Raw genomic sequence first — 56480 nt, 5'->3', positions numbered from 1 at the left:
AAAGAGGGATAAAAGCCGGTATCGGAATTGGGCCAACCTACGGCACAGAGCGGCTTGCCTATCTTTTGCCCTGTATTGACTGGCTGATTATGATGAGCGCGGAGCCAGGCTATGGCGGGCAGCCGCTGAACCCATGTATCTATGAAAAGCTGCGGGAGGCTCAGGAAATCATGGCAAAAACAGGAAGCCGCGTCCCGGTGAGTGTGGACGGCGGTGTCAACGGCAGCAACGGCCAGGGACTGGTCGAGGCTGGCGCCGACGTACTGATTGCCGGCAGCTATGTATTCCAGGATGACGCGGTGGAAGAGCGGGTGCAAAACCTGAAAAATTTATAACAGCAGGAGGATGCAATGTTAGTCACATCAAAAGAAATGTTTAAAAAAGCGCAGGAGGGCGGATACGCCATTCCAGCTCCGAATTTTATTGATCTGGAATCTCTGCGCTGGCATGTGGAGACAGCTGAAAAGCTGAATGTTCCGTTGATTCTGCCGCTGGCGGAGGCGCATATCGGGGAGAATATCACCCTTGAGGATGCAGCGCTTGTGGGAAAAAAATACGCGGCGGAGGCAAAGGTGCCGGTTGCGCTGCATCTGGACCATGGGACGAATCCCGAAATCATTAAAAAGGCTGTGGACCTTGGATTCACCTCAGTAATGATCGATGCGTCCATGGAATCCTTTGAGGAAAATGTCCGCAGAACAAAGGAAATTATCGCCTATGCCCACGCGCGGGGCGCGGTGGTTGAGGCGGAGATCGGACATGTAGGCGCTGGTGAGAATTACGAAAATCACGATGAGTCCGATTCACAGTACACCACTGTGGAGGAAGCCAGACGCTTTGTTGAGGAAACCGGCGTGGATTCCCTGGCCATCTCCATCGGGACAGCGCACGGTATGTACAAGGGCATCCCGGAAATCAATTTTGACCGTTTAAAAGAAATTGCCAGGGCCATCGACACACCGCTGGTGCTGCACGGAGGCTCCTCCTCAGGAGATGAAAACTTGGCCAGATGTGCGGTAAATGGTATTTCCAAGATCAATATTTTTTCGGATCTGCTGGCTGCAGCTATGAAAGCACTGGAAGAAGCCCCGCCGAAAACCTACCTTGATGTGAAGGCATTGTCAAAGAAGGGCATGCAGGAATGCCTGGAGCACTACTATTCTGTCTTTGAGACTAAAACAATTGACTGACAGACCAATCTGGAGGATAAAAATGACTGTATATAAAGAACAAATTAGCGTAGAATCCCATGGAAATACCCCAACCTATATTAACATTACGCCGCAGGTCCGCGAAGCCATTGCTAAAAGCGGCATTAAAAACGGCACCTGTAGCGTGATCTCACCCCACACCACCTGTGCGGTTTTCTTTGAAGAGTTTGTGCACGATTATACCGAGGATGGAGATGAGTATCTTCAGGCTGATCTCAATGATGTTCTGGAAAAAATTATTCCGAATCAGGTAAGCTGGGACCAGTACCGCTACCCCGGTGAAAAGCATTTTGAAGAAGTTGAAAAATGGCCGAACATCGAGTCCTACCTCCCGGGCGGTGACCGGACTGCCATCTGGAACTGTGACGCCCACATTAAAGCCACTTTGATCGGCGCAAGCGAGGTGTTTGACGTGGACGACGGAGCGCTGGGCGTTGGAAAAACAGGCTATATCTATTTTGCGGATTTTGACCGTGCCCGCCCGCGGGTGCGTCAGTGTAAAATTGTGGTGATGGGGGAATAAAAATGAAAAGAAAAGTACGCGCGCCCTTTTTAATTGTTAATCCCAAGGCATACATTTACGGAGAAGAATCTGTGGCGCTGGCAAAGGTCTGTGATCAGCTTTCTGAAGAGTATGATCTGGACATTCTCTTTACCGCCCAGCATGTGGATATTCAGAAAGTCGCCGACGCCACAGAGCATATCGTCGTGACCGCCCAGCACATGGACGGCATTGTACCAGGCCGGGGGATGGGCCACATTTTACCTGAAGGGCTTAAGGCTGCCGGCGCTCAGGCCGTTGTTTTAAATCATGCGGAGCACCCTGTAACCACCGCGCAGCTTGACAAAATCATCAGGCGCGCCGATGCGCTCGACATCGTGACCATCGTGTGCGCTGATTCACCAGAAGAATCAAAAGCTGTCGCACAGTTAAAACCAGATATGATGATCTGCGAACCCACCAGCCTGATCGGGACAGGCAGCACGAGCAGCGAAGATTATATTAAAGCGACAAATGACGCGGTGAAGTCCATTGACGATACAATTCTGATCGTTCAGGCTGCCGGAGTCAGCACTGGTGATGATGTTTACCGGGTAGTCATGGAAGGCGCCCATGGAAGCGGCGGCACCAGCGGTATTCTAAACGCGCCAAGCCGAAAAGGAAAGATCGTTGAGATGCTGGACGCTTTGAAAAAGGCACAGAGCGAACTGAATAAAAAATAACCAGGCTTTTTACCGCCGGCACATCAGTGTCCGGCGGTTTTTTATATGTGTGTTGGGATTAAGAGAAGTTGAAAGCAGCTCAGGATAATGTTAACATAAGGAAAAGACAGATTATCAGAAAGATAATTTGATGAAAGAACAAAAGGAGAACGGTTTGATGAAAGCTAAAGAAACGCCACTTCGGCTGAAAAAATTTACAGATCAGGACATTCCGCTGTTGACTGAATGGCTGGGTGCGGAGCATATAAAGCCCTGGTTCACTGATCCGCAGGCATGGCTTGACGAGGTGAGAGAGCGGGAGGGAGAGTATAGCTGGATACACCACTATATCATCTGTGGAGACCGCGGATCCATTGGCTTTTGCCAGTACTATCCCTATTGGAAAAGCGGAGAGGACTGGCATGGGAATATTCCGGTGGAGGGCACTTACAGCATTGATTATCTTATTGGAGAAGTGGAAAATCTGAAAAAAGGCTATGCCAGTGCGGCTGTGCGGCTGCTGGGGGAGCGTATCGCGGAGGAAAAGGACGCTAAAAGAATAATCGTCCAGCCCGAGACAGACAACCATGCCTCCCGAAATACACTGCTGTCCGCCGGATACAGCTATGACACGGCGAATGGGCTGTTTTTACTGGAAATATAGCAACAGATTAAAATAAGGGAGATGATTTTTATTTTTTAGTGATTAACATCGAAAAATACATCAAAACAAAAATGCTGCTATAAAAGAAGAAAAAAATATATTATAATGAAGACAGATGAGAGGACAATAAAAATCAGATTTTGGAAAAGAGAGGGAACGTATGCTCATTGATATTATAAGCACGACGCTCCGGGTTGTCGTCTGTTGTATTGTCTTCGCCTACTGCCTGTTTACGCCCTTCAAAAGCCGGTTTCGTTACAATAATCTTGTGACGGCAGTTTTAGCCGGGCTATTGACAGCCATTACGGTCGTGGTCATTGTTTTGTTTTTAACCTCTGGGAAGTTTTTAGTAAAGTACAGCAGCTTTGGGATCGTGCTGTGGATTATCACAGCGGTGGTTATTTTCCGCATCGCTATTAAGGGCAGTTTTTTTGAGATATTGTTCATTGTTTTGATGGTTTTAAACCTGTATGTCAATATTGTCGCCATTGCCAAGGTGATTGTCAATTCCCTGAGTCTGAATTTGCCGTTTTCGATGGTCTATGCTCTCGTGGTGATCGGTGTGCTCATTGTGTGTATCCCGCTGCTCTGGATTTTGATGGTGCGGCTGTATAAGCAGGTGGTTGAGTTTGAGGGGAATTTCAGTTTTTGGAAGTATATCTGGGTGATTCCGGCGCTGATTTATATGATTTTCTTTGTGAAAATTGTTGGAGATTACTGGAAAGCCCATGTGCCAACCAATGGTGTGGATATTACATTTACGGTTCTCTGGGCTGTTACCACCTACACATTCTTTCTGGTGACCCTCCTGATGCTGATTCAGACCTACAGGGGAATAACGGCCGCGCAGCAGACAAAGCTTATTTCATCCCAGCTGCGGATGCAGGAGGACCAGTATCAGCGGATGATTGAAAATGTGGAAAATAACGCCAGGCTCCGGCATGACTGGCGTCATCACCTGCTGTCCATTGACAGCTTTCTGGACAATAAGGATATGGAGGGGCTGCGGAATTATATGAAGGCCCTTGCTCCGGAATACTTAGCCGGAGAGGATATTTCCTTTTGCCAGAATCCAGTGGTCAACGCGATATTGATGCACTATTATACTGTGGCCAGTGCAGAAGGAATCGTGGTGACGGTAAAAGCCAACGTGCGGGAGTCCCTCGATATCCCAGATACGGATTTGTGTATTGTCTTTGGAAATCTTGTGGAGAACGCTGTGGAGGCCTGCGCCACCCGTGAAAAAAATCCCAGGACAATTGAGATCAAGGCGGACGTGGAGGGCAGACAGCTGGTGCTGGCCATTCGGAACACCTATCAGAGGGCAGTGATTTTCAGAGACAAGCAGTATTATTCCACAAAGCACGAGGGCGAGGGTATGGGCATTGCCTCGGTAAAAAGGATTGTGGAAAAAAATAAGGGAGTGATGGAAATCCACTATGATGAAGATAACTTTACGGTACAGGTCATGCTGAAGATGATTCAGGGAGATAATGAGGTGCGCAAATGCAGATAGGCGTCACCATTCCGCTTCAGAAATTTTTAAAAGCGTCCAGTCCGCCCTATGGACCGCCAGAGGATCTTTTTTACTGTTGGGAGGCCCATGTCATATTTTTTCAGGGAAAGGAGACGTTGGTCGCCGTGAATGCGAGCAGTCGTTTTGCCGTTGTCCTCTGGGGAATGGCCGCTGCGGACTGGGCCAGTTATCCTGAGCTGCTGAAGGAAGGGATTGCCCTTGGGCTCAGCGGCGAAGGTTATACGGACGAGCAGGTTCAGGCTTATTTTAAGAGGGCAGGCAGACTCAGTGTCACAAAGACCCACGGCCGCCGTCCGGTAGCCGGACTCAACAGGGCAGTAGAGCGCTTGTTTGGCCTGACAGCTGATGTGGATAAAACACGAAAATATCAGGCGCTGCACAGCCACTTTGCCAATGAGGAGCGGTGCAGCGCGGCGGGTTTTTCGGATAAGGGCTGCCCGCGGGATTTTTTAGAGGAAGAGATGAAGCGGACTGGTATCTTAAAGCAGAAAGAAATCTGAAGGGCGGAGTTTCCGCCCTTTTTTAATAAAGTCTTTAGCCTGCTTTTTGCAGCGCAAAAAGAGAGGAAGGCTTTAAGAAAGTGTGCTATGATACAACAGAAAGGAAATGAGGATGGACTGGACAGAACGTTTGAACAAAATCATTGAGTATATTGAGAGCAGTCTGCAGCTGGGCCATGAGGAGATTGACAGGCAAAGGATCGAGCAGCTGGCCGGTTGTTCTTATTCGCTGTTTCAGCGGATTTTCAGCTATATGAACAGCGTCACTCTTGCGGAATATATCCGTAACCGCAAGCTTACCCTGGCAGGGTATGATTTTAAAAGCACAGAGATCAGGGTGTTGGACGCCAGCGTAAAATACGGCTATGATTCACCGACAGCCTTTACCCGGGCATTTCAGGCCTTTCACGGCATAACGCCCACAGAGGCCAAAAAAGAGACCGCTGTTTTAAAGGTGTATCCACGGATGAATTTTGCCAAAGCGAATGATATTAAATGGCGGGTCGAGCACAGGGAAGGCTTTCGTCTTCTGGGCGTTAAGCGCTCCATCAGCTGCCTGAATGGTGAAAATTTCAGGGCGATTCCGGCTTTCTGGAATGAGGTTATGCAAAACGGCAGGCTGGCGCAGATTATTTCGTATACTGAGGCTCATAAACCTTCTGGTACCTTTGGCGTGTTTGGAAATTACCGGGATGGAATGATGGATTACTATATCGCCGGGATCTCTGACAGGCCTGCGGGAAGAGGGCTTGAGGCCATTGAGATTCCGCCGGCAGCCTGGGCTGTTTTTGAGTGTGTCGGCCCGGTGCCGGGCGCAGTCCAGGAGGGATGGAAATTCTTGAATGAGGAGTGGGTCATCAAGTATCCCTTCGACCACGCGGACTGCCCGGAAATGGAGTGGTATTCGGCGGGCAACAGCTTTGCGGAGGATTATAAAAGTGAAATATGGATACCAATTTTATAGAAACAGGAGGCAGCAATGGAGCATTTAGTTTATTGCGATGACAAAGAAAAGGTATTGGAAAAAATTATGGACGGAACAAAGACCATGGTCGTGAGAGGCGCGGCGGGCAGGAAGATTCCCCACAGTCGGGTCTTTGAGGGTGAAAAGCTTTATTTCATGAAAAAGGGCAGCAAGGCCATTTCGGCCAGGGCGGTGGTAAAAAGTGTCCAGAATTATGTCAAGCTTTCAGATGAAGCCATTGATGAAGCCCTTGAGTCGAATCAGGACAGGCTAAATTTATCCGAAAAACAGAAAAAACGCTGGCATAAAAAATGTCTCTGTCTGGTAGAATTTGAAAATGTGGAGGCTATTGAGCCATTGGCCTTCGACCATCAGGGCAATATGGATGACTGGCTGATCATTGAAAAGATTGAGGACGTGGTGGTGGGGAGCAGCATTCCCTACAACTATGAGAAATCAAAATTCAAATAAAAATTCAGGAGGTAAAAAAATGATTGTAACAAGCACTGGAATTGTCAACGGCATAATTGAGGACAAGTATGGAAAGCACGGCAGCCAGTTCAACGAAAATGGTATGCCGACATACTCTTTACCGCTGAAAATTGAGGACGCTCCAGAGGGTACGAAATCCTTCGCGCTGGTTCTGGAGGATAAGGACGCGTTCCCGGTTACAGGCGGCTTTTCATGGATTCACTGGACAGCGGCAAACATTACGCGTAATGAGCTTCTGGAAAACGAGAGCCAGACCGCCACAGATTTTGTCCAGGGTGCGAACAGCTGTATGAGCATCCAGGGAGGAAGGCAGAGCCGGGCGCTGTCGTCCTTTTACGGCGGTATGGCGCCGCCAAATGCGCCGCATATCTACGAAATGCATGTTTATGCCCTGAATACACTGCTGGAATTGGATAACGGCTTTTATTACAACGAGCTGTACCGCCAGATGGAAGGCCATATCTTAGATCAGGTCACCATCAAGGGGATGTACAGAGATTGAAAAACCACAGGAACAGCTGGCGCTATGACATGATCGGCTGGTAATACTTAAGATGCTTCATTGTGAAGCATCTTTTTTAATGTGCCCGCTTAAAACTTCTTTACGTCAAGGTACAATCATCCTATAATAAGCTTAAGGAAGTGGGGGTGAAACCATGAAAGCAGACGGCAAAAAAATGAAGATAGCGGTTGGCACAGTGGCACTGGCGTTTATCATCACAGCGCTGGCCCTTGCGGCTTATCGTTCAGTCAACACGCCGGAACGGTCTCTTGAGCGCTATTTTGACGCAGTGAGTGGGCGGGATTACGATAAAATGTATCTGCTCATCAGCGATGATTCCAAAAAGACCATCAGCCGGGAGGATTTTATCACGCGGAACAAAAACATTTATGAGGGAATTGAAGCCAGAGACCTGAAGCTGGAGATCATGAGCGTTGAAAAAATTGATTCAAACCAGCGGCAGGCCTATTATAACCTGAGGATGGAAACAGTGGCCGGTGCGCTCGGCAACCCTGGCAATGTGAGGCTACGGAAGGACAGCTTTTTCGGAGAATACCGGCTTGTCTGGAATTCTGCGGTCATTTTGCCCGGACTCAGCGAAACCGCCAAAGTCAGTGTCGCCACAACTGCGGCAGATCGGGGGAGCATTCTGGACAAGGACGGCAATATGCTGGCAGGACCAGGTACGGCCCCCTCGGTCGGCTTTGTCCCGGGAAAAATAAACGCGGATACCCGGGCTGCCGACCTGGCCGCAGCAGCCGGGCTTTTGGGGATTACCACCGAAGAGATCGAAGACGCACTGTCCGCCTCCTGGGTGACAGCGGAGACTTATGTCCCAGTCAAAACACTGCCCGAAATTGACGCAGGGCTGGAAGCTGCGCTTTTGCAGATACCGGGTGTGATGATCGGAGAAGCAGAGGTGCGCAGCTACCCTTATGGAGAAAAAGCCGCGCACCTGACTGGCTATATTGGTGCCATCACGGCTGAGGAGCTGGAAGCGCTTAAGAATGAAGGCGATTACCGGGAGACGAGTATCGTGGGAAAAGGCGGCCTGGAAAAGGTTTTTGACCGTCAGCTGAGAGGAAAGGACGGAGGCACCATCACCGTCAGTGATACCAGCAGTGACGGGATTAAAACAAGCCGTGTTCTGTGTGAAAGCTCACCGGTGAGAGGTTTTGATGTCCAGACGACCATTGACACCGGGCTTCAGACAGCCCTTTATGATCAGCTTGCCGGGGATAAAAGCGCCGCGGCAGCCGTTAATCCGAAAACCGGCGCGGTGCTGGCTCTGGTCAGCACGCCGTCCTACAATCCCAACACCTTTATTCTGGGCATGAGTGACGCCGAGAGGGACAGCCTGAACAGAAATCCGGACAATCCCCTGCTTAACCGGTTCGAGAAAGCCTATGCGCCCGGCGAGCTCATTCAGCCTGTAACCCTTGGCGCTGGTGTGAAAACCAGCGAGGCGTATGCCGAACAGCTTAAAAAGCTTGGCTTTGGGGAGTCGCTACCCTTTGATTTCAGCATGGAGGCCTCTAAAATTTCAGAGAGCGGTACAGTGGACAGTGACCTGGCGGCAGCGGGCAGCGGCACGACGGGCATGGCCGCCAGCCCTCTGCATCTGGCGTTGATTTATTCCGCCCTTGTGAATGGCGGTAATATGGTGGAACCTTATATCAAATATGATGCCAACCCCATGGTGAAGTACTGGAAAAAGGATGTGATTTCCCAGGAAAAGGCCGCAGAAATCAGTGAAAGCCTTTTACAGGAGGCAAAGAGCCCAAAAGGAAGGGCTCTTGCGGTAAAAACAGGGACAGCGGTCCAGAAAAACTCAGTGGATACAGCCCTGTGCGTCCTGTTTTATGCGGACCAGACAGAGGAAAGCCCCCTGCTGGTGGCTGCCGTGGCAGAGGGCACTGGGGAAAGGGGCGGCGCCGGCTATCTGGAAGAGAAGATACGCGCGGTTTTCTGACTTTCATATTCTGATAACGTCACAAGCAAGCCCATGTCCTAAAAAGATAAAACGCCATGTGAAAGCAGATGCTTCACATGGCGTTAATATTATGGGCGGTTACAGTCCCGGCAAAACAGCCTACTCATTGGTCGGCGCTGCTTTCTTTTTAAAGGGGAGGGAGAGCAAAATTCCAAGGGCAATGCCGATGACCGAGGGAATCAGCCATCCCAGGCCAATGCTGTAAAGCGGAATTTTGGACGTCAGGCTGGTCAGCCAGGGGATGGTCAGGCTTTTCTGATCCAGAGCGTAGATAACGCTGACCACGCCGGTAAACAGGATGGCCGTGGGGTAGACGCGGGAAAAGCCGCCGACCCATTTTTGCAGAAAAGCCAGCAGAATCAGCACGATGGCCACTGGATAAAGACAGTTAAGCACTGGAATGGAGATTTCCAGAATTTTGTTCAGCCCCGCGTTTGAGATAACCATACTGATAAAGGCAAAAAAGACAGCCCATTTCTTATAAGAGAACCGCGGAAAAATTCCGCTGAAATATTCGCTGCAGCAGCTGATCAGTCCAACGCAGGTGTTCAGGCAGGCAATCAGGAAGATCAAAGCCAGGATGATGAGCCCGGCCTGCCCGAAAAGGTGCATGACAATCTGGGTCAGCGTCTGCGCGCCGTTGGCGGCAGCGCCAAAGCTGCCGCCGGATAAAGCGCCTACATGGGTCAGAGCCGCATAGACTGCCAGCAAAAGCCCGCCGGCAATCCAGCCGGCCTTAATGGTTTCGCGCACGACCAGTCTGTCCTCACCAACGCCAAAAGCCCTTATGTTTAAAGCGATAATAATACCAAAGTTAAGCGCTGCGATAGTATCCATTGTCTGATAGCCGTCCAGAAAGCCCTGGACAAAGGCGTTGGAGGTGTAGCTGCCAGTGGCAGCGCCATAACTGCCCGGCGGAAAAACAATACAGGCAGCAAAGATAATGAAAATCAAGGCAAGCAGACAGGGCGTCAGCTTTTTGCCGAGCCGGTCTGTGAGCTTGTCAGGTTTGAGGGCCAGCAGCAGTGCCACGGCAAAGAAGACAATGGAGTAGAGCAGCAGTATGAGACTGCCGCCGCTGCCCCCGGGTAAAAACGGCAGCACTGCCATTTCAAAGGAAGTGCTGGCCGTACGCGGAATGGCGAGGCAGGGGCCGATGGACAGGTAAATTAAAAAGGTGAATGCTGCCGCGAAAGCAGGGTGCACACGTCCCGCCAGTGCGTCCAGGCCGCCGGATTTCGCCACAGCGGCTACCCCCAGTATGGGCAGGCCTATGGCACTGATGGCAAAGCCCGCAAAAGCGATCCAGGCCAGGCTTCCGGCCTGTTCCCCCAGAAAGGGCGGAAAAATTAAATTTCCCGCGCCAAAAAACATCGAGAAAAGCGTAATCCCGATGAGAAAAGTGTTTTTTCGTGATAATTTCTGCATAATATCTCCTGTAAATACAATCAATAGGTGCATTATAGCATAAAATTAAAGGAAATAGTTGTATTATGGCAAGTATACATTGAAGGAGGAAAAGATGAAATTACTATTCAAGCAGCGGCTGTTCTCTTGGTTTGACAGCTACGATATTTATGATGAGGCGGGAGAAACGGTTTTTACGGTGAAAGGCCGTCTGTCCTGGGGACACTGCCTTGAAATTTATGACCGCTTTGGCGAGCATGTGGGGACTGTAAAAGAGGAGGTGCTCACCCTGCTGCCGCGGTTCGCTCTGTATCAGAATGGCCGGGAAATTGGAGAGATTCAGAAAAAATTTACTTTTTTCAGACCAGCCTTCACGCTGAACTGCAACGACTGGAGCGTGGAGGGGGATCTCTTTGAGTGGGAGTACGAGGTGGTGGACGGCCAGGGACGCATGGTCATGCAGGCGTCCAAGCAGCTGTTTAATTTTACCGACACCTATGTGATCGACATTGCAGATCCACAGGACATGCTCCTGTCCCTGATGATTGTTCTGGCCATTGACGCAGCCAAATGCTCGCAGAGAGATTGATTATTTTATCATTTCCTCATAAATGCCGATCTTGGCATCAAGGTTTTCGAGATATTCATCCCATTTGCGGCGCTGTTCCTCGACGTATTCACGGTGTTTTCTGAGAATGTTCAGGCGCCTGGCGGCAGTATGGTTACCCTCATAACGGAGGTCGGCGTAAATTTTTATATCCTTTAGCAGCATGCCGGTATCCTTCAGGCGTTTGATGAAGCGCACCCACTCAATATCCTTTTCCGTGTAAAAACGGCGGCCTTGTCCATCCCGCAGGACCCGGATAAGGCCCTTTTTTCGTAGAAACGCAGGGTATGTTCGCCGATGCCTGTTCTTTTAGTAAGTTCACCAATGGTCATTTTTAAGACTCCTTAATCTTTCGCTTGACTTTGACTATAGTCTAAGGACTACACTTTTATTATAAAAGAAACAGGAGGTAAGATCAAATGGATGATAAAAAGTTTGACAAAGGGCTGGAAACGCTGCGCCGGATTGACGGCGGTGCGGGTGAGGGTGTGATCGCGTCGCTGGAGGACATCGCGCCGGATCTGGGAAGGTATATCGTGGAGTTTGCCTTTGGGGATATTTACCCCAGGGCCGGGCTTACACTGGAGGAGCGGGAGACCATCACCATTGCCAGTCTGCTGACCTCAGGCGGCTGTGAGGCTCAGCTGAAGGTTCACATTAACGGCTCCTTAAATGTGGGGCTTTCCCCGGAAAAAATTATCGAGGTTTTCATCCAGTGTATTCCATACGTGGGGTTCCCAAGAGTTTTAAACGGGGTGGCTGTGGCAAAGACCGTTTTTGAGGAGCGCGGATTGCAAGACTGAGCACTGCCCGCGCTTGACAGGATGATCCAGATGGCATATAGTGGATGAAAACAAAAGCGAAGCCATAAAAAGGAGGCGGCCATGGAAAGCGTTTATGACAAAAGAATTTTACTGGTCGATGATGAGCCAGACATCACCGGTCTGGTGGAGACAGCCCTCAGGAAGGAGGGCTTCCGCTGTGTTGACAAGGCGTTCACAGGAAAGGAAGCCCTCGCGGCCTGTAAGGAAAATGCGCCGGATGTGGTGATTCTCGACATCATGCTGCCAGATATGGACGGCATCGAGGTTTGCCGGGCGATCCGTGAATTCTCCTACTGCCCGGTGCTTTTTTTGTCGGCGAGGAATGATGATGTGGATAAAATTCTCGGGCTCAGCAGCGGTGGGGATGACTATATCACCAAACCCTTCAGCCCAAAGGAACTGGTTTTCCGCGTCAAGGCCCAGCTCCGGCGGCTGGAATACAATAAAACGGCAGAGGCTGCTGACGGCCGGCGCATAAGGGTCGGCGGGCTGGAAATTGATGTGGATGGCAGCCGGGTTTATCAGGATGGGCGGGAGCTTGGGCTGACTGCCCGGGAGTTTGGTATTCTTTTGTATCTGGCCGAAAACGCAGGGAAGATCATCAGCAAGGACCGGCTTTATGAACAGGTCTGGGGAGAGCTGAGCGCAGTGTGTGACAATACCATCATGGTTCATATCCGCCACCTCCGGGAGAAGATAGAGAAGGACCCCTCAAGGCCAGCGCTTATCCTGACCGTTAAGGGACTGGGCTATCGGATGGCTGCGGGGACAGGGAAATGAAGCAGTCCGGCTATAAATCTGCTTTTCACATCTATGGGTTATTTTTAATCCTCATGATGCTTATCCTGGCAGCCGGAGCAGGTATGGTGGTCTACGCCGTGACCGTCCAAAAGCCTAATGGGGAGATTGTCCGGAGTGACTGGCCCGCTGAGTTTACCGGGGCTTTTTCAAAGGAAATCATTTTTCAGGAGGGGGAGCCGGTGATCACCCAGAAGGGTTTTGAAATGCTGGAGGATAATGGTCTCTGGCTCCAGATTCTGGACAGTGCCGGCCATGCGGTTAAAGGCGTCTCTGTGCCGGAGGGACAGCCAGAGGAGTATTCGCCGGACAGGCTGCTCAGTACGCTGGACAGCAGTGGAGACAAAGCTGTTTTTTCGGGTGTGTCAGAGGATAACGGCCGGAGCTGGACCTATCTCATCGGTTTTCCCATGGATATTGCCAAGATCACGATGAATGTGAACGCCGGTCATTTTCCCTCGGGCAAGTCATATGTGCTGCTTGGCGCAGGCGCAGTGCTTTTTCTGACAGCAGGCCTCGGGCTGGCCTATGGCTTTGCGGTTACCCGCAGGCTTTCAAAAATGACCAGGGCAGTGGATGAGATCGCTGGCCGCCGTTATATGAAGACTCACGAAAGAGGTGCTTTTCAGGATGTCTATGCCAGCCTGAACACACTGGATCAAACCCTTCGGGAGGCAGAGGAAGTCCGAAGGAAAGACGAGCGGCTGAGGGAGGAATGGATCGCCAATATCACGCACGACCTTAAAACGCCGCTGTCGCCCATACGGGGATATGCCGAGCTGCTGGCCAGTTCAGAGGATACGCCGGACGCTGAGGAGCTTCAAAAATACAGCGCTGTGATTCTGAAGAATACCGCCTGTGCCGAGACGCTTATCAATGACTTGAAGCTTACCTACCAGCTGGAAAATGGCATGGTGCCCCTTAAGCTGCAAGCTTTGGATATCATACGGTTTGTTCGGGAGCTGGTCATCGACTGTCTGAACGACCCCCAGTATGCCAGACGTGCTATAGAATTTGAGGCAGAGGGCAGCCAGATTTTGAACTTTGATCCGGGACTCATGAAGCGTGCCTTAAATAACCTGCTCATCAATACACTTCTGCACAGCGGGAGCGGCGCGAGAACCGGGGTGGAAATTATTTCAGGGATTCCCTGCCAAATCCGGATCTGGGACGAGGGAGTGGGAATGTCTGAAAAACAGTTAAACCGGCTTTTTGACCGTTACTACCGGGGCGCTCCGGCTGCCACAGACAGCGGAGGTACCGGCCTTGGCATGGCCATTGCCCGCGAAATCATCTCGCTGCACGGCGGAAAAATATCGGCGGACAGCTGTCCAGGGCGTGGGACTGTGTTTAGGATCACGCTTCCTCAAAGTTAAGATTAAAATAAGGTTTGTTGAAAGCAGGCGTAAGGCCGGCGGTTTATTCTTAGAGTAAGCCGCCGGTTTTTTCGTGCGGCAAAACTCAGGAAAGCAGGTGAGCTTTTGAAAATTATATTCAGGTATATTTTAAACAATATCCGTGAGCGGAAGCTGCGGACAGCAGTTATGCTGCTGTCCATTGTGCTCTCAGCAGTGCTGCTCTTTGTCTCGCTGTGCATTGGCGATTCCTACGAGGCCGCTCAGCGCAAAATGGCAAAGGGGATGGCCGGGAGCGCGGCTGTGGCTGTAGCAGCCCGGACAGGTGAGGGTGGCAGCCAGGTAAAGATAAGGGAGGAAGCGGTTCCCGATTTACCGGAGATCGGCAGGACTGTGGGGATACTTGAGGCCAAAGGACTTTACAGCGAGGAGGGCTACTATGAGAATTTTGATCTGCTGGCCGCAGATCTGGAGGATTTGTCTGCCATCAATGAGCCGCGTCTGCTAAGTGGCGAAAAGCTCAGTCCACTTAAGGAAGATGAAATTGTTTTGCCGGAAAAATTCACCTCAAAATATCCGATGAAGGCTGGCGATACCTTAAGCCTTGAGATTGGCGGGGAAAAAAGAACATTTCACGTCGCGGCTGTTGCGGCCTATGACACGGTGTTTTTAAGAAATACACGGGGATTTAATGCCCTCGTCTCTGAGGAATTTCTGAGAGGGCTGGACGGAGTGGCAGCCGGTTACAGCCGGATACTGGTGGCCCCTGCAGAGGGTGTGTCAGCAGAACAGTTAACGGATTCGCTCTCTGTGGCTCTGCCCGGTGCACAGTACACAGTTGAAAAAACCTATGATGAAGCCCAGGTACAGGCCGACGCCCGGCAAAAATCCATGCCATTTTTCCTGATCAGCTTTTTTTCCCTGGTTATGAGCGTGTTTATTATTTTCAGCAGTTACCAGGTGATTACCCTGGAGCGGCTTCCAGTCATTGGAACCTTCAGGAGTATCGGCGCCACCAGGCGGGCAGTCACAGGGATATTGCTGATGGAAAGCCTGGTCTATGGCGTTTTGAGTATTGTCATTGCGATTCCAGTGGGAGCGGCGGTATTGGGAGTGCTGCTCCAGGGCCTGGGGGATTCCCTTTCCCAGGGGATCGCCATACCCATGGTGGTGCCGCCGCTCAATGTGCTGTTGTCCTCTGCTGTGGCAGTGCTGGTGTCCCTGTTCAGCGCATACATCCCTGTACGCCGCGCCAGCAGGCTGCCGGTCAAGGAGGTCGTGCTCGGAAACGTGGAACAGAAGCGGGTCTCAACAAGGGCACGTCTGGCGGCGGGTACGATGCTGCTGGTGATTTCCATCGCCGCGCCACGGATGCTGCTCCTTGGGGATAACGCGATGTTTCTGGCCGGTGGATTCTCGCTGCTGGGCATTCTTGCCGCAGCGATTTTGATGATCCCGCCAGTGGCGGACGGGGTCGCCTGGGTTATGGAGAGGATATATGGCTGCTGCTTTGGAAATGAGGGAATGCTGGCAGCCCGAAACCTTCGGAATAACCGCAATGTCCATCAGAATATTACCCTGCTGTTCATCAGCCTCTCGGCCGTCATCGCCATCAGTGTGGTGGGGAGCTTTGTGAACCAGTATATCGGCGATGTGTTTAACGGTGCAGCGCTTGACGGCTTTGCCGACGCGCGGATGACACCAGAGTTTGTTAAAGAGGTACAGGAGATTGACGGCGTCCGGGAGGTTATGCCCATGTATGTTATGAATGGAGCGGTCGAAAGCAGCGGTGTTCTCTTTGACCGCCTGGAGGCTGTGGAGGATCTGGAGCAGTATAATACCATGCTTGCTGTCAAATATCCTGACGCGGCGGCGGAGAATTCCGCTTTGTCTGAATTTGGACTGGCCAGGGTGGTTCTTTTAAATAGAGACACCATGAAGCAGCGCGGCCTCGGGGTTGGCGATACCATTGAGCTGTCCATGAATGGACAGGCCTTTGATTACAGGGTGATTGGCAGCATGGAGTCCCGGGCGGACGACGCTCAGGCAGTGATTCCGGCGGCCTGCGCCGTGGTGGATTTCGGCCAGTCAGAATATGGCTTTCTGGCTTACACCGCTGACGATCCCGAAGCGGCGATGATCCGTATCCGCAGCCTTTTCGGCGAAAAGGAAAACTGGAGCCGGACGGTTGAGGAGTTTAACCAGGACGCCATGAGTGTGGTCAGCGCTTTTCTCTCACCCATGCACAAGCTGACCTATTTTATTTTGTTTCTTGCAGGCACAGGGGTGATCAATAATCTGCTCATCAATTATCTGCAGAGGCGGCGCACCATTGCCATGTATAAATCTGTGGGGATGAGTAATGGACAGAATGTTAAAATGACGCTTCTGGAAGGTTTTTCCTCAGGCATTATCGGAGCGGTTATCGGAGTGCTGGTGTCATGGCTGTTGATCCAAACCATTTTTCTGGTGGCGGGGCCACAGATTGCCATGACGCCAACTCTGGATATAAAGGTATTCCTGGCGGCCGGACTGGCGGGAGTCCTCATCAATTTGGCCGGGGCAGTGGTTCCGGTGATTAAAGGGTCAAAGATGGAACTGGTTAAAGAAATTAAATGTGAGTAAAGGAGAAAAAATGAAGCATATGATGAAAACAGCAGTGGAAGCCCGCAATATCATTAAGGATTACCAAATGGGTGAAGTGACGGCTTCGGTTCTGAAAAATATTTCCATGGAAATATATCGGGGCGAATTTGTATCCATCATGGGGCCGTCAGGCTCTGGAAAAAGCACGCTGCTCTATATTTTGGGAGGGCTTGATGAGCCCACAGACGGCAGTGTTATCCTGCAGGGGCAGGATATCTCACAGTGGGATGACAAGCGGAAAAGCCTGATGCGCCGCAGAGATATTGGTTTTGTCTTTCAGTTTTATAACCTGATACCCAATCTGACGGTTGAGGAAAATATTCTGCTGCCTGTGCTTTTGGACGGTAAGAGCCGCCGGGCCTTACAGCCCCGGCTTGACGAGCTCCTGGAAATCGTTGGGCTTACGGACCGCAGAAAGCACACACCGCGTGAGCTTTCCGGCGGTCAGCAGCAGCGTGTCGCCATTGCCCGTGCGTTGGTCAATGACCCGGAAATTCTGTTCGCCGATGAGCCTACCGGCAACCTTGACAGCAAGACCGGCTGGGAGATCATGACGCTTTTGCAGCGCATCAACCGAGAAAGGGGCGTGACGATCCTTATGGTCACGCACTCTGCCGATTCGGCAGAGTGCGGCAGCCGGACAGTGGTGGTAAGGGACGGGCGAATTGTGTGAAATGATGTGAAACCAAAATTCAGGGTATATACCTTCTAAAAAAGGAGCGGTACCATGAACGATACACATCATACAATGGAGCATAACCACAGCATGGAGGGAATGGGCGAAATGGATCACTCGTCTGTGCAAATGGGCGGCATGGATCACCACGCCATGATGGTTCAGGATTTCAAGAGACGGTTCTGGGTGTCTCTGGCTGTGATGATTCCCATTATGATTCTTTCACCCATGATACAGATGTTTTTAGGCGTTGACTGGCGTTTTCCAGGGGATTCTTATGTCCTGCTGGTCCTGTCAACGTTTTTGTTTTTTTACGGCGGCTGGCCTTTTCTGAAGGGTGCCAAGGATGAACTGAAACGAAGATCTCCAGCCATGATGACTTTGATTGCCCTGGCGATCATTGTCGCCTATGTCTACAGTGCGGCAACGGTATTTGGTGTGCAGGGCTCAGACTTTTTCTGGGAGCTGGCGAGCCTGATTGTCATTATGCTGCTCGGCCACTGGATTGAGATGCGCTCAGTGATGGGTGCGTCTAAGGCTTTGGAGGAGCTTGCCAGGCTCATGCCTGAAAACGCCCATATGATTATGGATAACGGCGAGACCATGGATATGCCGGTCAGCAGCCTGAAAACCGGACAGACAGTCCTTGTGAAGCCCGGGGAAAAAATCCCTATTGACGGTGTTGTGTATGAAGGAGGCTCAGAGGTCAATGAGGCCATGATCACAGGAGAAGCTGTACCCGTTGAAAAAGGGAAGGGTGATGAGGTGATCGGCGGTTCTGTCAACGGCGACGGGATTTTAAAATTTAAGGTGAGCCATGTCGGGGATGAAACCTTTTTATCCCAGGTGATCCGTTTGGTGCGGGATGCCCAGGCCTCCAAATCCAATACCCAGCGGCTGGCGGACAGGGCGGCCAAATGGCTCTTCTATATCGCGCTGGTCACTGGCATTATTACCTTTGTTTCATGGATGGCCATTGAGGGAAACCTGAATTTTGCTGTTACCCGGGCAGTGACGGTCATTATCATCTGCTGTCCGCACGCCCTTGGTCTTGCCATGCCGCTGGTAACCTCAGTATCGACCAGCCTCGCGGCAAAAAACGGACTGCTGATCCGCAACCGTGCCGCCTTTGAAAATGCCCGAAATCTGGATACGGTGGTGTTCGACAAAACCGGTACACTGACAGAAGGCAGTTTTGGCGTAACTGATATACAGGCCGACTGTGTTTCACAGGATGAGCTTCTGACCATTGCCGCCTCGGTAGAGGCAAATTCGGAGCACCCCATTGCCAGAGGAATTGTGGAAGCAGGAAAGGGCAGGAAGCTGGCGGCGCTCAGGGTCACAGATTATCAGAACCTGACTGGCGAAGGGCTGCGGGCCAGCGTGGATGGACGGCCTGTCAAGATTGTCAGCCCAGGCTATCTGAAGCGTGAGGGTATTGCGTTTGATGAGAAAACCTACAGCCATCTTGCCAAAGAAGGAAAAACCGTTGTGTTTATTCTTCGCGGCAGCAAGCTGCTGGGCTTTATCGCTTTATCCGACGTGGTGCGCCCCACAGCGAAGGAAGCAGTGGATGAGCTGAAGCAGATGGGTGTGACTTCCATTATGCTTACTGGAGACAACCAGCGGGCAGCAGACTACGCGGCTCGGCAGCTGGACATCAGTAAAGTGTTTGCGGAGGTGCTTCCAGGGGATAAGGCGTCGAAGATTGATGCGCTTCACCGCGACGGGCGCAGGGTTGCCATGACTGGTGACGGGGTCAATGACGCGCCTTCTCTGGCGAAGGCAGATCTCGGTATTGCCATCGGTGCCGGAACCAGCGTGGCCATTGAAACCGCTGATGTTATTCTGGTCAAGAGTAATCCTCTGGATGTGGTCAGCATTCTGAGGCTTTCGCGTGCGACTTTTAAGAAAATGGTGCAGAATCTGATCTGGGCCACAGCCTATAATGTGGTCGCTCTGCCGCTGGCCGCGGGTGTGCTCTATTACCAGGGCGTGGTCATCAGTCCGGCGGCAGGGGCAGTGCTGATGTCGCTGAGCACCATCATTGTTGCCATTAACGCGCGTCTGCTGAAATTGCCGGAAAAATAAGTCAAAAACTTAACAATAGACAAAGAACAGGGTTCATACTATAATGGAAATAAGATGTCCTCGTAAAGGCACAGCGCCAGGCGGCGGACAAATTTTCTGACGAAGGGAGCAACACAAATGAAACTGAAAGCTGGAGATAAAGTTGGCATTGTGGCCTGTTCTAACGCGCAGCCCGCAGCTAACCGGACCCATGTGGAAAAACTACTTGAAACCCTGAGACAGGCAGGCCTGGACCCCGTCTGCAGTCCTTATATTTTTGAAAAATCACGTTTTTTCAGTGGAACGGCTCAGGAAAAGGCCAGAGCGCTGATGAATTTTTACAGTGACAATGGGACTAAAGCGATTTTTGATCTCTCGGGCGGAGATCTGGCCAATGAGGTACTGGAATATCTGGACTACCAGGTGCTTAAGGATAATGCCAAGCCCTTCTTTGGCTACAGCGATGTGACGGCTGTGATCAACGCCATCTATAAGGAGACCGGCCATCCGGGGTATCTCTACCAGATCAGAAACCTGATCTATGACTTCCGGATCGAACAGCTCAGCCGCTTTAAGGACTCCCTTTTCCAGGACGGGCGGGCCCTGTTCGACTTTGACTATGCGTTTCTGCAGGGCAGCCGTATGGAGGGCGTGGTGGTCGGCGGCAATATCCGCTGCTTCCTGAAGCTTGCAGGAACGCCCTATCTGCCGGATTTTTCAGAAAAACTGCTTTTTCTGGAGAGCTACAGCGGCGGCGCAGACCGGATGGTTTCACTGCTCAATCAGTACCGCCAGATGGGCGTTTTTGACAAGATAAACGGAATTATTTTAGGAAGTTTCACAAAGATGGAGGAGGCAGAAGAAAAACCTGAGATCGGAGACCTTGTGAAAGAGGTTGTCCGAAACGAGGCGATGCCCATTGTCAAAACCAGAGAAATCGGTCATGGGCCAGATTCCAGAGCCATTGTGATCGGTATGCCGCTGACGCTTGAAGCAAATTAAAGATTTTCGCAAATGCGGTCAAGAATCTCCAGAGAAACAGGGCTATACTGGTAAAACGGAGGTGAGCTGATGAAACGGGAAGAAAAAGTAATGGCAGTCCAGAGAATGCAGGATTACATCAAAAATCATATGACAGAGGCCATCACACTGAAAGCGCTGGCGGACTGTGCGGGCTATTCACCCTTCCACTGCTCCAGGATTTTTAAAGAGCTGACGGGTAAATCCCCCTTCGACTACATCCGGGCCCTGCGTCTGAGCCAGGCAGCCCTTAAGCTGCGGGACGAAGAAAAGGTGAAGGTGGTGGATGTGGCTCTGGATTTTGTCTTTGACAGCCATGAAGGGTTTACCCGGGCCTTTTCAAAGGCCTTTGGCATTACACCCCGCCGCTACAGCAAGAATCCTCCGCCGATCAAGCTGTTTATGCCAGATCCGGTGAAGGACTGGTATCTCACCATGAAGGAGGGAGAAGAACGCATGAAAATTTATGAAAAACAGATCGACACAGTTTTTGTCCAGGTTATTGAAAGGCCTGCCCGTAAGCTGATGGTTAAGTGGGCAAAATCGGCCGGAGAGTACTTTGCCTATTGCGAGGAGGTTGGCTGCGATATCTGGGGCGTGCTGTGCAGTGTCAAGGAGGCCTTGTACGAGCCGGTGGGGCTGTGGATGCCTGAACGCTTCCGCCCCGCGGATACCGGGCGTTATGCACAGGGGGTGGAGCTTCCTGTGGATTATGACGGGCCGGTGGCTGAGGGCTTTGACTTGATAGAGCTGCCCCCCTGTAAAATGATGGTCTTTCAGGGAGAGCCTTTTGAGGATGAAAAGTTTTATCAGGCGGTTAAGGATATTGAGGCAGTAATCGACAGTTATGAGCCTGAGCTCTACGGCTTCGAGTGGGCAGATAATGATGGTCCGCGTTTTCAGCTGGAGCCCCAGGGATACCGTGGATATATTGAGGCCCGTCCGGTAAGGGCGATGGATAATTGAGAAGATGATCAGGTTAAGCGGCTTTGGCCGCTTTTTTTATTGGGAAAGGCTGTGGATATGTGGAGGGTTTTCAGCACTTTTGTGGATAAGTCTGTTTTTCGCAAGCGCGGTCAAGCCTTTTCATTGCCTGTAATGTATAATTTGCTGGCAGAGATAAAAAGGAGGTGCAGGAATGGAAAAGGTTTTACAGGTGCAGAACCTGACTAAAAGCTACGGCAGTGTGGCGGCAGTAAGCGGCCTGAGCCTGAGCGTAGCCCGGGGAGAGGTCTTTGGACTCCTCGGCCCAAACGGCGCGGGGAAGAGCACCAGTATTGAGTGTATGCTGGGCGTGAAGAAAGCAAGCGCCGGAACTGTGGAAATTTTGGGAATAAACCCGTCTGAGGGGAGAAAAACACTTTTTGAACGGGTTGGCGTTCAGTTTCAGGAGACAGGCTATCAGGATAAAATCCGGGTGGAAGAGGTCTGCCGGATGACAGCCGCTCTTTACAGAAAACCCGCAGACTGGCAGAGACTGCTCGCGGTATTTGACATACAGGGGCTTGAAAAGCAGGAGGTAAGCCAGCTGTCCGGCGGAGAGCGCCAGCGTCTCTCCGTGCTGCTGGCCCTGATCCCCAACCCTGAGCTGGTATTTCTGGATGAGCTGACAACCGGGCTGGACACCCGGGCACGCCGGGAGGTCTGGCAGTATCTGAAGGAATTGAAAAAGGGCGGTCTGACCATTGTGCTGACCTCTCATTTTATGGATGAAGTGGAGGTTTTGTGTGACCGGGCGTTAATTCTGAAAAAGGGAGAGCCCCAGATCTGCGGAACCATCGAAGAGATAACAGAGGGAAGCCCCTGCAGCTGCTTTGAGGAGGCTTATCTCTGGTATACGGGAGGTGACGATGATGCGTGCATTTAAAAATTTATTCTGGATTGAGTTCAAGCTTTCCGTCAGGGCTATGAACCTGGTGCTTTTCGGCCTTTTTTCGCCGGCTGTTGTGGCTGTGATTATCGGTGTCATCTACGGAGCAAAGCCCGCATTTGACGGAGCGGGTTATTCGTTTATGGCTCAATCCTTCGGGGCGCTCTCCGGCATTGGTATCTGCGCCACAGGCCTGATGGGGCTGCCTCTGGCTTTGGCAGATTACCGGCATCGAAAAATACTCAAGCGCTTTGAGGTAACGCCTGTCAGTCCGGGAATGCTGCTCTTTGTGCAGGTGGGTGTCAATTTTGTTTACGCCCTCGCGGCCATGGCAATGGTCTATGGAATTTGCCGGATGTTTGGCGGCGGATGGGAGGGAGGCTCCTTCCTTTATTTTGGTTTGTCCTTTCTGCTCGTCACAGTCTCCATCTACAGCCTGGGAATGCTGGTGGCAAGCGTGGCTGGAAATATCAAGACAGCTAACCTTCTGTGCACGGTTCTTTATTTTCCGATGCTAATTTTTTCCGGCGCAACGCTGCCCTATGAGGTTATGCCCCCGGCTCTGCAGCATGTGGCGGACATCATGCCTCTGACCCAGGGGGTGAAGCTCATGAAAAACGCCGCGCTGGGGCTGCCCATTGAAAATGCCGCGGTGCCGGTTGCGGTGCTGGTTATCCTGGCAGTCATCTGCGTTGTTGTATCCATCCGTTTTTTCAGATGGGAATAAAATTCCTTAAGGTTTATTGACAAACTAACGATCGTTCGCGTATAATAAAAAACGAACGATCGTTAGTTTTTTATTGAGGAGAAGGATTATGAACACCAAGGAAAGGATTGCCTGCGAAGCGCTGACACTGTTCAGCTCAAAGGGCTACAGTGCCGTCTCGGTTCGGGACATTGCCAGAGCCGCCGGAATCAAGGAAAGCTCCATCTACAATCATTATAAGGGGAAGCAGGCCATTTTTGACGCGCTTGTGGAGACCTATGATACCCGGTCAGATGCTTTTTTCAGCCAGTTTGCTTCGCCGAAGCATCTTGAGGGAAACATCATTGAGAACATGGCCTACATAAAAACCATTGACAGTCTGGTCGAGATGGTGCTGGCATCAGTAGAGCGTTATCTCTCGGATGATTACTTTTTTAAATTTTTCAGGATGCTGTCCATTGAGCGTTTTAACAATGAGAAGGTTCAGGCCATTTACCAGAAAATGTTTATTGACGGCGCCCTTGACTATCAGGCGCAGCTCTTTGGCTGGATGATCGACAACGGTTATTTTGTCAGGTCAGACCCCAAAATGGCCGCGCTGCAGTTCTACAGCCCCATTTACATGCTTTTCAACCAGTTTGAGCCTGGGGTTACAGATATGAAAGCAGTGCTTCAGATACTGGAGAGGCATGTCCGGCAGTTTGCAGCACTCTATGATGTGCGGGTGAAGCGTCATGAAGCAGAATAGTGAGCTTACCCGGTATATGAACCGTGCCATTGAGAATCTGGCCGCCGGTGTTGTGAGAGGAACCCTTAAAAATCCGAGGGAGACAGCTTTTATTTTAAAGCTTCGGGACAGGCTTGTGCGGGCCATGAAGAAACGCGAAACTGCTGAAAAACAGGGGCGCCATATTCCGCCGTTTTTGATCTCCAGCATTGCCACAGAGTGTAATCTTCACTGTAAGGGCTGTTATGCCCGGGCAAACGGTATCTGCAGCGCCAGCGAAGAAAAAGCGCTGACCGCTGAGGAATGGCAGAAAATATTTGAGGAAGCCGCCGGGATCGGTTTTTCTTTTAATCTGCTGGCAGGAGGGGAGCCGCTTATTCGGCGGGATGTACTGGAGGCGGCTGCCTGTGTAAAGGAGATGGTCTTTCCGGTTTTTACCAATGGCCTGTTGATTGATGAAAAAACAGCGGATTTTTTTGAAAAGAACCGGCATCTGATACCAGTTATCAGTATTGAGGGCGGCAAGGCACAGACCGATGACCGCCGCGGTGAGGGAACATACAGGGCGGTTCAGGAGGTTATGGAGCGTCTTAGAGAAAGAGGCGTCCTCTTTGGCGTGTCCATCACGGTCACCACTGAAAATTTCCATACAGTTACGGGTGACACTTTTATTAAAAAGCTTGACAGCCAGGGCTGCAGGCTCGCTTTCTTTGTGGAATATGTACCAGTGGAGGAGAGCAGCGAGCTGCTGGCTCCTTCGGAAGCTGAGCGGGTCATTTTAGAGCGGCGGCAGGCCGCGCTGAGGGAAGCCTTCCCGGAGATGATCTTTCTGTCGTTTCCTGGTGATGAAAAGCATATGGGCGGCTGTCTGGCAGCCGGACGGGGATTTTTTCATATCAACGCTTATGGCGCAGCAGAGGCCTGCCCATTTTCGCCCTACTCGGACAGAAGCCTGAGAGAGCACACACTGCTGGAGGTGCTGGACTCACCGTTTTTTGCCCGGCTGCAGCAGGAATCGCTGGTGGGCGGCGAGCACGATGGCGGGTGCGCGCTTTTCCAGAAGCGGGCGCAGGTGCAGGCTCTTTTAAAGTGAGCTTAAAAGAAAGCAGCGGTTTCATGGAGCTTCGCTGTTTTCTTTATTTTTTGCCATATTAAGAAAGCGCTGAATGCTTGTCAATTCTTGATAATATGCGTATAATAAATCATAATAAGTATAAAATTTTCAGAAAAGACAGTGCCGTTAAAAAGGAGGGGAGCAGTATGACACAAAATACCATTGAATCCATTCTTAATAACCTGAGTGGAACAGCGATCTATGTGATTCGTCAGGATGATCATCGAATATTATATTTTAATGACCGGGTAAAGGAAGTCACACCAGACGCCAGAATTGGATCAGTCTGCCATGAGCTGTGGGCTGGTACCTGCGCAAACTGTCCGCTCCCGGGTCTTGAAGACAAGGATCAGAACAGCACCATCAATTACAATGACCCCTTTGGCGAGGTGGTGGACATCTCTGCTTCAAAAATGATGTGGGAGGATAGAATACCGGCTGTATTGATCTCTGTAACACCACATATCTTAACTGAAACCGAGCGAAGGGCAGAGGAGAGAAAAGATTACCTTGCAGCGGCGGCGCTCAAGGTTTATGGATTGATTATTTCTGTGGATTTATGCCAGAATACCTATGAGATCATCGGTTGTGATGAGAGCGGTTGGTTTTCCGAGGGTGAGTATGGCTGCTATGATGATCTGCTGGAGCAGGGAATCCGATCTACCCACCCTTCCTACAGCGGGGCTTTGAGACAAACCTTTAGCCGCGGAAACGTCCTTAAAGCTTTTGAGGATGGAAAACGGGAACTGCAGCTTGATCTCAGGCAGAAGGACGAGGACGGTACATACCACTGGATGAATACATTGCTGCTTCGTGTCGGCAGTGCTGCAGAAAAAGGGAAGGCGATTTTGATGCTTTCCCAGATAGACAGCCGGAAACGTCTGGAGCAGGAATGGGAAGCTTTTAACGCGGGCGTCACTACGCTTTTTGGGGAGTGTATGCTCCTCAATCTGGAGGACGGCACCTACACAACCGCTAAGTTTGACAATTCTTTTCCAGAGTTTCCGGTGCAGGGCGATTTTGATTCCCAGAATATTGAGTATTGCAATGCTCTGATACATCCCGATGACCGTGAAGTGTTCAGGAACGCGTTCTCGCTTGAAAGTATCCGGGAAAGTGTAGCGGCCGGGGAAACGGTGATTGTCCGGGAATTGCGGAGACTGGCGCCAGACGGGGTTTACCGCTGGACTGAAATGATTGGTATTTTGGTAATAAGCGCGGCTGTGGGAGAAAGAACTGTGGTGCTGACCTTCCGGGATGTGGATGATATCCGAAAGGAGGAGGAACGGAAACGCGCCGCTCTTCTGGATGCGTTAAATCTGGCGGAGCAGGCAAACAATGCAAAATCGGATTTTCTGTCCAGAATGTCCCATGATATCCGGACACCAATGAACGCTATTATCGGTATGGCGTCCATTGCGGAGGCCAATATTCGCGACACTGTAAAAACAGAAGACTGTATTCATAAAATTCAGGCTTCGGCCCATTTCCTGCTGGCTCTGATCAATGATATCCTGGATATGTCGAAGATTGAAAGCGGAAAAATGAGCATCATCCGTGAGCCCTTTGACCTGTGCGCCCTTCTGCGGGAGCTGGAAGTCATTATTGACGCACAGGCCAGAGAAAAAGGGCAGCAGTTCAGTGTGCTCATGCCCGCGCATATGGAGGCAGAGTACTATGGCGACAGCCTGCGCCTTAATCAGATTTTGATGAATCTGCTCAGCAACGCAGTAAAGTATACGCCTGACGGTGGTAAGATTACCCTCCGGGTTAATGAAGACCGCAAAAAGGGCAAGAAGAGCGTGATGCGGTTTGAGGTAGAGGATAATGGTATCGGTATGTCCGAAGCGTTTCTGAAGCACATATATGAGCCCTTCAGGCAGGATGAAAGAAAAGAGGAAAAAAGGCAGGAGGGAACAGGTCTGGGGCTTTCCATTACCCGGAACCTTGTGCACCTGATGGGCGGGAGTATTTCCATCTCCAGTGAACTGGGTAAAGGAACCTGCTTTACAGTTGAGCTGCCCTTTGTCCAGGAAGAAGGGAACTGGCCAGAGGCTTCCTCCGAAAACAAGAAGACTGCGGATCCGGAAAAAACAAAAGGCGGGTTTGAAGGCAAACGGCTTTTGATTGTAGAGGATAATCCGCTGAATCTGGAAATTGCTGAAATCCTTTTTGGCATGGAGGGCTTTGATATTGAAACTGAGGAGGATGGAGAGAGCGCGGTCTGCCGTTTTTCAAATTCACCTGAGGGCTATTATGATATGATCCTGATGGATGTGCGGATGCCGGTGATGGACGGCCTGGAGGCTACCAAAGCGATCCGGAAGCTTGAACGGCCGGATGCTGCCACAATCCCAATTTTAGCTATGACAGCCAATGCCTTTACGGAAGACGTTAAGGCGACCCGGGAAGCAGGAATGAACAGTCATCTGGCAAAGCCTCTGGAAATGGAAGTCGTGCTAAGGGAAATACGAAAATTCATATAAGTTTTTAAAAAACCGCTGCTTTTCAGGCAGCGGTTTTTTTGCTTAAACATTAATTTAATAATTCTTAAGAAATTGAGTAGGTCTTTCTTTATTTTTTGAGCGTACAATAAAGCTATAAAACAAGGGAGGCCAAGACAATGATCCAGACACTAAAAAGAACCTTTAAATATTGGACAGCTTCGGAAGAAACGGATGAAAGCGGCTTTGCGCGGGGACTGTGTTTTTACAAGCTGTTTTGGATTTTTCTGCTGGGCTGTGTTCTGGGGGTGGTGGTGGAAACCCTCTGGTGTTACTGGACACGCTCCTGTATCGAGAGCCGCAGCGGCGTTTTGTATGGGCCTTTCAACCCTGTATATGGCTTTGGGGCTGTGGCGCTGACACTTGGACTTCAGCGGATTTCTAAAAAAGGGCCCCTATGGATATTTTTGGGCAGTATGCTGCTGGGCGGCAGTGTTGAATATCTCTGCAGCCTGGTGCAGGAGGTGAGCTTTGGCACATTGTCATGGGAATACAGCGGTACTTTTATGAACCTTAATGGGAGAACAAATCTTATGTTCGCCTTTTTCTGGGGGGCCCTTGGGCTTCTGTGGATACAGGTTTTTTATCCCCTGCTGTCAAGAGGGGTTGAACGAATCCCCAAAAAGACAGGTATCCGCCTGACCTGGATACTGGTAATCTTTATGATCGTTAACATGGCGGTTTCCGGCCTGGCTGTGGCGAGATGGTCCGAAAGGACAAGAGGAGTCCCTGCGTCAAATGCCGCAGCAGTTCTGATCGATCAGAAATATCCTGATGGGCTCATGAAGCGGGTTTATCCCAATATGACTTTTCCGGCAGGTTTTCAGGAGGATGCCTCCGCAGAAAACACACTATCCAGATAGCCGCAATAAGTATCAGAAAGCCCTTCCAGTAAATTCATGCGGTATACCGGAGCGGCCCTGTTAAAGCGGTTTCGGATTTCATCGGAAAAACACAGCATCTCGGGAGTTGCTGCGTCGATTTTATTTTGGACGATGCCTTCCGCCAGAGGGAGGGATTCTTCAAGGAGTGGCTCCAGTACGGAGAGAAACATTTCAGTCCGCAGAGGATCGAGAATAGAAATGTGGTGGATGGAATCTCCTGTATAGCCGGCCTGACACAGCGGTTTATAAAGGGCTTTTGGGCTGGCGGTGCCAGAGGGCTCCATGAGGATGGCTTCAAGGCTGTAATGTTCACTTAAATCCAGAACCATTTCCTTAAGGTTTTGGGCCAGTGTACAGCAGATGCAGCCGCCAAAGAGCTCCTTGACCATATAGCCTTTTTTCTTCATATACAGGTTATCAACGCCGGTTTCTCCAGCCTCGTTGATGACCATGGCAATTTTGTACCCTTTTTCAGTCAGATAACGGGCCGTAAGGTTGAGCAGGGTCGTTTTCCCTGAGCCCAGAAAGCCTGAAAAAAGGAAAAGCTTCGGTAAAGTATTCATGATATTCTCCTTTTCTTTGTGTTTAGAATAGCATATTTTGAAAATGAATAAAAGCTTTAAGTAAAATCGGCTAAAAGAGTGCAAAAAAGCATAAAAGATTACCAAAAATGTGTTTTTTCTGAAAAAAGTATGCTGAGGCAGCGCTTGAAATCGCTTGCTTTTTTACAAAAATACCGGTTTAAAAACAATACTTAAAAAAACGCCGGGCTTATAATAGTCTCATAAGGACTAGAGTTTTTATTTCTAAAACAAAAAGAACAAGGAGAAATGTGAGAATGAATTCGAGAGAAAGAATGACGCTGACTCTTCAGCACAAGGAAGCAGACCATGTGCCGGTCTACCCGCTTATCAACAGCGCGTCGCGGCAGACCATTGGCTGTAACTATGAAGAATGGACAAAGGATGCAGATAAGTGCGCCGAATCCATTATTAAAGCGACTGATCTGCTGGATGTGGACTGCATCTGTACGCTGGTAGACCTGTCTGTGGAGGCAGCAGACTGGGGTATGAAGATGATCTATTACGAAGAACAGGCAGCCTGCCCGGACCACAATGATTTCTTTTTGAAATCAGAAAATGATTATGAAACACTGCCAGTGATCAACCCCAGGGAGACGCCGCGCATGAGTGAAATGATCCGAATGACTAAAAAGCTTGTGGATGCCAGGGGAGAAACCAAGCCGATTGTGGCCTTTGTTTTTGGCCCTCTGGGGATTCTCGGCATGCTCCGGGGACATGACTATATGTTTATGGATTTGATTATGTATCCCGAAAAAGTGCACAAAGCCCTCAGAACCATTACCGACACGCTCAAAGAATATTGCAGGGCATTAATCGAAGCCGGAGCAGACGCGATTATGTTTGACACCCTTTTTTCATCTAAAACCATCATGCGAAAGGAAATGTGGGATGATTTTGAAGGGCCGTATATCGAAGAACTGGCAGAGCTGGTGCACGATGCGGGAAAGATGGTCATGATCCACAATTGCGGCGATGGCATTTATTTCGACGTTCAGATCAAACGGATGCACCCTGAACTGATCTCCTTCCTGTATCTGCCGGATGACTGTGAAAGCATGGAAGAGCTCAAGGAAAAATATGGTCACCAGACTACCCTGCTGGGACATATTGATCCCGGAGAGCTGATGGTCACCAGCAAGGAAGATCTGATTAAACAGTGCAGGGAACAGATTGATGTTTATAAGAAGGATGGCGGCTTTGTGCTGGCAACCGGCTGTGAATATCCAGCGCAGATGGATTTTGAGCACGCGAAAACCATGGTTGAGGTCGCCAAGACATATGGCAGATATGAATAAACTAAAAGCAGGCGTTATGCCTGCTTTTTTATGTTTATTGTGAATAGTCAAACAAAGCAACAGAGTGGCATAATGAAAATCAAATTTTTTGAATATAATATTGAACTTTTCAAAAAAAATGTTTATAATATAAAAAAAAGAAGTAAGTAAAACGATGTATAAATCAACAAAGTGGGTTGAAATGGGTACCTGGTGGAGCAGATGTACTCTTTTTGATAGAGAGATTGGATATCTAATAAAAAGCGGCGGCCGAGGGGGCAGCCGCTTTTTATTTTCTGAAAATAAGAAAGAAAAACCCTGCATTAAATAAAAGTATAATAAATAATAAACGCTTGCAAACGATCCGGTGAGAGTATATAATGATTTATAGGGAAAATTAAAAATTAAGGGAGAGGAATCATATGAATGAAATCAATCATAAAGAGATCGGCCAACGGATTCGGAAGCAGCGTACTTTTTTAAACATGTCACGTGATGAGCTGGCCCGTAAAATTGGAATTACACCGACCTTTCTGGCGGATATTGAACTCGGAACAAAGGGATTTTCGCTGAAAAGCCTGAACCGCTTCTGTAATGTTTTAAAAATGTCTTCGGACGCTATTTTGTACGGTCCCAAAGAATATAAAGGTGTCAAATATACAGAGCTTCTGGAGCTTCTGGAACGCTGCTCGCCTGAAAAGGCCAAGTTTGCTCAGGAAATTTTAACGATATACCTTTTAAGCCACGACCCGGTTGAATAAAACCGCGCCGGCGCAGTTGATCACGCCGGCGCTTTTTTTATTTTTTGGTTCCTGAAAGAATATAAAACGCTGCAGTATCGACGGCAATGTCCATATTGAAAGCAGAAGAAAAAATCTGGCTTTCGGACTGCGCATCTCTGAGACCGGTCGAAACCTTGCGGACCTCCTGACCGGAATGCCGGCCGTTGATGGTTTCCCGGCTCTCGCTGTGGGCGATCATAAAACGTCCGCCGGGGTTCAGGCAGGCTGAAAGCCGGTCACAGAAAAGCGATTTATTCTCAAAGTGGGGATAAGCGCTGTAGGCCACTGCAAAATCAAAGCTATCATCCTCAAAGCAATAGAAATCTTCAGACTGGAAGTGAACCCGCGGGTCGGGATGTTTTTTCCGGGCTACGGCAAGCATCTGGCTTGAGAGATCAATGGCGACGATTTTCTGTGGGTTTGCCTCCAGCAGGCGGGGAATCAATACCCCTGTTCCTGTGGCGATATCCAGAATCCGGCTGTTCTCGGGCAGTTGGGCAAGGCTGACGATTGTATCAATCTTTTTCGCGTCATGATGGCACAGGTCATCCCAGTTTTCAGCAAGGTTGTCAAAATAGATTTTTGTCGTTTCAATATTCATGGCAGACCTACACTTTCGAAATTGTGGGTTTGGATATGACCATAGCTTTTTCCAGCCCGATAACAAGAATTGGAACGATCAGGATCTGCAAAATAATTCCAGGGAGTCCTGTGACAAAAGCGCCAGTCAGAAAAATCTGAAAACCATAGGCCTTTCCCGCGACGCCGTAAAAAATTGCTGAGGCGAGACCGGAGACTACGCGGCCGCCAACCATGGCGGCGATGAGTGAAATGTAAATATTTTTCCGGAGCTTCCGGTATAGAATTCCGGATAAGGCGCCATAGGCGGCCAGTTCAAAAACCATGGCGGTACCGGTGGGGAAAAGAGGGGGCATACCGGTCATAACAGAGGACAGAAGCGGTGTGACAGCGCCGCAGACCAGGCCAAAGGGCCAGCCGAAGCACAGGCCGCAAAGCAGCACAGGGATGTGCATGGGGAGAAAGACAGGCCCTGCACCGATGAGGTGGAAAACCTGAGGAAGTATAAGCCCAAGTGCGATGCAGAGGGCTGTGCCGACAAGATTTTTGGTTTGTGAGTGGTTCATAATATTACCTCCTGAAGAAACAAAAAAACCGGCAAAACAGAGATTTCCTTCAGGAAATCACCACCTTACCGGCTTGTTGTCCATTTTATTTGTTTTCATTCTATTATAAAAATGAAAAGAATGCAAGTAGAAAAATAAAAAACACGGCTTGACAATTAAGGGACAATCCTGTATGATTTAAGTAAATGGATTACATGTATATACAAGGCTGGATGAACCAGTCTGAACATAGCGGAAAGCTCTGTGAGTTTTCCGTTTTTTGTTTTTTGAAGCGGGCATTCTGGAGAATGATGTGATTCATAAGTCCATGGTAGCGTTTGACACGCGCATTTATACAGAATCATAAAAACTGGAGGAAGAAATGAATCAAGAATTGTGGGAAAAAGCAGTGGCGTTTCACGGGCATGCCTGTCCGGGACTGGCCATTGGCGTTAAAGCAAGTGAAGCGGCTGTTTTAAAGCTTGGGATCGGCCAGTCTGAGGATGAGGAAATTGTCTGTGTAACTGAGAATGACGCCTGCGGCGTCGATGGGGTTCAGGCGATTCTCAGCTGTACAATGGGAAAAGGGAATCTTTTGTACCGAGGAACTGGAAAGCAGGCCTTTTCGTTTTTTAACCGGACGACCGGGGAAAAGATACGGATGTGTATGAAGCCTAAAAACCATGAGATGGACAGGGAAACTTACATGCACTATCTTCTGGATGCCCCGGTAGAGGAAATCTTTGAGTTTTCGGTGCCAGATTTTGATTTGCCGGAGAAAGCACGCATTTTTAATACCATATACTGTGAGCTCTGCGGCGAGGGCGCGCCAGAGCACAAAATGCATTTGCAGGAAGGCAAAAAAGTCTGTGAGGACTGTTTTAAGCCCTATAACAGAGGCTGGTAGACAGGAGGAAAGCAATGAAAATGAAAAAGAGACTGGGTCAGGCGCTAACCGGCGTTTTACTGGCGGCACTGCTTTTAGCGGGATGCAGCGGTGGAAACACCGGGAGCGGCGCAGCAGAGGGCACGCGGGAAGTTACCGACGCCGCAGGGCGTGTGGTGACGATTCCCTCCGAGGTCAAAAAAGTGGCGCCTCTTGGGGTGGGCGCGCTGCGTTATATTTTGTATGACGGCGGCGTGGACCAGCTGGCCGGCGTGGAGCAGAATGATCTGGATGTGCCGGTAACCAAGGCGGCCAGCTACGCTTACCAGGAGGAGCTTAAAAAGCTGCCGGTCATTGGAGACAGCGGCACACCCTATGAGGAAGAGCTTATGAAAGCATCGCCGGATGTGATCATCACCTCCAATGACGGTAAGTCTGCTGACGACCTTCAGAATAAAACAGGGATACCGGTTGTGACCATGCCGATCACCGACAAGGTTTTTGACGATGAAATTTATAACGCTCTGAATTTGGTGGGCGATGTCCTGGGAAAACAGGAGCGCAGCCAGGAGGTTGTGGATTATATGAAATCAGTGGCCGAGGATTTAAAGAGCCGTACTGGAGATATCCCGCAGGATAAAATACCGACAGCCTACTGCGGCGCTGTGTCCTTCAAGGGTGCCCACGGCATTGAGGGGACTGAGGCGGGCTACCCGCCGTTTTCAGCACTTGGCATTACAAACGTAGCGGATGAAACGGGCAAAAAGGGCGCTTTTGATGTCGATCTCGAGCAGATTCTCAAGTGGAACGCTGACTATCTGTTTTTAGATGCGGGCAATCTGAAACTGGTCAAGGATGATTACGCGGTGAGGCCAGATTTTTATAACGAGCTGAAGGCAGTGCAGGATAAAAAGGTTTATTCTCAGGTAGCCTACCGTTTTAATGGAACAAATACCGAGCTGGCTCTGGCCAACGCCTATTACGTGGGATGCGTAGTCTATCCAGAAGCCTTTGCGGATGTGGACATTGCGAAAAAAACCGATGAGATCACAAAAAAAATGCTGGGCGTGCCCTACAGCCAGAAGCTTAAGGACGCGGGCCTTAATTTCAGGCCAATTACACTGGGAGAATAGTTAAAATGACCGGAGCGGAGAAATCAGAGATTAAGGATTATCAGGCGCTTAAAAAAAGGAATATGGTGGTTTTAGCACTGCTTGGAATTATTCTGATGATGGCAATGCTGTTTTCGTTGAGAGCGGGTTCCTCGGATTTAAGCATGGGCGATATTGTAAAAGCCATTGGCGGTCAGTCGGCAAAGCAGAATAATATGGTCATGTGGAATATCCGGCTGCCGCGCATCCTGACAGCTGTGCTGAGCGGTGTGGGCCTCGGCGTAACCGGAGCGGTGCTCCAGGGGATTCTGAAAAACCCTCTGGCAGATACCACCACCCTTGGGATTTCCCAGGGGGCGGGCTTCGGCGCTGCCTTTGCCATCATTGTCCTGGGCGCCGGTGTGCAGGGAAGCAGCGCGGCCAACATGAGCTTTAATAATCCCTATCTCATCACCATCTGCGCTTTTGGCGGCAGCATCAGCGCTTCGGTTATGATTCTGGTGCTCTCCCGGTTCCGCAGGATTACACCGGAAGCCATGGTGCTCTGTGGCGTGGCGCTCAGCGCCATGTTTACCGGAGCGACGACGCTGCTCCAGTATTTTGCCGATGATGTCCAGCTGGCTTCTGTGGTTTTCTGGACCTTTGGCGATCTGGGGCGCACGGGATGGAAGGAGGTGCGGATCATCGCCGTGGTGGTGGTCATCACACTGGTTTATTTTCTGTTTAACCGATGGCATTACAACGCCATGGAGAGCGGGGAACAGACAGCCGCCAGCCTGGGTGTCAATGTGGCGCGATCCAGGATTATCAACATGCTGGTCTGTGCCCTGACCGCGGCGGTGATCGTGTCTTTTATCGGGATCATCAATTTTATCGGTCTGGTCGCGCCGCATATTATGCGGCGGTTTCTGGGCAATAATTACTGCTGGCTGCTGCCAGCCTCCGCCATGGCCGGGGCTGTGCTGCTGCTGCTGGGCGATGTGCTGGCAAGAGTGATCATCGCGCCGGTCGTTTTGCCCATTGGCGCCATCACCTCATTTCTCGGCGCGCCGTTGTTTCTGTATCTTTTATTCAAAGGAGGCACAAAGCAATGATACAGGTTAAGGATCTTGTATTTGGTTATAACACCAGCCGGAAAATTATTGACCAAATCTCATTTGACGTGGAGGACGGGCACTGCATTGCCATTCTGGGCAATAACGGCGCGGGAAAGAGCACGATGCTCAAATGCCTGAACCGTATCCTCTCGCCTAACAAGGGAGTGGTGTGCGTGGACGCGTTGGAAATCACGGCCATGAAGCAGGGGGAGATCGCAAAGCATATGGCCTTTGTGGCGCAGAAGAATGACAATAACCGGATCACGGTTTTTGAGGCCGTGATGCTGGGCAGGATTCCCTTTATCAAATGGGGGGTCACCCGGGAAGACGAGGCGGTCGTATCCAGTGTGATCAGCCAGATGCACCTCGACGAATTTGCCGTCCGCTATCTGGATGAGCTGAGCGGCGGGGAGCTGCAAAAGGTAATGATCGCCCGGGCGCTGGCTCAGGAGCCCAAGGTCCTGCTCCTCGATGAGCCGACCAGCAGCCTGGATTTAAAAAACCAGCTGGAGGTGCTGGGGCTGGTTCAGAGGATCTGCCATTCTAAGAACATCGCGGTGATCATCGTCATCCACGACCTCAACATGGCGCTCAGATACTGCGACCGGTTCCTCTTTTTAAAGGACGGCAATGTCCACGCTTACGGCGGTCAGGAGGTCATGACCTGCGAATGTATCGGTGAGGTTTACCAGATGCCTGTGTGCATCGGTACCATTAATGGCTATAAAATGGTCGTGCCGGAATAAAGCTTATATCATCCCTATGGGATTTTATATAGAAGCCGCAGCGCCGAAACACCAATATTTTCTCTGGAATCCTCTCAAATCTTTCTGAAAATACGGCGCGGCGGCAATTTGAGAGGGCGTTTTCAAAAAAGAGGCATTGCCCGTATATACTTGTTGACACCAAATATTTTTCATGGTATATTAACCGTGCAAATTAATTAATAATGATAAAAGAGCCATGAAGGTTCGTTTTGCGCTGAAGGCGCGGACGGGTTTCATGGCTTTTTTGCTGCCTTTATGTGGAGTAGAACGGGGGAGAACAGGTATTGGAGTACGATTAAGAAATAATCTGGTTTATTTTTTGAAAAAAATACTGCAGTTTGTGCTGGTAATATTTTTACTGTCATTGATTGTGTTTTACATGGCAAGACTGTCGCCGGGAGATCCCCTTCGGGCATATTACGGCGAGAGTGTTGAGCGCATGAGTGTTGAGCAGCAGGAAAAGGCAAGGGAAAAGCTGGGGTTAAATGAGCCGGTCTGGGTTCAGTACGGGATCTGGGCTGAGGAAGCCTTTCACGGTGACTTTGGCATTTCCTTCAAATACAAGCAGGATGTCATGAAAGTCATTGAGGGAGTCTGGGCAAACACGCTGATTTTGGGCGGTCTGTCTTATATTCTGACCTTCGCGTTCGCCCTGGTGCTGGGCGTTTTCTGTTCCATGCACGAGGATTCGCCTGTGGACCGGGCCATCTGCAAGGTGGGGACCATCACCAACTGCATTCCCTCCTTTTGGGTGGCGCTGGTGCTCATACTGATATTCAGCATTAATCTGGAGTTTTTACCCTCCAGCGGGGCCTACGCCATGGGGCAGTCGGACAACATCGCCAGCAGGGCCGTGCACTTGATTCTGCCGCTGGCCGTCATGATTCTAGGACATCTCTGGTACTACACCTACATGGTGCGCAACCGGATGCTGGAGGAGCTGCGCAAGGATTATGTGCTGCTCTGCAAGACAAAGGGAATGACCCGGCGGCAGATTGTATGGCGGCACTGCCTGCGCAACATCATGCCGACCTTTATCAGCATTATGGCCATCTCAGTACCGCATATCATCGGGGGAACCTACGTGGTTGAAAAGGTTTTTTCTTACCCGGGGCTGGGAACGCTGAGCTTTGAGAGCGCGAAATACCACGATTACAACATGCTCATGGTATTGTGTCTGCTGACCGGTATTGTGGTGGTGTTTTCAAATATGGTCGCTCAGATCATCAATGATAAAATTGACCCGCGCATGAAACACGAAAGGGGTGAGCTCCTGTGAAAAATAAAGCTTTTGAGCTGGTCGGGCCAGACTACAAGCCCATGGAGCAGGCGGCTATGCCGGCTGCCGGCGGGCGGCTGAAGCGCCTGAGGGGCGTCCCCCTTATCGCTATCGGCCTCCTGGCTGTCATCGTGCTGGGATGTGTGTTCTGCGAGGCGGTCATGAACCATGACCCGACCTACATGGATCTGGCAAACCGGGCAGTACCGCCAGACGGTCAGTTTTATTTTGGCACAGATATGATGGGGCGGGATATTTTTTCCATGATCTGGTACGGCGGGCGCATATCTCTGTTTATCGGCCTGGCGGCCACGGGGCTCTCAACGCTGATCGCCGTTGTTTACGGCAGTATCAGCGGCCTTTCAAGCGAGTGGGTTGACGACGGAATGATGCGGCTTACGGAAATTATTTTGAGTATCCCGTCCATTTTGATCGTCATTTTTATCCAGGCCATCATCGGCCAGACGGGCCCCCTGACCATTGCCTTTGTCATTGGTATTACCAGTTGGATGAACATTTCAAAAATTGTGCGCAGCGAGGTCAGGCAGATCCGCAACGCAGATTATATTTTGGCTGCAAAAACAATGGACGGAGGCTTCTTCTATATTTTGAGGCGGCATCTGCTGCCAAACTTTGTATCGTCCATTATGTTCATGGTCGTCACAAATATCGGCGCGGCCATCGGGACAGAGGCAACGCTGAGCTTTCTGGGCATCGGGCTCCCCGTTGAGGTTATTTCCTGGGGGAGCATGCTGTCAAACGCCGATCAGGCGCTTTTATCAAATGACTGGTGGATTATTCTGATACCAGGGCTTTTCCTGGTGGTGACACTGGTCTGTATTACGGATATCGGAAATTATATCCGTAAGCGTAACAACCGCGGTATGCGGGAAATTTAGTTTAAAACAGCGGCGGCTGTTATAAAAATAAAAGGAGAAAGAAATGAAAAAAATGAAAAAGCTGCTGGCGCTGGGCATCGCTCTGGCGATGACAGCGACAGTATTTGCAGGCTGCGGCAATAAGGCGGCCGGCACAGACGCGAAGGACGGCAATACGCTGGTATATGGCAGCCAGGATTACACAGCCATCAATCCAGCGCTGTATGAGCACGGCGAAATCAACCTGCTTCTGTTTGCTGGCCTGACCGCCCACGATGAAAATGACAAGGTCGTTCCGGGAATGGCAGAGAGCTGGGACTGGGACGCGGCGGATAATACCTACACCTTCCACATTCGGGACGGTATTACCTGGCAGGACGGTGAGAAGTTTACCGCCAATGATGTCAAGTTTACCCTCGAAGCAATTATGAATCCGGACAATGCTTCGGAAATCGCTTCAAACTATGAGGACATCACAAAGATTGAGGTGCCGGACGACAAAACCGTCAAAATTTCCCTTAAAGCGCCAAACGTTGCCATGCTGGATTACCTGACCATTGGCATTTTGCCGGCACACTTGCTGAAGGGCAAGAACCTGGCAACGGATGATTTTAACCGCAAACCCATTGGCACCGGCCCTTACAAGCTGGTATCCTGGGATGAGGGCCAGAGCATTACCATGGAAAAATTCGATAATCACTATGCGGGTGTGCCAAAAATCGACAAGGTCATTTTCAAAATTGTCGAAGACACCAAAGCCCGTGCCATGCAGCTGAAATCCGGCGAGTTGGACATGGCCCAGGTACCGCCGAACGATGCCAAACAGTTTGAGGGCAACGATGAATTTAAAATTTACGATATGAAGACCGCTGACTACCGCGGGATTCTATATAATTTTAACAATGACCTGTTTAAAAACAACCGTGAGCTGCCAAACGCCCTGAGCTACGCCATTGACCGCCAGGCCATCATTGATTCCGTGCTGCTGGGTGAGGGACAGCTGGCCTACTCACCGCTTCAGGCAGGGCCTTACAACAACCCGGACATCGAAAAATTTGATTATAATCCGGCAAAAGCTCAGGAAATGCTAGAGGCCGCCGGATGGAAAAAAGGCAGCGACGGCGTCTATGAGAAGAACGGAACCCGCCTGGCCTTTAAAATCAACATAGCAGAAGGCGACCAGGTGCGTGTGGATATCGCCAATGTCGCGGCCCAGAATCTGAAGGATATCGGCGTGGACGCCACGGTTTCCGTCAACGCTGAGACCGACTGGGCGGGTCAGGAAACCTATCTCATCGGCTGGGGAAGCCCCTTTGACCCGGATGATCACACCTACAAGGTTTTCGGGACAGACAAGGGCTCAAATTACAGCGGCTACTCCAATCCCAAGGTGGATGAGCTGCTTCAGAAGGCCCGCGAAACAGACAATGATGCGCAGAGAATGGAGTACTACAAGGCTTTCCAGGAAGAACTGACAAAGGACATGCCTTATACCTTCATTGCCTATGTGGACGCCATCTATGTGGCCAAGGCCAATATTCAGGGGATTACCCCAGACACCATTTTAGGCCATCACGGCGTTGGTATTTTCTGGAATATTGCGGACTGGACTTTAAACTAAGCTGAAATTGGAGAATTGAGGACACTTAAAAAAACCTCAGTTCTCCTTTCTGCATTTTTCGTTGAGGGGAGTATAGGATGACAACACTACTGGAGATTAAAAATCTGTCTGTCAATATCGCCACAGATCAGGGCGATGTTCACGCAGTGCGGGACGTGAGCCTGTCACTGGAGCCCGGGGAGACCCTGGCCATCGTGGGAGAATCGGGCTGTGGAAAGTCTGTGTTCTGTAAAAGTATTCTGGGGATTCTGCCGGTAAGGGCAGAGGTAGCCGGCGGCGAAATCTTTTTTAAAGGCAGAGATCTCGCAGGGCTTTCAGAGAAAGAGCTGGAAGCGGTTCGGGGAAAGGAAATCTCCATGATTTTCCAGGACCCGGTATCCTCCTTAAACCCGACCATGTCCATTGGCAGCCAGATTGTGGAGGCGGTAAAAGCACATCAGAAGGTCGGACGGGCAGAAGCGAGAGAACGGGCAGTTTCGCTGATGAAGCAGGTTGGCATTGACGCGGCGGAAAAACGTTTTGACCAGTATCCCCATCATTTTTCAGGAGGCATGCTTCAAAGAAGTGTCATTGCCATGGCGCTGGCATGCGGCCCGGATGTTTTGATTGCCGATGAGCCGACCACCGCGCTGGACGTTACCATCCAGTCCCAGATACTGGAGCTGCTTAAAGAAATACAGAAGCGGACAGGCGTGGCAATCCTGTTTATCACCCATGACCTGGGAGTTGTGGCAAGAGTCGCAGACCGGGTAGCCGTGATGTATGCCGGCAAGCTGGCAGAGTTGGGGACTGCCGACGATATTTTTTATGACCCACGTCACCCATATACCTGGGGGCTGCTGTCATCGCTGCCCTCCACTGACGGTGATGAGGAAACCCTGAACCCCATCCCGGGTACACCGCCGGATTTGATCAACCCGCCCAGAGGGGACGCTTTTGCGCCGCGAAATCCCTATGCGCTGGCCATCGACTATGAGGAAGCGCCGCCTGTGTTTAAAGTATCCGATACACACTACGCGGCAACCTGGCTGCTGGACCCGCGGGCTCCCAGGATTGAGCCGCCTGTGCGGGTGAAAAACGGCCGGGTCATCAAGCGGCAGGAGGCCTTTCGATGAATGAGAAAAAGCTGGTTGAAATCCGGAACCTTAAAAAATATTACAGGCTGGACAGGCACACCACCGTCAAGGCAGTGGACGGCGTTTCTTTTGATATACTCAAAGGCGAAATCTTTGGACTGGTGGGAGAGAGCGGCTCAGGGAAATCGACAACGGGTAAGGCGCTGATGCACCTTTTTGAGCCGACTGATGGCTCCGTCTGCTTTGATGGAATAGAAATTTCAGATAAATCTGTCTACAGGAAAAACCGCAGCCGCATCACCGGAGAAATGCAGATGATTTTCCAGGACGCAGCGTCAGCGGTCAACACCCGCATGACCATTGGTGAAATCATCGCCGAGCCCTTCAGGATACGCAGCAGAAAAGCAGGAAAAAAAGCGCTTCGGGAAAAAGCAGCAGAGCTCATGGCTCTCACTGGACTCAGCAGCAGTGTGATGGACCGCTATCCTTCGGAGTTTTCCGGCGGTCAGCTTCAGCGGGCCTGCATCGCCCGGGCGCTGGCCTTAAATCCAAAGCTGATCATCGCCGATGAGCCCATCGCTTCTCTCGATGTCTCCATCCAGGCGCAGATCGTGAACCTTTTTAAAAAGCTGCAGGAGGAATGCCGCCTGACCTGTCTGTTTATCGCCCATGACCTGGCAATGGTGCGCTATATCAGTGACCGTATCGGCATAATGCACCGCGGCAGGCTGGTGGAGCTGGCGCCGGGAAAGGAGCTGTTCAGCCATCCGGTACACCCCTATACCCAAAGCCTGATCGAGGCCATCCCCGTTCCGGACCCCAGAGCGGCCAAGAACCACAGCCATGCCGGGTATCACCCTGAGAGGGGCGGGGGCCAGCCGGTCTGGCATGAGGTGTCGCCGGGACACTTTGTCTTTGCAGCGGAGTAAGACGGACAATAAGACTGGTCAGACCATTGATTTTTCCGGCGTTTAGGGGTACACTATGGGTAATAATTGATCCAGAAAGAAGGAATTACCATGAACATTGTATTATTAGAATCCCTGGCCGTTGACAGCGAAACGCTGGAAGATCTGGTAAAGCCCCTGACAGAAGCAGGCCACAGCTTTAAAGCCTATGAGCGAAATGACGATCCGCAGGTCCTGATTGAAGAGGCAAAGGACGCCGATGTCCTGATGATTGCCAACATGCCGTTGAAGGGTGAAGTGATCGAAGCCTGTGACCATCTTAAATATATTGATGTTGCCTTTACCGGGGTAGATCATGTGGACCTGGAAGCCGCTAAAAGAAAGGGCGTGGCAGTCAGCAACGCTTCGGGCTACTCCAACGAGTCTGTCGCTGAGCTGGCCATCGAAATGATGCTTTCCCTGCTGCGCAACGTCCCTCAGATGGATGCCCGCGCCCGTGGTGGGAAAACCAAGGATGGCCTGGTGGGCAGTGAGCTCAAGGGAAAAACCGTTGGGATTATCGGTACCGGAGCCATTGGAAGCCGCACCGCCGAGCTGTGCCGGGCCTTTGGCTGTAAAATTATCGCCTACAATGGCTTTGGCAGCGGCAAAAACAAGCCAGATTACATCACCTACATGCCCTTAAAGGAAATGCTTGAGCAGGCCGATATCGTGACACTCCATTGCCCGCTGACAGAACAGTCGCGGGGGATGATTAATGCTGAAACCATCGCTTGCATGAAACCCACCGCTTACCTGATCAATGCTGCAAGAGGGCCGGTTGTCGATTCACAGGCACTGGCCGACGCGCTGAACAGTGATAAAATTGCCGGAGCCGGCATCGACGTTCTGGAAATGGAACCACCCTTTCCGGCAGAGCATCCGCTGCTCAAGGCAAAGCATACCATCATTACGCCGCACATCGCCTTTGCCAGCAAAGAGTCGATGAAAATCCGGGCAGATATTGTCTTCAAAAATATTGAAACCTGGATGGCAGGAGAACAGCAGAATATTATTCTGTAAAACAAAAACACCGAGCCGCTTTTTTGTGGTTCGGTGTTTTTTATCCGGGCATGAGCTGCCTGTGCCGGAATCGCCAGTAGAGAAGCCCTGTAATATCGGCTAAAAACCAGCCAATGGGAATGGCCCACCAGATTCCCAGGAGGCCGACGGCGGGAAGCGGGGCCAGAAGGTAGGCCAGCGCCACCCGTGTGCCGAGGGAGATCACTGTGAGTACCACGGAAATACCAGGACGGCCAATACCCCGGTAAAGGCCGTAGAGCAGGAAAAGACAGCCGATGCCGCAGTAGCAGGCACCCTCGATTTTTAAATAGCCAGTACCGATAGCGATGATTTCTGCCTCCTCTGGCCTTACAAAGATCAGCATCAGGGAGCTGCCGAAAAAGAAGACAATAACAGAGATAAAGAGACAGAATACAAGCGCTGTCAGTATTGCGCAGCGGATGCCTTTCTGGATGCGGTCAGCCTTTCCTGCACCGTAGTTCTGGGCAATATAGGTGGAAAATGCATTGCCAAAGTCCTGTACCGGCATGTAGGCAAAGGAATCGATCTTTACCGCCGCGGCAAAAGCTGCCATAACCGATACGCCAAAGCTGTTGACCAGCCCCTGGATCATGAGAATGCCGAAGTTCATGATGGACTGCTGGACACAGGTCAGCAGGGAGTACTGCACAACATCCTGTACAATGGCCCGGTCAAACCGGAGATGTGTGCATTTCAGACGGAGCGCCGGAATTTTCAGAAAGCTGTAGATACCAATGGAAACCGCCGAGACACCCTGGGCTGTGATGGTCGCCAGCGCTGCGCCAGAAACGCCCATATTAAAGCGCAAAATCAGAACAAGATCAAGCACAATGTTTAAAATAGCTGAAACGGCCAGAAAGACCAGCGGCACCACAGAGTTGCCAATGCCCCGGAGCAGGGAGGCAAAGTAATTATAGATAAAGGTAAAGCCAATACCACCGAAGATAATGAGCAGATAGGCCCGGGTGTCTTCCAGGATAGCGGTGGGGATCTGCAGCACCCGCAGCAAAGGATCAATAAAGGCAAAAACCAGAGTGTTGATCATAAGAGTAACAGCGGCGATGAATACAAAGGCGATAAAAAAACTGGTTTTCAGGTCATCCTCGCGTTTTGCGCCGTAGAGCATGGAAAAAACAACGCTGCTGCCCATGCACAGCCCCAGAATAATGGAAGTTAAAAATACCATGAGGGTAAAGGAGGAACCTACCGCGGCCAGTGGACCCGCACCGAGAAACTGGCCGACGATGAGGGTATCCGCCACATTATAAAGCTGCTGAAGCAGATTGCCGAGAATCATGGGGCCGGCGAACAACAGCATTCCCTTTGTGACGCTTCCAGCAGTCAGGTCTCTTTGCATAACAAGCTTATCCTTTCGATTCGAAATATTTAAATTACTATTTGTAAATATTATATTTCCTAAGCATCAAAAAGTCAAAGAAAAACTTACAAAAAGAAAGGGTTGCCTTTTGTTATGAAACGCGGTAAGATAAAACAAACATTTCGAGAGGGAGAAACAGCATGTTTTTAAGCGGATTAGATGAAACAGACCAGCAGATTATAAATCTGCTCATTAAGAACGCGCGGATGTCCTATTCAGATATCGGGGAGGCCGTTGGGCTGTCCCGGGTAGCAGTTAAGGCCAGAATCAGCGCGCTTGAGGACAGGGGAATTATCGAGGAGTATACGACTATTATCAACCCCCAGAAGATCAGTGGAGCCATCTCATGTTATTTTGAGCTGGAAATGGAGCCCGGCCGATTTGCGGAGGTGGTGGATATTCTGAACCAAAATGATCTGGTCACCCAGATTTATCAGGTGTCAGGCAGGAGCAAGCTCCATGTCCACGCCGTGGCCGCGGGCAATGAGGAGATGGAAAAATTTTTAAACCGCGTGATCTACGCCCTGCCAGGCGTCCGGGAGATGAGCTGTAATGTTATTCTATCACGCATTAAGGATATAAAGGGGCTGCGTTTGTAGCCAAAGGCAGATACCCGAACCGGGAATCTGCTTTTTTTATTGGTGGTAATCATGTATAATTAGAAAAAAGGATGATGTAAAGGAGAAGCAATATGAAAAAAGGAATCGCTTTTGCGCTGTTGGCTGTGATAATACTTGGAATATTCACAGCCTGTACGGCAAAGGATAATGGGAAAAAGGACGAGGGGAAGGTGACGCCGAGTGCAGTGCCTACACCGGTCTCTACGCCGGAGCCTACGCCCGGCATGCTGATCAGCAGCGGTGAAGGGTACAGCAACTTTGCAGCGGGACTTTACGCAAAAAGCGCTGAAGCCCGGGAAGGCAATTTTCTGATCTCTCCAGCGTCAGCCTATTTCGCGCTGGCCATGACGGCAAACGGCTCGGACACCGAGACACAGAAGGCTCTTGAACTGGTGCTCGGTATGCCGGTAGACCAGTTGAATGCTGCCTGCGCCCAGCTGATCCCAGAGCTCAGAATGCGTTCGGAAGATGGGGGAAGACTGGATATTGCCAACTCTATCTGGCTTAATGAGACATTGGAGGCCAGGGAGAATTTTATCAATACGGCCAAAGAAATTTATGAAGCGGAAATATTTGAAGCGGCCCTCAGTGAATCCGCAGATGATGTCAACAACTGGGTATCGGAGAAAACCAATGGAATGATTCCGCAGATGCTGGATGAAGAGCCTGGTAACGATGTCGCCATGCTTTTGCTCAATGCCCTGTATTTTAACGGTGTCTGGGATACGCCTTTTGAGGAGAGCCTTACAGAGGACCGTGTATTCTACAGAGAAGACGGAACAACTGTGGAGCACCCCTTTATGAACAAGTATGAGGACAGGATGCAGTACATTAAGACAGAGAACGCCGAGGGGATCAAACTCCCTTACAATAATTACAGGCAGTCCTTTATTGCGCTTCGGCCGACAGACGGCAAAAATATCCATGAGTTTGCCGCTGCTTTTGAGAAGGATACGCTGAAAAATGTGTTGTCCAGGGCCGAGTCACGGGCCGTGAACCTTTATATGCCAAAATTTGAGCAGGATTATAAAATTGACATGAGTGATCTGCTCAGGGATATGGGGCTTGAGATAATTTTTGACTGGAATCAGGCAGATTTTTCTAAAATGGGAACGATGAACGGTTATCCTTTATTTGTCTCAAAGGTTATCCAGAAATCCGCTGTCAGGGTAGATGAACGCGGAACAGAGGCCGCCGCAGCCACAGAGGTGGAGATGGAGATGGCAGCCCTGCCGATGGAAGAGCAGAAGGGGCCAGTAGAGCTGGTTCTGGATTCACCCTACGCTTATTTCATCATGGACAGCGAAAGCGGCATCCCGCTTTTTATGGGGGTCATGGGTGACCCTTCATAAAGCGGGAACACGCAGCCTTAATTTGGATAATAGTTAATGGCCATCACGCTTATGGTAAATGCCAGACACCTGTTCTACGGCATATCCGTGCTTGAAAAATATAAAACTGCGGCGGGAAGGTATATCTAGTTTTTGGGATGTGCGATGAGTCCTGATTGTTATATCTGGAACAATATTAACCCGTGCCCTTCTTTGTTTTCCCTGACGGTAAAACACCGCTGGCTTATATCCGGTATCTGGGGTCTGTTCTTTTTTACGCGATTCTCTGTATTACAGTTCTTCACAAATGGAAGAAAAATACGCTTCTGAGCATTGGTGCAGGCACAGTAATCTACATGTTTCTGGTACAGGTCTTATTTTAATTGCGATTAAAAAAATACACTGTAAATTATACACGCAGCAGCCCCCGGAATCCTCTTGCAGTATAATAGGATTCTGTGCCGTTGTGGTAAACAAAAACATGGTTATAACGCCGGTCACAAAACAGAGCGCCGCCGCGGTTTCTTATGTCTGTCGGTGTTAAAATCCAGCTGGAGGTTTTAGTGTCAAATTCACCCTTTTGCTGTAATGCATGATATTGGGCTTCTGTCAGGAGCTCGATACCCATGGCAGACGCGGCGGCTACAGCGCTGCCTTCAGGCTTGTTTACCTTTCTGCTTTCCAGCGCTTCCTGATCATAGCATAGCTTTCTTCGGCCCGGCGGGCTTTCTTTTGAGCAGTCGTAAAAAAAGTAGCGGTCCGTTTCACCATCGTATTCAAGAACATCCGGCTCGCCGCCGGTTTCTTCCATGGCGTTGAGGGACCACATTTTTTCTGGATGTTCTTCCAGCTTTACGCGCAGCTTCTGCCATTCAAGATTTTCGTGTCGGTCCATATTTTTTGTAAAACGTTCCTGTAGTATTTTAAACAGCGCTTCTGCCTGCTCAGGCATAAGCGTTTTTTTAAAGTTTGCCATTGTGTGCACCTCCTGGTAGTTATGAGCTTATATACCTATGAATTATAGCACCTGCAGGGTATTGCCACAATGAAATTTCTTAAAGCTGCTCCGGGCTTCAGCTTTGTTACAGCATTGAAAAGAAAGTATTTTTATGCGATAATGAACCATAAACTTTGCGAGGGGAAAAGGAATGGGAGAAGATAGAAGGGCAGATATTATCCAGGGCGGGGACGCGGTTCAGATCGTGAGAAAAACCCTTGGACTGGTGGATGAGCGGTTGGTGAACCATGGAGAACGGGTCGGCTATATGCTGTATCAGATGCTCAGGGACAGTGAACGCTACAGCGAAAAGGAAGCGCTTGAAATCTTTAATCTCGGTGTTTTCCATGACATCGGCGCGTATAAAACTGACGAGATTGACAAGATGGTCAAGTTTGAGGCAGACAATGTCTGGGAACATTCAATTTACGGCTACCTGTTTTTAAAATATCTGTCACCGTTGAAGGAGCGGGCAGAGGCGATTCTGTTCCATCATCTGAATTATGACCGCTATGATAAAGTGGAAACTGATTTTAAGGATATTGCTCTGATGATCAAGCTGACAGACCGTGTAGATATCAGCATGCAGGGCCGGGGCGGCGTTTTTGATTTAGAGGAGATTACCGAGGGTGCTGGCAGCCGGTTTGCTCCGGAGTATGTGGAGCTGTTTTTAAAGGCCAACGCGAAATACCAGATTATTGAGCATTTAAACAGCGGCGTCTACGAGCAGGAAATAGAGACGATTCAGAAAAAGCTGGTACTGTCACCAGCGGATATCGACCTTTATCTGCAGATGCTGGCGTATTCCATTGACTTCAGAAGTGAGTACACAGTCAGCCATACGGTAACCACTGTGGGGATCAGCGTTGAAATTGCCAGACTTCTGAACTATTCCGCTGAGGATAAGAAAAGAATTTATTATGGCGCGCTGCTCCACGACGTGGGTAAAATCGCCATTCCCCTTGAAATACTGGAGTATCCTGGAAAGCTGAGCCCGCAGGCCATGAAGATTATGAAGACCCATGTGCAGATTTCAGAGGATATCCTTCGGGGAGCTGTGGCTGACGATATCTGCGAGATCGCGGTACGCCACCATGAAAAGCTGGACGGCTCCGGCTATCACAGAGGGCTGGCAGCAGCGGAATTGACAGAAGGACAGCGGATCGTGGCCATTGCCGATGTGCTCAGCGCGCTGCGGCAGCGCAGAAGCTACAAGGAAGCCTTTCCAAAAGAAAAGATCATCGAAGTATTAAAGGAGCAGAGTGAAAAGGGCAAGCTCTGCCCTGCGATCTGTAATCTGGTGATCGGCCATTACGACGCAGTGATGGCAAACGCGGACAGCAGCTGTGAGGCTTTCTTAAGCGTTTATGATAATCTGATGCTTGAATATGAGCGGATCTACAATCTGGTCAGTAAGCTATAAAAAAACAGGAGGCGGCCTTGTGCCGCCACCTGTTTTTTTATTATGCCTGCTCCTTGAGCCAGTCCTGGATTTCCTGAAGGAAGTCTTCGCCGTAGCGCTCAAGCTTGGCCTTGCCTACGCCAGAAACTTCAAGGAATTCGCTGTTGTTTTTTGGCAGGCGGCGGCACATATCGGTGAGGGCAGCGTTGGAAAAGACCACATAAGCCGGGACATTCTGCTCTGCGGCGAGTCTGCCGCGCAGATTGCGCAGCCGGTCGAAAAGCCCTGGATTTTCTAGAGCTCCGGCGGCAGGCTTTGCTTTTTCTTTGGCGGCCTTTGGCACAGGCTCTTTTTCCTTTGGCAGTTTCATCTCAATGCGCTCTCCCCCGAAGAGCACATTGCGTGCCCGGGGACCGAAGCGCATAACCGGGTACTCATCGTCGGTGATTTGGATAAAGCCCTCCAGCGCCAGATAATGGATCATATCCCGGATGCGCTTTTCGCTGGTGTCTGCCATGATATTATAGGTCGAGAGCTTATCAAAACCAAGACTGAGAATGCGTTGGTTTTTGCTGCCGCGCAGAGTATCGACGACCACCTTAATGCCAAAACGCTGCCCGGTCCGTTTGATGCAGGACAGGATCTTCTGGGCTTCAATGGTGATGTCCAGGATTTCAAACTGGGTCTGGCAATTTCCGCAGTGGTCACAGCAGACGGGCGCTTCCTCACCAAAATATTTGAGCATATAGCCTCTCAGACAGTCGTTGGTATGGCAATAAAAGGTCATGTCTTTCAGACGCTTCCGGTCACGCTGCTTCAAAAGCGCGTCCGTCTCGGGGTCACCGCTTTCCCGGTCAGCGTTCTCAATAAAGAATTGCTGAGTCCGTACATCCTGGCCGCTGTACAGCAGGATGCAGTCCGCGGGCTCGCCATCGCGGCCTGCCCGGCCGGCCTCCTGGTAATAACTTTCCATATCTCCGGGCATGTTGTAATGCACGACAAAGGAGACATTGGATTTGTCAATGCCCATACCAAAGGCGTTTGTGGCGACCACGACGGGCTTTTCGTCAAAGATGAACAGATCCTGATTTTTTTTCCGCACTGCATCGGGAAGCCCTGCGTGATAGCAGACTGCCGGGTAACCCGCCGCGCAGATTTTTTCACAGACATCCTCCACGCTTTTGCGGGTCGCGCAGTAGATAATCCCGCTCTTATTAGGGTGGTCAGCCAGGATCGCCAGAAGAGCATCCAGCTTTTTAGCGGGTTTCTGAACCTCAAAATAGAGGTTTTTTCGGTCAAAGCCAGTCACCAGCACCTCGGGCGCCCTTAAATCCAGAAGTCCTACAATATCGCGGCGCACCTGCTCGGTGGCAGTAGCAGTAAAGGCGGAGAGGATGGGGCGGCTGTCCAGGCTTTTGACAAAACGGTCAATTTCGAGATAGGATGGGCGAAAATCCTGCCCCCATTGAGAGACGCAGTGAGCCTCATCAACAGTAACCATTGCGATATCCTGTTCCCGGATAAAGTTGAGAAAGCCCTCAGCTAAAAGGCGCTCCGGGGCAATGTAAAGAATTTTGCAGTTGCCCTGGCGGATGTCTGAGAGCACCTCCCGGTATTCGACGCTGCTCAGGGAGCTGTTGATAAAGGCAGCCGGGACGCCGGCCTGGGTAAGCGCTCCGACCTGGTCCTTCATGAGGGAGATCAGTGGAGAGACCACCAGCGTTATGCCGTCCATCAGCAGGGCAGGCACCTGGAAGCAGATGGATTTTCCCGCGCCTGTCGGCATGACGCCCACCGCGTCCCGTCCGGACAAGATTGTGTCGATGAGAAATTCCTGCCCTTCCCGGAAGGTGTCGTAGCCAAAGTATTGTTTTAAAACGGCGTGCTTGCTGCCTGTATCCATAAAATTACCTCCAAACAAAAGTAGTTTTATTATACCACAATCAAAAAATTTATTCCGTAATTTGCTTTTGGGTATATAATAATAAAAAGAAATTTTTGTAGCGAGGAGAAAACAATGCTGAAAATTGCCGCCTTTGAAGTGCGAAAGGATGAAATAAAGGACTTTAAAAAAGCCGCTGAAAAATATAATGTAGAGCTGATTTTTACGGGTAAACCGCTGAGTGTGGAGACCTTTGATTTTGCCGAGGGCTGCGGCGCGGTGACAAGCCTTGGGCATAGCCGTATTGACCGCGTGATTTTAAACCTTATGCGGGACGCGGGTATCCGTTTTTACTGTACCCGCACAGTGGGCTATAATCATATTAATCTGGAGTATGCCAGGGAACTGGGTATCCGGATCTGCAATGTCAGCTATCCTCCGACCGGAGTGGCGGAGTATACCGTTATGCTGATGCTCATGTCTTTGAGAAAATATAAGCAGGCCATGTTCAGGGGAAACGTCAATGATTACTCCCTGGATGGGCTGGAGGGCCGTGAGCTCAGAAACATGACTGTTGGAGTTGTGGGGACCGGGCGTATCGGCCGAACGGTTATTGAGATTCTGCAGGGATTCGGCTGTCGAATCCTTGCATATGACGCTTATCCAAATGGCTCGGTCGCTGACATGGCAAAATATGTGAAGTTGGATACTCTTTACGCAGAAAGTGATGTCATAACGCTGCACACACCGCTGCTGGAGAGCACTTACCACATGATCAACAGGGAAAGCATTGCGAAAATGAAGGACGGCGTGGTGCTGATCAATTGCGCCAGAGGATCTCTGATGGATGTGAGCGACGTGATCGACGGCATTGAAAAGCAGAAGTTCGGCGCCCTTGGATTGGATGTTATCGAGCATGAGGATGGTATTTACCATGTCAATCACACGGTGGATATTATCAGCAACCGGGATATGGCATATATAAGACAGTTTCCCCATGTCACCATGACCCAGCATATGGCCTTTTATACCGAGGAGGCTGTCCGCAGTATGGTCTACGGTGCCGTCAAAAATCTGAGAGATCTGAATAAAACAGGAAGCAGCGCTTTTGAGCTGTTTTAACGCAGAAAGCCCCGCGGCATTAAGAAGTTTCTTAATGCCGCGGGGCTTTTTTATTTTGCGCTAGCAATTCAGTGGTTCAACCTTAAAATAATCGACATGTTTCAGCTTGATCTGTGGGCCAAGCTCCTGGGCCTTTTGAATGATCCGCTCGATTTCCTGATGGTCGATATTCATCTGAGCATAGGTCAGCTCAATATCATAATCAATGATCTGTTGTTCCGGCAGCGTAAGGTAGCCAGAGCAGTAATTAACAATCAGGGCCTGTTCCATACCAAGGTTTGTGGCGGCAATTATCTTGACATAATCTCTGTCAATGGGCAGCTTAAAGGCTTCGACGTGAAGCTGGAAAAAGTTTTCCATGATGTTTAAGGCGTACTCAAGCGGAATGTTATCACTGTAAAGATCATAGAAAAAAGTTTTCACATGATCATCAGAAAAAAATAAGTTCATATAATTTGTAATTTCCAGAGCTGTACAGAGCTTGAGGTCATTTTCATATTTTGAGGAGATGAGTTTACCAGTTTCCTCCTTAATATTGAACATAAAATTATTATAGATGATGCCGGCAACTTTGCGTTTTGTCTGAAAATGGTAATGGAAGGTTCCGGTATTGACATTGGCTTTTTCACAGATATCATTATAGGTCGTGTTTTTATACCCTTTTTCATAGAAAAGCTCGCGGGCAGCTTCCATAATATTTTCCTTTGTTTCCCGTCCGGTTTTATATTTTTTCATAATTGTCCTTTATCCAGTTTATACTAACGTAAGTATAGCATACTTCTCAAAAGACGACAATAAGCGATGTAATATCTGATATTCTGCAATATTTCATATAAAAAAATATAAATAGAAAAAATGAAAACAATTAGATGAATAATTTTTTATATTTTACGAAAAATGGTTGACAAAATAAAATTTTAAAGTATACTTAATATTAAGTGCACTTTCAAAAATGGACGTTCGAAAATTATGAGGTGAGAAATTATGTCCGATAAAAGAAAAGAATATAATGAACGGATGGAAATGCTGGAGACAACACTTAAAATCCAGGAGCCAAAACGTGTGCCGGTGAACTGCCCGGCAGAAATTTCATATGCAATTGAATACGCGGGCCTGCCGTATCGCCAGGCTTCATGGACACCGGAACAATGCCAGAGTGCTTTTAAAAAGGTGTTCGATGATTTTCATTGGGATTGCTTTGAAAGTCTTTTTACAAGGCCGCCGATGTTTTATCGTCTGCTGAACGCAAAAAATTTCACGGAAAGTGAAAGGGGATTTGTGCAGCATCCGGAAATCAGCGCTATGAACCCAGATGAATATGACGAATTAATTGAAGATCCTTATAAAATGATCGTATCAAAGCTGCTGCTGCGTTTATATCCGGCTTTGGACCAGCCAGCGCCATATAATGCTTATGCTATGACAAAGGCAGCATTGGAGTTTGGCTCTTATATGGGCGCTTTAGAAGAAATTACCGCGTCTCTGGCCCAGGATTACGGGGTGCCGGCGTTGGGGTCAAACCTAACGGTTGCACCGTTCGATTATCTGGCAGATCAGTTCAGAGGCTTTACGGGAATCTGCAGAGATGTGCGCAAGTCTCCGGATAAGGTTAAGGAAGCCCTGGATGCAGTGACGCCCATTCTCGTTAAGGGTGCGACAGCCTGTTATCCGGGAGAAAAGGGCGTAACCTTCCCGTACGTGTTCATTCCGCTTCATATGGCACCATACATCAACAAAAAAATGTTTGAAGAGTTTTACTGGCCATCATTTTTAAAATTTATCGACATTCTGGTTAATCAAAAAGGACTGACGCTGTCGATTTTCTTTGAAGGTGACTGGGAACGATTCTACCCGTATATGCAGGATATTCCAAAATCTGATAAGATCATTGCTATCATGGAATACGGCGATATGAAAAAAGCTAAAAATACAATCGGGAAAAATCTGTGTCTCCAGGGCTTCTATCCGATTTCATTACTGGGCTATGGCACAAAGCAGGAATGTATTGATAAAGCCAAAGAGGTCATTGACATTATGGCGCCGGGCGGCGGCTATATTTTCTCCCTGGACAAATATATTCTGAATGCAAGCGACGTTAACCCTGAAAATATGAGAGCTGTCAATGAATTTGTAAGAGATTACGGTGTGTATAAGTAAATATTTACAGAAAGGATACGAACATGGAAAATAAATTACTCTATCCATTTGATGAATATCAACAGGATATGAAGGAAGAATACCTGACGGATGAAGACAAAGCGGTGATGAAAGCCCGCTGGGATGACTTGGATGAGCTGATGTTTTCACTGGTTTTCTTTATGACAGTGTAAGGAGCAGGGAAAATGAACGATAAAGGAATATTTAAAAAGGGATTTACACTGGCTGTATTGTCCGCTGTGCTGTGGGGACTTTTTGGGCCATTTCTGAGACTGATGGCGGAAAATGGTATCAGTGATATTACAGTAACCACACTGGCGCCGACAATTATGTTTCTTTTCTTTGGCGGCTGGATTTTAATAAAAGACCGCAGCATGTTTAAAGTCAGCTGGAAAGTTCTAATCGTATTGATGATCCATGGCTTTGTTCTGATGAATGGCATGAATTTTGCCTATGTGCAGGCTGTATCAAGAATTCCGGTTGGGATAGTGTCTCTGCTGGCCTTCTGCAATGTGATTATTCTGATGATTATGGAACGCATTTTCAAGGGGATAAAGCTGACAAAGGTTAAGATCATTGCCTGCAGTATTGCCGTTGTCGGTGTTGCGCTGGTGCTGCAGATTTTTAATCTGGGAACTTCCAGTTTGGATATAATGGGAATCATTTGGGCATTGGCCAATTCTCTGATTTTGGCAAGTGCTTACTTTCTGATTTCACATGTATATTATCCAAATGATGTGAGCTGGCAGGCACAGCTTTTCTATCCTAATCTGTTCGGAGCGCTGTTTCTGTATGTTACCGCCTGCCCGCCATGGCAGATGATCAGCGATATTGCAGGAGCTGCGGCGCAGAACGGCGCCATTGTTTGGATTATCGTTTTGGGATTTGCGGCGCTGCCACAGGTCTTATCCTTTTCGTGGATACAGATGGCCTTTGGCATGATCGACGCGCCCTATGTATCAATGGCCTACTGTCTTGAACCGGTGGTTGCGCTGATTGTAGGATTTTTCATGTTTGGGGAATCCATGACTATGGTACAGATTATCGGCATTGTTCTGACGATTGTTTGCATTTTTTATACCTATTATGCTGAATCAAAAGAACCGCTTCCAGAAAATTAAATAAAAGGGCAGGAACACCCCATTATACTTGCACTATAATGGGGTGCTTTCTTTTAATTCAGCATGTGCCTATTATACATAAAAAATAAAAAAGGGTCAAATTTCCCTTGAGTTGTCCTCGAAATAAAGACAATCGCCAATCATTGAAAGATAAATGTAACAAATCGGTTTCAACCTTGTAAAACAGTTATTTTTTAGACAAAACTTTATTACAGCGCATTGATTTTTAAGGTAGGTGGCGTTATGATGTGTCCATAAAGTAAATACATTTTTTGTAGAGGGGTTAAAATGCAAGAAAGAATCGAACACGATTCGATTGGAGCACTTCCTGTTCCAGTCGATGCCTATTACGGCGTACAAACCTTAAGGGCAAAACAGAATTTTTATATCACTGGAAAGCAGCTCCATCCCGACTTGATTGACAGTCTGGTACAGGTCAAAAAGGCTGCGGCTATGACCAATTTTGAAACCGGTGAGTTAAATAAAGAAATCGCTGACGCTGTCATTGCAGCGTGTAATGATGTGATTTCAGGAAAATACCACGATCAGTTCATCGTCGATCCCATCCAGGGAGGTGCGGGAACCTCCTCCAATATGAACGCCAACGAGGTAGTGGCAAACATTGCCATCGAAAAGCTTGGTGGAATGAAGGGAGACTACAGCATTGTCCACCCCAACGACCATGTGAACATGTCACAGTCAACCAATGACGTTTACCCAACCGCAGGTAAGATTACCGCACTCAAGCTTACCCAGAAGCTGCTGTTCCAGATGGAACGCCTGGGCGAGGCTTTAAAGCAGAAATCCATTGAGTTTGACAATATTATAAAAGTAGGGCGTACCCAGCTTCAGGATGCGGTACCCATGCGTCTGGGCCAGGCCTTCAACGCTTACCGCTCCGCCATTGACCGGGATACCCTCCGGCTGAAGAAAACCCAGAATGAGCTTTGTATTGTCAACATGGGCGGTACAGCCATCGGTACAGCCATAAACGCCAATCCGGAATATCTGAAACGGATTCCTGTGAATCTGAAAAAGACGACGAGCTTTAACATGGTGCTCGCTGAGGATTTGATTGACGCAACCCAGAACCTCGACGCCTTTGTGTCGGTTTCTGGCGCGTTAAAGGCAGCGGCGGTCACTTTGTCCAAAATGGCCAATGACTTCCGGTTGCTGTCCAGCGGCCCCAAAACCGGCTTTGCGGAAATTAACCTGCCGCCTAAGCAGAATGGTTCATCCATTATGCCGGGCAAGATCAATCCGGTTATCCCCGAGGTTGTCTCTCAGGTGGCCTTCAATGTTATTGGCAATGACCTGACCATCACCATGGCGGCCGAAGCCGGACAGCTTGAGCTCAATGCCTTTGAGCCAGTGCTGTTTTATAATCTGTTTGAATCCATCGAAACACTGACCAACGGGATTTCTACCTTTATCGACAACTGTATTACAGGGATTACGGCCAATGAAGACCGGTGTGAGGAACTGCTGGAACACAGCATTGTCACGGTTACAGCGCTTTGCCCGTATATCGGTTATAAGGAAGCCTCCGACATTGCTAAGGAATCCATTTTGAGCGGCAAGCTGGTTTCTCAGATTGTCAGAGAAAAGGGTCTGCTGAGTCAGGAAGAGCTGGAAACGATCCTTGACCCGTCACTGATGACTGAGCCCATGGAGGAGCAGCAGATTTCCTGAGAAGAAAGATACTGGCGCAGTTCGGAATTGCCT

Annotated in this window: 56 protein-coding genes and 2 pseudogenes (1 of these 58 only partly in view); 48 read left to right on the top strand and 10 right to left on the bottom strand. The window is 49.7% G+C overall.

What is annotated here, in order from left to right; translation table 11 throughout:
• The 11 genes from FYJ53_RS10950 to FYJ53_RS10900 form a co-directional block, all read left to right on the top strand.
• On the top strand, positions 1-335 hold the 3' portion of the coding sequence (locus tag FYJ53_RS10950; protein ID WP_013382741.1) for a ribulose-phosphate 3-epimerase. It extends 313 nt beyond the left edge of the window; 335 of the gene's 648 nt are visible here — the last part of the coding sequence; its start codon lies beyond the left edge, outside the window; its stop codon occupies positions 333-335.
• A gap of 15 nt (positions 336-350) precedes the next feature.
• Entirely contained in the window at positions 351-1190 is an 840-nt protein-coding gene (locus FYJ53_RS10945; RefSeq protein ID WP_013382740.1) for a class II fructose-bisphosphate aldolase, read from the top strand.
• A gap of 22 nt (positions 1191-1212) precedes the next feature.
• The gene (locus FYJ53_RS10940) at positions 1213-1734 is read left to right on the top strand and encodes a YjbQ family protein (RefSeq protein ID WP_013382739.1); all 522 of its coding nucleotides are present in this window, start codon (positions 1213-1215) and stop codon (positions 1732-1734) included.
• A gap of 2 nt (positions 1735-1736) precedes the next feature.
• A complete protein-coding gene (locus tag FYJ53_RS10935) occupies positions 1737-2435 on the top strand; it encodes a triose-phosphate isomerase (protein ID WP_148428275.1) in 699 nt (232 codons plus the stop codon).
• 157 nt (positions 2436-2592) lie between these two features.
• The gene (locus tag FYJ53_RS10930; protein WP_148428273.1) at positions 2593-3078 is read left to right on the top strand and encodes a GNAT family N-acetyltransferase; all 486 of its coding nucleotides are present in this window, start codon (positions 2593-2595) and stop codon (positions 3076-3078) included.
• Positions 3079-3238: 160 nt separating this feature from the next.
• A complete protein-coding gene (locus FYJ53_RS10925) occupies positions 3239-4594 on the top strand; it encodes a sensor histidine kinase (protein ID WP_090411841.1) in 1356 nt (451 codons plus the stop codon).
• Positions 4585-5115 (top strand): hypothetical protein, encoded by a 531-nt coding sequence (locus FYJ53_RS10920; protein WP_148428271.1) that lies wholly within the window; start codon positions 4585-4587, stop codon positions 5113-5115. The genes FYJ53_RS10925 and FYJ53_RS10920 overlap by 10 nt, the downstream gene beginning before the upstream one ends.
• A 112-nt stretch (positions 5116-5227) precedes the next feature.
• Complete coding sequence (locus FYJ53_RS10915; protein ID WP_148428269.1) at positions 5228-6079, top strand: AraC family transcriptional regulator; 852 nt, start codon at positions 5228-5230, stop codon at positions 6077-6079.
• A gap of 15 nt (positions 6080-6094) precedes the next feature.
• Complete coding sequence (locus FYJ53_RS10910) at positions 6095-6550, top strand: hypothetical protein (protein ID WP_148428267.1); 456 nt, start codon at positions 6095-6097, stop codon at positions 6548-6550.
• Between the two features lie 19 nt (positions 6551-6569).
• On the top strand, positions 6570-7073 hold the full coding sequence (locus tag FYJ53_RS10905; RefSeq protein ID WP_148428265.1) for a YbhB/YbcL family Raf kinase inhibitor-like protein: 504 nt from the start codon (positions 6570-6572) through the stop codon (positions 7071-7073).
• Positions 7074-7227: 154 nt separating this feature from the next.
• Positions 7228-9045, top strand: coding sequence for a penicillin-binding transpeptidase domain-containing protein (locus tag FYJ53_RS10900; protein WP_148428263.1), 1818 nt, complete (start codon positions 7228-7230; stop codon positions 9043-9045).
• Positions 9046-9165: 120 nt separating this feature from the next.
• Here FYJ53_RS10900 and brnQ read toward each other — a convergent pair whose 3' ends face one another.
• The gene (gene brnQ, locus FYJ53_RS10895; RefSeq protein ID WP_154557332.1) at positions 9166-10494 is read right to left on the bottom strand and encodes a branched-chain amino acid transport system II carrier protein; all 1329 of its coding nucleotides are present in this window, start codon (positions 10492-10494) and stop codon (positions 9166-9168) included.
• A 79-nt stretch (positions 10495-10573) separates the two neighbouring features.
• Here brnQ and FYJ53_RS10890 point away from each other — a divergent pair, with 79 nt between their 5' ends.
• Positions 10574-11062, top strand: a complete 489-nt coding sequence (locus tag FYJ53_RS10890; RefSeq protein WP_256168577.1) for an LURP-one-related/scramblase family protein — start codon at positions 10574-10576, stop codon at positions 11060-11062.
• Here FYJ53_RS10890 and FYJ53_RS21850 read toward each other — a convergent pair whose 3' ends face one another.
• On the bottom strand, positions 11063-11245 hold the full coding sequence (locus tag FYJ53_RS21850) for a hypothetical protein (protein ID WP_341474102.1): 183 nt from the start codon (positions 11243-11245) through the stop codon (positions 11063-11065).
• Between the two features lie 30 nt (positions 11246-11275).
• Positions 11276-11352 (bottom strand): annotated as a pseudogene (locus FYJ53_RS21845) (MerR family transcriptional regulator); the annotation flags it as partial.
• A gap of 147 nt (positions 11353-11499) precedes the next feature.
• On the opposite strand from FYJ53_RS21845, the gene FYJ53_RS10880 reads away from it, so the two are divergent.
• The 14 genes from FYJ53_RS10880 to FYJ53_RS10815 all read left to right on the top strand — a co-directional run bounded on the left by FYJ53_RS10880 (position 11500) and on the right by FYJ53_RS10815 (position 28253).
• Complete coding sequence (locus FYJ53_RS10880; protein WP_148428261.1) at positions 11500-11883, top strand: carboxymuconolactone decarboxylase family protein; 384 nt, start codon at positions 11500-11502, stop codon at positions 11881-11883.
• A gap of 81 nt (positions 11884-11964) precedes the next feature.
• Positions 11965-12684, top strand: a complete 720-nt coding sequence (locus FYJ53_RS10875; RefSeq protein WP_148428259.1) for a response regulator transcription factor — start codon at positions 11965-11967, stop codon at positions 12682-12684.
• On the top strand, positions 12681-14078 hold the full coding sequence (locus FYJ53_RS10870; RefSeq protein WP_148428247.1) for a sensor histidine kinase KdpD: 1398 nt from the start codon (positions 12681-12683) through the stop codon (positions 14076-14078). Before FYJ53_RS10875 ends, FYJ53_RS10870 begins: the two co-directional genes overlap by 4 nt.
• 105 nt (positions 14079-14183) lie before the next feature.
• Positions 14184-16682, top strand: coding sequence for an FtsX-like permease family protein (locus FYJ53_RS10865; protein ID WP_148428245.1), 2499 nt, complete (start codon positions 14184-14186; stop codon positions 16680-16682).
• 10 nt (positions 16683-16692) lie between these two features.
• A complete protein-coding gene (locus FYJ53_RS10860) occupies positions 16693-17376 on the top strand; it encodes an ABC transporter ATP-binding protein (RefSeq protein ID WP_148428243.1) in 684 nt (227 codons plus the stop codon).
• Between the two features lie 54 nt (positions 17377-17430).
• On the top strand, positions 17431-19470 hold the full coding sequence (locus FYJ53_RS10855; protein ID WP_148428241.1) for a copper-translocating P-type ATPase: 2040 nt from the start codon (positions 17431-17433) through the stop codon (positions 19468-19470).
• Between the two features lie 117 nt (positions 19471-19587).
• Entirely contained in the window at positions 19588-20451 is an 864-nt protein-coding gene (locus FYJ53_RS10850) for a S66 peptidase family protein (RefSeq protein ID WP_148428239.1), read from the top strand.
• Between the two features lie 69 nt (positions 20452-20520).
• Positions 20521-21435, top strand: coding sequence for a helix-turn-helix transcriptional regulator (locus tag FYJ53_RS10845; protein ID WP_148428237.1), 915 nt, complete (start codon positions 20521-20523; stop codon positions 21433-21435).
• Positions 21436-21607: 172 nt separating this feature from the next.
• Positions 21608-22336, top strand: a complete 729-nt coding sequence (locus tag FYJ53_RS10840; RefSeq protein ID WP_148428235.1) for an ABC transporter ATP-binding protein — start codon at positions 21608-21610, stop codon at positions 22334-22336.
• Positions 22323-23066, top strand: coding sequence for an ABC transporter permease (locus FYJ53_RS10835; RefSeq protein ID WP_154557362.1), 744 nt, complete (start codon positions 22323-22325; stop codon positions 23064-23066). Before FYJ53_RS10840 ends, FYJ53_RS10835 begins: the two co-directional genes overlap by 14 nt.
• A gap of 88 nt (positions 23067-23154) precedes the next feature.
• The gene (locus tag FYJ53_RS10830; protein ID WP_013382714.1) at positions 23155-23793 is read left to right on the top strand and encodes a TetR/AcrR family transcriptional regulator; all 639 of its coding nucleotides are present in this window, start codon (positions 23155-23157) and stop codon (positions 23791-23793) included.
• Positions 23780-24865, top strand: coding sequence for a radical SAM/SPASM domain-containing protein (locus FYJ53_RS10825; protein WP_154557331.1), 1086 nt, complete (start codon positions 23780-23782; stop codon positions 24863-24865). Before FYJ53_RS10830 ends, FYJ53_RS10825 begins: the two co-directional genes overlap by 14 nt.
• 167 nt (positions 24866-25032) lie before the next feature.
• The gene (locus FYJ53_RS10820) at positions 25033-27372 is read left to right on the top strand and encodes a hybrid sensor histidine kinase/response regulator (protein WP_180493342.1); all 2340 of its coding nucleotides are present in this window, start codon (positions 25033-25035) and stop codon (positions 27370-27372) included.
• Between the two features lie 137 nt (positions 27373-27509).
• Positions 27510-28253 (top strand): putative ABC transporter permease, encoded by a 744-nt coding sequence (locus tag FYJ53_RS10815; RefSeq protein ID WP_090411810.1) that lies wholly within the window; start codon positions 27510-27512, stop codon positions 28251-28253.
• Here FYJ53_RS10815 and FYJ53_RS10810 read toward each other — a convergent pair.
• Positions 28214-28837, bottom strand: a complete 624-nt coding sequence (locus FYJ53_RS10810; RefSeq protein WP_148428229.1) for a GTP-binding protein — start codon at positions 28835-28837, stop codon at positions 28214-28216. The genes FYJ53_RS10815 and FYJ53_RS10810 overlap by 40 nt on opposite strands.
• A gap of 275 nt (positions 28838-29112) precedes the next feature.
• On the opposite strand from FYJ53_RS10810, the gene FYJ53_RS10805 reads away from it, so the two are divergent.
• Positions 29113-30153 carry a uroporphyrinogen decarboxylase family protein gene (locus tag FYJ53_RS10805; protein ID WP_154557330.1) on the top strand — a complete coding sequence of 347 codons (1041 nt, stop codon included), beginning with the start codon at positions 29113-29115 and terminating at the stop codon, positions 30151-30153.
• A gap of 401 nt (positions 30154-30554) precedes the next feature.
• Positions 30555-30893, top strand: a complete 339-nt coding sequence (locus tag FYJ53_RS10800) for a helix-turn-helix domain-containing protein (RefSeq protein ID WP_052237361.1) — start codon at positions 30555-30557, stop codon at positions 30891-30893.
• A gap of 37 nt (positions 30894-30930) precedes the next feature.
• Here FYJ53_RS10800 and FYJ53_RS10795 read toward each other — a convergent pair whose 3' ends face one another.
• Together FYJ53_RS10795 and FYJ53_RS10790 are read right to left on the bottom strand one after the other, a co-directional pair.
• Positions 30931-31515, bottom strand: a complete 585-nt coding sequence (locus FYJ53_RS10795; RefSeq protein ID WP_148428225.1) for a class I SAM-dependent methyltransferase — start codon at positions 31513-31515, stop codon at positions 30931-30933.
• 7 nt (positions 31516-31522) lie between these two features.
• A complete protein-coding gene (locus tag FYJ53_RS10790; protein ID WP_090411802.1) occupies positions 31523-32059 on the bottom strand; it encodes an ECF transporter S component in 537 nt (178 codons plus the stop codon).
• Positions 32060-32420: 361 nt separating this feature from the next.
• Between FYJ53_RS10790 and FYJ53_RS10785 the strand changes: the two genes are divergently transcribed.
• The 10 genes from FYJ53_RS10785 (at position 32421) to FYJ53_RS10740 (ending at position 42724) form a co-directional block, all read left to right on the top strand.
• Complete coding sequence (locus tag FYJ53_RS10785) at positions 32421-32945, top strand: FmdE family protein (RefSeq protein ID WP_013382701.1); 525 nt, start codon at positions 32421-32423, stop codon at positions 32943-32945.
• A 14-nt stretch (positions 32946-32959) separates the two neighbouring features.
• Positions 32960-34057, top strand: coding sequence for an iron ABC transporter substrate-binding protein (locus FYJ53_RS10780; protein WP_154557329.1), 1098 nt, complete (start codon positions 32960-32962; stop codon positions 34055-34057).
• 5 nt (positions 34058-34062) lie between these two features.
• Positions 34063-35130, top strand: a complete 1068-nt coding sequence (locus FYJ53_RS10775) for an iron ABC transporter permease (protein ID WP_148428218.1) — start codon at positions 34063-34065, stop codon at positions 35128-35130.
• The gene (locus tag FYJ53_RS10770) at positions 35127-35879 is read left to right on the top strand and encodes an ABC transporter ATP-binding protein (RefSeq protein ID WP_013382698.1); all 753 of its coding nucleotides are present in this window, start codon (positions 35127-35129) and stop codon (positions 35877-35879) included. The genes FYJ53_RS10775 and FYJ53_RS10770 overlap by 4 nt, the downstream gene beginning before the upstream one ends.
• A 340-nt stretch (positions 35880-36219) precedes the next feature.
• Positions 36220-37179, top strand: coding sequence for an ABC transporter permease (locus FYJ53_RS10765; protein WP_371720648.1), 960 nt, complete (start codon positions 36220-36222; stop codon positions 37177-37179).
• Positions 37176-38078, top strand: a complete 903-nt coding sequence (locus FYJ53_RS10760) for an ABC transporter permease (RefSeq protein WP_148428216.1) — start codon at positions 37176-37178, stop codon at positions 38076-38078. Before FYJ53_RS10765 ends, FYJ53_RS10760 begins: the two co-directional genes overlap by 4 nt.
• A 43-nt stretch (positions 38079-38121) precedes the next feature.
• Positions 38122-39678 carry an ABC transporter substrate-binding protein gene (locus FYJ53_RS10755; protein WP_148428215.1) on the top strand — a complete coding sequence of 519 codons (1557 nt, stop codon included), beginning with the start codon at positions 38122-38124 and terminating at the stop codon, positions 39676-39678.
• Between the two features lie 77 nt (positions 39679-39755).
• Positions 39756-40793 carry an ABC transporter ATP-binding protein gene (locus tag FYJ53_RS10750; protein WP_090411790.1) on the top strand — a complete coding sequence of 346 codons (1038 nt, stop codon included), beginning with the start codon at positions 39756-39758 and terminating at the stop codon, positions 40791-40793.
• Positions 40790-41683, top strand: coding sequence for an ATP-binding cassette domain-containing protein (locus FYJ53_RS10745; protein WP_148428213.1), 894 nt, complete (start codon positions 40790-40792; stop codon positions 41681-41683). The genes FYJ53_RS10750 and FYJ53_RS10745 overlap by 4 nt, the downstream gene beginning before the upstream one ends.
• A 90-nt stretch (positions 41684-41773) precedes the next feature.
• Positions 41774-42724: a 2-hydroxyacid dehydrogenase gene (locus tag FYJ53_RS10740; RefSeq protein ID WP_148428211.1), complete on the top strand. Its 951-nt coding sequence runs from the start codon at positions 41774-41776 to the stop codon at positions 42722-42724.
• Between the two features lie 40 nt (positions 42725-42764).
• Here FYJ53_RS10740 and FYJ53_RS10735 read toward each other — a convergent pair whose 3' ends face one another.
• Positions 42765-44102 carry an MATE family efflux transporter gene (locus FYJ53_RS10735; RefSeq protein WP_148428209.1) on the bottom strand — a complete coding sequence of 446 codons (1338 nt, stop codon included), beginning with the start codon at positions 44100-44102 and terminating at the stop codon, positions 42765-42767.
• 161 nt (positions 44103-44263) lie between these two features.
• Here FYJ53_RS10735 and FYJ53_RS10730 point away from each other — a divergent pair, with 161 nt between their 5' ends.
• The 4 genes and pseudogenes from FYJ53_RS10730 (at position 44264) to FYJ53_RS21495 (ending at position 46457) form a co-directional block, all read left to right on the top strand.
• Entirely contained in the window at positions 44264-44722 is a 459-nt protein-coding gene (locus FYJ53_RS10730) for an Lrp/AsnC family transcriptional regulator (RefSeq protein ID WP_148428207.1), read from the top strand.
• 92 nt (positions 44723-44814) lie between these two features.
• Entirely contained in the window at positions 44815-46095 is a 1281-nt protein-coding gene (locus FYJ53_RS10725) for a serpin family protein (protein WP_148428205.1), read from the top strand.
• Between the two features lie 42 nt (positions 46096-46137).
• A pseudogene (locus FYJ53_RS21500) lies at positions 46138-46247 on the top strand (AzlC family ABC transporter permease); the annotation flags it as partial.
• A 30-nt stretch (positions 46248-46277) separates the two neighbouring features.
• Positions 46278-46457, top strand: a complete 180-nt coding sequence (locus FYJ53_RS21495; RefSeq protein ID WP_013382687.1) for an AzlD domain-containing protein — start codon at positions 46278-46280, stop codon at positions 46455-46457.
• A gap of 26 nt (positions 46458-46483) precedes the next feature.
• Here the strand turns inward: FYJ53_RS21495 and FYJ53_RS10715 are convergent, their stop codons facing one another.
• On the bottom strand, positions 46484-47050 hold the full coding sequence (locus FYJ53_RS10715) for a DUF4256 domain-containing protein (protein ID WP_148428202.1): 567 nt from the start codon (positions 47048-47050) through the stop codon (positions 46484-46486).
• 172 nt (positions 47051-47222) lie between these two features.
• Between FYJ53_RS10715 and FYJ53_RS10710 the strand changes: the two genes are divergently transcribed.
• Positions 47223-48494, top strand: coding sequence for an HD domain-containing phosphohydrolase (locus FYJ53_RS10710; RefSeq protein WP_148428200.1), 1272 nt, complete (start codon positions 47223-47225; stop codon positions 48492-48494).
• 40 nt (positions 48495-48534) lie between these two features.
• Here FYJ53_RS10710 and recQ read toward each other — a convergent pair whose 3' ends face one another.
• Complete coding sequence (gene recQ, locus FYJ53_RS10705) at positions 48535-50376, bottom strand: DNA helicase RecQ (protein WP_148428198.1); 1842 nt, start codon at positions 50374-50376, stop codon at positions 48535-48537.
• 114 nt (positions 50377-50490) lie between these two features.
• Between recQ and FYJ53_RS10700 the strand changes: the two genes are divergently transcribed.
• Positions 50491-51477 carry a D-isomer specific 2-hydroxyacid dehydrogenase family protein gene (locus tag FYJ53_RS10700; protein WP_148428196.1) on the top strand — a complete coding sequence of 329 codons (987 nt, stop codon included), beginning with the start codon at positions 50491-50493 and terminating at the stop codon, positions 51475-51477.
• Positions 51478-51537: 60 nt separating this feature from the next.
• Here FYJ53_RS10700 and FYJ53_RS10695 read toward each other — a convergent pair whose 3' ends face one another.
• A complete protein-coding gene (locus FYJ53_RS10695; RefSeq protein WP_090411773.1) occupies positions 51538-52212 on the bottom strand; it encodes a TetR/AcrR family transcriptional regulator in 675 nt (224 codons plus the stop codon).
• A gap of 249 nt (positions 52213-52461) precedes the next feature.
• Between FYJ53_RS10695 and FYJ53_RS10690 the strand changes: the two genes are divergently transcribed.
• The 4 genes from FYJ53_RS10690 to FYJ53_RS10675 all read left to right on the top strand — a co-directional run bounded on the left by FYJ53_RS10690 (position 52462) and on the right by FYJ53_RS10675 (position 56447).
• Entirely contained in the window at positions 52462-53634 is a 1173-nt protein-coding gene (locus tag FYJ53_RS10690; protein ID WP_148428194.1) for a uroporphyrinogen decarboxylase family protein, read from the top strand.
• Between the two features lie 23 nt (positions 53635-53657).
• Positions 53658-53807, top strand: a complete 150-nt coding sequence (locus tag FYJ53_RS10685) for a hypothetical protein (RefSeq protein ID WP_154557328.1) — start codon at positions 53658-53660, stop codon at positions 53805-53807.
• 12 nt (positions 53808-53819) lie between these two features.
• Positions 53820-54755: a DMT family transporter gene (locus FYJ53_RS10680; protein ID WP_090411769.1), complete on the top strand. Its 936-nt coding sequence runs from the start codon at positions 53820-53822 to the stop codon at positions 54753-54755.
• 288 nt (positions 54756-55043) lie between these two features.
• Positions 55044-56447 carry an aspartate ammonia-lyase gene (locus FYJ53_RS10675; RefSeq protein WP_090411767.1) on the top strand — a complete coding sequence of 468 codons (1404 nt, stop codon included), beginning with the start codon at positions 55044-55046 and terminating at the stop codon, positions 56445-56447.
• Positions 56448-56480: the final 33 nt, after the last annotated feature.

The organism is Eubacterium sp. BL-380-WT-2B, from assembly GCF_009696115.1.
Classification (GTDB): domain Bacteria; phylum Bacillota; class Clostridia; order Eubacteriales; family Eubacteriaceae; genus Eubacterium; species Eubacterium callanderi.
The sequence above is the reverse complement of the archived record's forward strand: the minus strand, read 5'-3'. Positions and strand labels throughout refer to the sequence as shown.

What these genes read in the sequence shown, in the direction of transcription:
- FYJ53_RS10945 (WP_013382740.1), top strand. Translation starts at nt 351, where the DNA reads ATGTTAGTCACATCAAAAGAAATGTTTAAAAAAGCGCAGGAGGGCGGA.
- FYJ53_RS10940 (WP_013382739.1), top strand. Translation starts at nt 1,213, where the DNA reads ATGACTGTATATAAAGAACAAATTAGCGTAGAATCCCATGGAAATACC.
- FYJ53_RS10935 (WP_148428275.1), top strand. Translation starts at nt 1,737, where the DNA reads ATGAAAAGAAAAGTACGCGCGCCCTTTTTAATTGTTAATCCCAAGGCA.
- FYJ53_RS10930 (WP_148428273.1), top strand. Translation starts at nt 2,593, where the DNA reads ATGAAAGCTAAAGAAACGCCACTTCGGCTGAAAAAATTTACAGATCAG.
- FYJ53_RS10925 (WP_090411841.1), top strand. Translation starts at nt 3,239, where the DNA reads ATGCTCATTGATATTATAAGCACGACGCTCCGGGTTGTCGTCTGTTGT.
- FYJ53_RS10920 (WP_148428271.1), top strand. Translation starts at nt 4,585, where the DNA reads ATGCAGATAGGCGTCACCATTCCGCTTCAGAAATTTTTAAAAGCGTCC.
- FYJ53_RS10915 (WP_148428269.1), top strand. Translation starts at nt 5,228, where the DNA reads ATGGACTGGACAGAACGTTTGAACAAAATCATTGAGTATATTGAGAGC.
- FYJ53_RS10910 (WP_148428267.1), top strand. Translation starts at nt 6,095, where the DNA reads ATGGAGCATTTAGTTTATTGCGATGACAAAGAAAAGGTATTGGAAAAA.
- FYJ53_RS10905 (WP_148428265.1), top strand. Translation starts at nt 6,570, where the DNA reads ATGATTGTAACAAGCACTGGAATTGTCAACGGCATAATTGAGGACAAG.
- FYJ53_RS10900 (WP_148428263.1), top strand. Translation starts at nt 7,228, where the DNA reads ATGAAAGCAGACGGCAAAAAAATGAAGATAGCGGTTGGCACAGTGGCA.
- brnQ (WP_154557332.1), bottom strand. Translation starts at nt 10,494, where the DNA reads ATGCAGAAATTATCACGAAAAAACACTTTTCTCATCGGGATTACGCTT.
- FYJ53_RS21850 (WP_341474102.1), bottom strand. Translation starts at nt 11,245, where the DNA reads ATGCTGCTAAAGGATATAAAAATTTACGCCGACCTCCGTTATGAGGGT.
- FYJ53_RS10880 (WP_148428261.1), top strand. Translation starts at nt 11,500, where the DNA reads ATGGATGATAAAAAGTTTGACAAAGGGCTGGAAACGCTGCGCCGGATT.
- FYJ53_RS10875 (WP_148428259.1), top strand. Translation starts at nt 11,965, where the DNA reads ATGGAAAGCGTTTATGACAAAAGAATTTTACTGGTCGATGATGAGCCA.
- FYJ53_RS10870 (WP_148428247.1), top strand. Translation starts at nt 12,681, where the DNA reads ATGAAGCAGTCCGGCTATAAATCTGCTTTTCACATCTATGGGTTATTT.
- FYJ53_RS10860 (WP_148428243.1), top strand. Translation starts at nt 16,693, where the DNA reads ATGAAGCATATGATGAAAACAGCAGTGGAAGCCCGCAATATCATTAAG.
- FYJ53_RS10855 (WP_148428241.1), top strand. Translation starts at nt 17,431, where the DNA reads ATGAACGATACACATCATACAATGGAGCATAACCACAGCATGGAGGGA.
- FYJ53_RS10850 (WP_148428239.1), top strand. Translation starts at nt 19,588, where the DNA reads ATGAAACTGAAAGCTGGAGATAAAGTTGGCATTGTGGCCTGTTCTAAC.
- FYJ53_RS10845 (WP_148428237.1), top strand. Translation starts at nt 20,521, where the DNA reads ATGAAACGGGAAGAAAAAGTAATGGCAGTCCAGAGAATGCAGGATTAC.
- FYJ53_RS10840 (WP_148428235.1), top strand. Translation starts at nt 21,608, where the DNA reads ATGGAAAAGGTTTTACAGGTGCAGAACCTGACTAAAAGCTACGGCAGT.
- FYJ53_RS10835 (WP_154557362.1), top strand. Translation starts at nt 22,323, where the DNA reads ATGCGTGCATTTAAAAATTTATTCTGGATTGAGTTCAAGCTTTCCGTC.
- FYJ53_RS10830 (WP_013382714.1), top strand. Translation starts at nt 23,155, where the DNA reads ATGAACACCAAGGAAAGGATTGCCTGCGAAGCGCTGACACTGTTCAGC.
- FYJ53_RS10825 (WP_154557331.1), top strand. Translation starts at nt 23,780, where the DNA reads ATGAAGCAGAATAGTGAGCTTACCCGGTATATGAACCGTGCCATTGAG.
- FYJ53_RS10820 (WP_180493342.1), top strand. Translation starts at nt 25,033, where the DNA reads ATGACACAAAATACCATTGAATCCATTCTTAATAACCTGAGTGGAACA.
- FYJ53_RS10815 (WP_090411810.1), top strand. Translation starts at nt 27,510, where the DNA reads ATGATCCAGACACTAAAAAGAACCTTTAAATATTGGACAGCTTCGGAA.
- FYJ53_RS10810 (WP_148428229.1), bottom strand. Translation starts at nt 28,837, where the DNA reads ATGAATACTTTACCGAAGCTTTTCCTTTTTTCAGGCTTTCTGGGCTCA.
- FYJ53_RS10805 (WP_154557330.1), top strand. Translation starts at nt 29,113, where the DNA reads ATGAATTCGAGAGAAAGAATGACGCTGACTCTTCAGCACAAGGAAGCA.
- FYJ53_RS10800 (WP_052237361.1), top strand. Translation starts at nt 30,555, where the DNA reads ATGAATGAAATCAATCATAAAGAGATCGGCCAACGGATTCGGAAGCAG.
- FYJ53_RS10795 (WP_148428225.1), bottom strand. Translation starts at nt 31,515, where the DNA reads ATGAATATTGAAACGACAAAAATCTATTTTGACAACCTTGCTGAAAAC.
- FYJ53_RS10790 (WP_090411802.1), bottom strand. Translation starts at nt 32,059, where the DNA reads ATGAACCACTCACAAACCAAAAATCTTGTCGGCACAGCCCTCTGCATC.
- FYJ53_RS10785 (WP_013382701.1), top strand. Translation starts at nt 32,421, where the DNA reads ATGAATCAAGAATTGTGGGAAAAAGCAGTGGCGTTTCACGGGCATGCC.
- FYJ53_RS10780 (WP_154557329.1), top strand. Translation starts at nt 32,960, where the DNA reads ATGAAAATGAAAAAGAGACTGGGTCAGGCGCTAACCGGCGTTTTACTG.
- FYJ53_RS10775 (WP_148428218.1), top strand. Translation starts at nt 34,063, where the DNA reads ATGACCGGAGCGGAGAAATCAGAGATTAAGGATTATCAGGCGCTTAAA.
- FYJ53_RS10770 (WP_013382698.1), top strand. Translation starts at nt 35,127, where the DNA reads ATGATACAGGTTAAGGATCTTGTATTTGGTTATAACACCAGCCGGAAA.
- FYJ53_RS10755 (WP_148428215.1), top strand. Translation starts at nt 38,122, where the DNA reads ATGAAAAAAATGAAAAAGCTGCTGGCGCTGGGCATCGCTCTGGCGATG.
- FYJ53_RS10750 (WP_090411790.1), top strand. Translation starts at nt 39,756, where the DNA reads ATGACAACACTACTGGAGATTAAAAATCTGTCTGTCAATATCGCCACA.
- FYJ53_RS10745 (WP_148428213.1), top strand. Translation starts at nt 40,790, where the DNA reads ATGAATGAGAAAAAGCTGGTTGAAATCCGGAACCTTAAAAAATATTAC.
- FYJ53_RS10740 (WP_148428211.1), top strand. Translation starts at nt 41,774, where the DNA reads ATGAACATTGTATTATTAGAATCCCTGGCCGTTGACAGCGAAACGCTG.
- FYJ53_RS10735 (WP_148428209.1), bottom strand. Translation starts at nt 44,102, where the DNA reads ATGCAAAGAGACCTGACTGCTGGAAGCGTCACAAAGGGAATGCTGTTG.
- FYJ53_RS10730 (WP_148428207.1), top strand. Translation starts at nt 44,264, where the DNA reads ATGTTTTTAAGCGGATTAGATGAAACAGACCAGCAGATTATAAATCTG.
- FYJ53_RS10725 (WP_148428205.1), top strand. Translation starts at nt 44,815, where the DNA reads ATGAAAAAAGGAATCGCTTTTGCGCTGTTGGCTGTGATAATACTTGGA.
- FYJ53_RS10715 (WP_148428202.1), bottom strand. Translation starts at nt 47,050, where the DNA reads ATGGCAAACTTTAAAAAAACGCTTATGCCTGAGCAGGCAGAAGCGCTG.
- FYJ53_RS10710 (WP_148428200.1), top strand. Translation starts at nt 47,223, where the DNA reads ATGGGAGAAGATAGAAGGGCAGATATTATCCAGGGCGGGGACGCGGTT.
- recQ (WP_148428198.1), bottom strand. Translation starts at nt 50,376, where the DNA reads ATGGATACAGGCAGCAAGCACGCCGTTTTAAAACAATACTTTGGCTAC.
- FYJ53_RS10700 (WP_148428196.1), top strand. Translation starts at nt 50,491, where the DNA reads ATGCTGAAAATTGCCGCCTTTGAAGTGCGAAAGGATGAAATAAAGGAC.
- FYJ53_RS10695 (WP_090411773.1), bottom strand. Translation starts at nt 52,212, where the DNA reads ATGAAAAAATATAAAACCGGACGGGAAACAAAGGAAAATATTATGGAA.
- FYJ53_RS10690 (WP_148428194.1), top strand. Translation starts at nt 52,462, where the DNA reads ATGTCCGATAAAAGAAAAGAATATAATGAACGGATGGAAATGCTGGAG.
- FYJ53_RS10685 (WP_154557328.1), top strand. Translation starts at nt 53,658, where the DNA reads ATGGAAAATAAATTACTCTATCCATTTGATGAATATCAACAGGATATG.
- FYJ53_RS10680 (WP_090411769.1), top strand. Translation starts at nt 53,820, where the DNA reads ATGAACGATAAAGGAATATTTAAAAAGGGATTTACACTGGCTGTATTG.
- FYJ53_RS10675 (WP_090411767.1), top strand. Translation starts at nt 55,044, where the DNA reads ATGCAAGAAAGAATCGAACACGATTCGATTGGAGCACTTCCTGTTCCA.